43 protein-coding genes and 1 pseudogene are annotated in these 45,375 nt (G+C 70.2%); 33 read left to right on the forward strand and 11 right to left on the reverse strand.

Translation table 11 applies throughout. From position 1 onward, the window contains the following. Positions 1 to 151: 151 nt before the first annotated feature. On the reverse strand, positions 152 to 829 hold the full coding sequence (locus ACWFR4_RS22555) for a bifunctional DNA primase/polymerase (protein ID WP_453461849.1): 678 nt from the start codon (positions 827 to 829) through the stop codon (positions 152 to 154). A 461-nt stretch (positions 830 to 1,290) separates the two neighbouring features. On the opposite strand from ACWFR4_RS22555, the gene nsdA reads away from it, so the two are divergent. The 5 genes from nsdA to ffh all read left to right on the forward strand — a co-directional run bounded on the left by nsdA (position 1,291) and on the right by ffh (position 8,980). Beyond that, positions 1,291 to 2,763, forward strand: a complete 1,473-nt coding sequence (nsdA, locus tag ACWFR4_RS22560; protein WP_453461851.1) for a transcriptional repressor NsdA — start codon at positions 1,291 to 1,293, stop codon at positions 2,761 to 2,763. Between the two features lie 303 nt (positions 2,764 to 3,066). Continuing rightward, on the forward strand, positions 3,067 to 4,410 hold the full coding sequence (locus ACWFR4_RS22565; protein ID WP_453461854.1) for an ammonium transporter: 1,344 nt from the start codon (positions 3,067 to 3,069) through the stop codon (positions 4,408 to 4,410). After that, on the forward strand, positions 4,407 to 4,745 hold the full coding sequence (locus ACWFR4_RS22570; protein WP_116509391.1) for a P-II family nitrogen regulator: 339 nt from the start codon (positions 4,407 to 4,409) through the stop codon (positions 4,743 to 4,745). The genes ACWFR4_RS22565 and ACWFR4_RS22570 overlap by 4 nt, the downstream gene beginning before the upstream one ends. 21 nt (positions 4,746 to 4,766) lie before the next feature. Further along, complete coding sequence (locus tag ACWFR4_RS22575) at positions 4,767 to 7,256, forward strand: [protein-PII] uridylyltransferase (protein WP_453654167.1); 2,490 nt, start codon at positions 4,767 to 4,769, stop codon at positions 7,254 to 7,256. Positions 7,257 to 7,426: 170 nt separating this feature from the next. Then, on the forward strand, positions 7,427 to 8,980 hold the full coding sequence (ffh, locus tag ACWFR4_RS22580) for a signal recognition particle protein (protein ID WP_453461859.1): 1,554 nt from the start codon (positions 7,427 to 7,429) through the stop codon (positions 8,978 to 8,980). A gap of 67 nt (positions 8,981 to 9,047) precedes the next feature. Here the strand turns inward: ffh and ACWFR4_RS22585 are convergent, their stop codons facing one another. From ACWFR4_RS22585 to yhfZ, 8 genes are all read right to left on the reverse strand, one after another. Next, complete coding sequence (locus tag ACWFR4_RS22585) at positions 9,048 to 10,283, reverse strand: phosphopentomutase (protein WP_453654169.1); 1,236 nt, start codon at positions 10,281 to 10,283, stop codon at positions 9,048 to 9,050. Further along, positions 10,283 to 11,446 carry a YhfX family PLP-dependent enzyme gene (locus ACWFR4_RS22590; RefSeq protein WP_453654171.1) on the reverse strand — a complete coding sequence of 388 codons (1,164 nt, stop codon included), beginning with the start codon at positions 11,444 to 11,446 and terminating at the stop codon, positions 10,283 to 10,285. Before ACWFR4_RS22590 ends, ACWFR4_RS22585 begins: the two co-directional genes overlap by 1 nt. Before the next feature lie 2 nt (positions 11,447 to 11,448). Further along, a complete protein-coding gene (locus tag ACWFR4_RS22595) occupies positions 11,449 to 12,585 on the reverse strand; it encodes an aminotransferase class V-fold PLP-dependent enzyme (RefSeq protein ID WP_453461867.1) in 1,137 nt (378 codons plus the stop codon). Between the two features lie 2 nt (positions 12,586 to 12,587). After that, positions 12,588 to 13,538: a phosphotriesterase family protein gene (locus ACWFR4_RS22600; protein WP_453654173.1), complete on the reverse strand. Its 951-nt coding sequence runs from the start codon at positions 13,536 to 13,538 to the stop codon at positions 12,588 to 12,590. A 37-nt stretch (positions 13,539 to 13,575) separates the two neighbouring features. Next, a complete protein-coding gene (locus tag ACWFR4_RS22605) occupies positions 13,576 to 14,916 on the reverse strand; it encodes a YhfT family protein (RefSeq protein WP_453654208.1) in 1,341 nt (446 codons plus the stop codon). A 49-nt stretch (positions 14,917 to 14,965) separates the two neighbouring features. Beyond that, entirely contained in the window at positions 14,966 to 15,322 is a 357-nt protein-coding gene (locus tag ACWFR4_RS22610) for a DUF2620 domain-containing protein (protein WP_453654175.1), read from the reverse strand. Beyond that, a complete protein-coding gene (locus ACWFR4_RS22615) occupies positions 15,319 to 15,720 on the reverse strand; it encodes a PRD domain-containing protein (RefSeq protein WP_453654177.1) in 402 nt (133 codons plus the stop codon). Before ACWFR4_RS22615 ends, ACWFR4_RS22610 begins: the two co-directional genes overlap by 4 nt. Before the next feature lie 104 nt (positions 15,721 to 15,824). After that, a complete protein-coding gene (gene yhfZ / locus ACWFR4_RS22620) occupies positions 15,825 to 16,763 on the reverse strand; it encodes a GntR family transcriptional regulator YhfZ (protein WP_453461879.1) in 939 nt (312 codons plus the stop codon). Positions 16,764 to 16,856: 93 nt separating this feature from the next. Between yhfZ and ftsH the strand changes: the two genes are divergently transcribed. Beyond that, on the forward strand, positions 16,857 to 18,863 hold the full coding sequence (ftsH, locus tag ACWFR4_RS22625) for an ATP-dependent zinc metalloprotease FtsH (protein WP_453461882.1): 2,007 nt from the start codon (positions 16,857 to 16,859) through the stop codon (positions 18,861 to 18,863). Positions 18,864 to 18,869: 6 nt separating this feature from the next. Here the strand turns inward: ftsH and ACWFR4_RS22630 are convergent, their stop codons facing one another. After that, positions 18,870 to 19,733 (reverse strand): SAM-dependent methyltransferase, encoded by an 864-nt coding sequence (locus tag ACWFR4_RS22630; protein WP_453461885.1) that lies wholly within the window; start codon positions 19,731 to 19,733, stop codon positions 18,870 to 18,872. Between the two features lie 233 nt (positions 19,734 to 19,966). Between ACWFR4_RS22630 and proS the strand changes: the two genes are divergently transcribed. From proS to ACWFR4_RS22720, 18 genes are all read left to right on the forward strand, one after another. Further along, positions 19,967 to 21,382, forward strand: coding sequence for a proline--tRNA ligase (gene proS / locus ACWFR4_RS22635; RefSeq protein WP_453654179.1), 1,416 nt, complete (start codon positions 19,967 to 19,969; stop codon positions 21,380 to 21,382). A 270-nt stretch (positions 21,383 to 21,652) separates the two neighbouring features. After that, positions 21,653 to 22,249 carry a hypothetical protein gene (locus ACWFR4_RS22640; protein WP_266559563.1) on the forward strand — a complete coding sequence of 199 codons (597 nt, stop codon included), beginning with the start codon at positions 21,653 to 21,655 and terminating at the stop codon, positions 22,247 to 22,249. 254 nt (positions 22,250 to 22,503) lie between these two features. Further along, complete coding sequence (gene rpsP, locus ACWFR4_RS22645) at positions 22,504 to 22,941, forward strand: 30S ribosomal protein S16 (RefSeq protein ID WP_116509370.1); 438 nt, start codon at positions 22,504 to 22,506, stop codon at positions 22,939 to 22,941. A 2-nt stretch (positions 22,942 to 22,943) separates the two neighbouring features. Continuing rightward, positions 22,944 to 23,183: an RNA-binding protein gene (locus tag ACWFR4_RS22650; protein WP_014176063.1), complete on the forward strand. Its 240-nt coding sequence runs from the start codon at positions 22,944 to 22,946 to the stop codon at positions 23,181 to 23,183. Between the two features lie 101 nt (positions 23,184 to 23,284). Next, entirely contained in the window at positions 23,285 to 23,875 is a 591-nt protein-coding gene (gene rimM / locus ACWFR4_RS22655; protein ID WP_453654181.1) for a ribosome maturation factor RimM, read from the forward strand. Then, positions 23,875 to 24,696, forward strand: a complete 822-nt coding sequence (gene trmD / locus ACWFR4_RS22660; RefSeq protein WP_266674627.1) for a tRNA (guanosine(37)-N1)-methyltransferase TrmD — start codon at positions 23,875 to 23,877, stop codon at positions 24,694 to 24,696. Before rimM ends, trmD begins: the two co-directional genes overlap by 1 nt. Before the next feature lie 133 nt (positions 24,697 to 24,829). Continuing rightward, positions 24,830 to 25,180, forward strand: coding sequence for a 50S ribosomal protein L19 (gene rplS / locus ACWFR4_RS22665; protein WP_054235359.1), 351 nt, complete (start codon positions 24,830 to 24,832; stop codon positions 25,178 to 25,180). Between the two features lie 45 nt (positions 25,181 to 25,225). Continuing rightward, positions 25,226 to 25,924 (forward strand): signal peptidase I, encoded by a 699-nt coding sequence (lepB, locus tag ACWFR4_RS22670; protein WP_453461896.1) that lies wholly within the window; start codon positions 25,226 to 25,228, stop codon positions 25,922 to 25,924. Beyond that, positions 25,917 to 27,002: a signal peptidase I gene (gene lepB, locus ACWFR4_RS22675; RefSeq protein WP_453461899.1), complete on the forward strand. Its 1,086-nt coding sequence runs from the start codon at positions 25,917 to 25,919 to the stop codon at positions 27,000 to 27,002. Before lepB (ACWFR4_RS22670) ends, lepB (ACWFR4_RS22675) begins: the two co-directional genes overlap by 8 nt. Further along, positions 26,890 to 27,879: a signal peptidase I gene (gene lepB, locus ACWFR4_RS22680; protein ID WP_453654183.1), complete on the forward strand. Its 990-nt coding sequence runs from the start codon at positions 26,890 to 26,892 to the stop codon at positions 27,877 to 27,879. Before lepB (ACWFR4_RS22675) ends, lepB (ACWFR4_RS22680) begins: the two co-directional genes overlap by 113 nt. A 59-nt stretch (positions 27,880 to 27,938) precedes the next feature. Beyond that, a complete protein-coding gene (gene lepB, locus ACWFR4_RS22685) occupies positions 27,939 to 28,694 on the forward strand; it encodes a signal peptidase I (RefSeq protein WP_453461905.1) in 756 nt (251 codons plus the stop codon). Then, entirely contained in the window at positions 28,684 to 29,205 is a 522-nt protein-coding gene (locus tag ACWFR4_RS22690; protein WP_453461907.1) for an NUDIX hydrolase, read from the forward strand. The genes lepB (ACWFR4_RS22685) and ACWFR4_RS22690 overlap by 11 nt, the downstream gene beginning before the upstream one ends. Before the next feature lie 55 nt (positions 29,206 to 29,260). Then, positions 29,261 to 29,569, forward strand: coding sequence for a DUF2469 domain-containing protein (locus ACWFR4_RS22695; protein ID WP_008745401.1), 309 nt, complete (start codon positions 29,261 to 29,263; stop codon positions 29,567 to 29,569). Between the two features lie 173 nt (positions 29,570 to 29,742). Next, positions 29,743 to 30,126 (forward strand): YraN family protein, encoded by a 384-nt coding sequence (locus ACWFR4_RS22700; RefSeq protein ID WP_453654185.1) that lies wholly within the window; start codon positions 29,743 to 29,745, stop codon positions 30,124 to 30,126. Further along, on the forward strand, positions 30,126 to 31,745 hold the full coding sequence (locus tag ACWFR4_RS22705; RefSeq protein WP_453654187.1) for a YifB family Mg chelatase-like AAA ATPase: 1,620 nt from the start codon (positions 30,126 to 30,128) through the stop codon (positions 31,743 to 31,745). The genes ACWFR4_RS22700 and ACWFR4_RS22705 overlap by 1 nt, the downstream gene beginning before the upstream one ends. Further along, positions 31,742 to 32,902 (forward strand): DNA-processing protein DprA, encoded by a 1,161-nt coding sequence (dprA, locus tag ACWFR4_RS22710; RefSeq protein WP_453461916.1) that lies wholly within the window; start codon positions 31,742 to 31,744, stop codon positions 32,900 to 32,902. Before ACWFR4_RS22705 ends, dprA begins: the two co-directional genes overlap by 4 nt. A 347-nt stretch (positions 32,903 to 33,249) precedes the next feature. Beyond that, entirely contained in the window at positions 33,250 to 34,086 is an 837-nt protein-coding gene (gene whiG / locus ACWFR4_RS22715; protein ID WP_453461919.1) for an RNA polymerase sigma factor WhiG, read from the forward strand. A 104-nt stretch (positions 34,087 to 34,190) separates the two neighbouring features. After that, the gene (locus tag ACWFR4_RS22720) at positions 34,191 to 34,748 is read left to right on the forward strand and encodes a TetR/AcrR family transcriptional regulator (RefSeq protein WP_453461928.1); all 558 of its coding nucleotides are present in this window, start codon (positions 34,191 to 34,193) and stop codon (positions 34,746 to 34,748) included. 172 nt (positions 34,749 to 34,920) lie between these two features. On the opposite strand, the pseudogene ACWFR4_RS22725 reads toward ACWFR4_RS22720, so the two are convergent. Further along, positions 34,921 to 35,415, reverse strand: a pseudogene (locus tag ACWFR4_RS22725) (M23 family metallopeptidase); the annotation flags it as partial. A gap of 284 nt (positions 35,416 to 35,699) precedes the next feature. On the opposite strand from ACWFR4_RS22725, the gene rpsB reads away from it, so the two are divergent. The 9 genes from rpsB (at position 35,700) to ACWFR4_RS22770 (ending at position 45,137) form a co-directional block, all read left to right on the forward strand. Then, positions 35,700 to 36,644, forward strand: a complete 945-nt coding sequence (rpsB, locus tag ACWFR4_RS22730) for a 30S ribosomal protein S2 (protein WP_453654189.1) — start codon at positions 35,700 to 35,702, stop codon at positions 36,642 to 36,644. A gap of 92 nt (positions 36,645 to 36,736) precedes the next feature. Further along, positions 36,737 to 37,573: a translation elongation factor Ts gene (gene tsf, locus ACWFR4_RS22735; RefSeq protein ID WP_453654191.1), complete on the forward strand. Its 837-nt coding sequence runs from the start codon at positions 36,737 to 36,739 to the stop codon at positions 37,571 to 37,573. A gap of 210 nt (positions 37,574 to 37,783) precedes the next feature. Beyond that, the gene (pyrH, locus tag ACWFR4_RS22740; protein ID WP_100595086.1) at positions 37,784 to 38,554 is read left to right on the forward strand and encodes a UMP kinase; all 771 of its coding nucleotides are present in this window, start codon (positions 37,784 to 37,786) and stop codon (positions 38,552 to 38,554) included. A 124-nt stretch (positions 38,555 to 38,678) separates the two neighbouring features. After that, positions 38,679 to 39,236 (forward strand): ribosome recycling factor, encoded by a 558-nt coding sequence (frr, locus tag ACWFR4_RS22745; RefSeq protein ID WP_093780078.1) that lies wholly within the window; start codon positions 38,679 to 38,681, stop codon positions 39,234 to 39,236. Between the two features lie 7 nt (positions 39,237 to 39,243). After that, positions 39,244 to 40,515, forward strand: a complete 1,272-nt coding sequence (locus ACWFR4_RS22750) for a phosphatidate cytidylyltransferase (RefSeq protein ID WP_453654193.1) — start codon at positions 39,244 to 39,246, stop codon at positions 40,513 to 40,515. Between the two features lie 705 nt (positions 40,516 to 41,220). Continuing rightward, positions 41,221 to 41,643: a hypothetical protein gene (locus tag ACWFR4_RS22755; protein ID WP_453654195.1), complete on the forward strand. Its 423-nt coding sequence runs from the start codon at positions 41,221 to 41,223 to the stop codon at positions 41,641 to 41,643. Positions 41,644 to 42,306: 663 nt separating this feature from the next. Next, positions 42,307 to 42,792 (forward strand): cupin domain-containing protein, encoded by a 486-nt coding sequence (locus ACWFR4_RS22760; protein WP_453468139.1) that lies wholly within the window; start codon positions 42,307 to 42,309, stop codon positions 42,790 to 42,792. Between the two features lie 657 nt (positions 42,793 to 43,449). Then, the gene (locus ACWFR4_RS22765) at positions 43,450 to 43,821 is read left to right on the forward strand and encodes a VOC family protein (protein ID WP_453654197.1); all 372 of its coding nucleotides are present in this window, start codon (positions 43,450 to 43,452) and stop codon (positions 43,819 to 43,821) included. Positions 43,822 to 44,327: 506 nt separating this feature from the next. Beyond that, the gene (locus ACWFR4_RS22770; RefSeq protein ID WP_328753750.1) at positions 44,328 to 45,137 is read left to right on the forward strand and encodes a DUF427 domain-containing protein; all 810 of its coding nucleotides are present in this window, start codon (positions 44,328 to 44,330) and stop codon (positions 45,135 to 45,137) included. The last annotated feature ends 238 nt before the right edge of the window (positions 45,138 to 45,375 follow it).

Genomic DNA, 45,375 nt, shown 5'->3' on the forward strand with positions numbered 1-45,375 from the left:
CGGGGGGTGCCGTGGGGGCCCGCGTGCCCCGCCCCCCCCCCCCCCCCCCCCACCCCCCCCGGCCCCCCCCCCCCCCCCGGGCGCGGGCCGCGCTTCCCTGTGTGCGGGCCGCCGCCAGGGCCTCTCGTTTGGATCAGGCGGACGAAAGGCCCTAGACCGCCGGCGAGCGATGGGCCACGTACGCCAGGGTGCCGAGGACGAGGCGGGCCTGCGGGGGCTGGGTCGCCGAGTCGAGTCCGGGGGAACGCAGCCACCGGACCGGGCCGAGGCCGCCGCGGTCGGAGGGCGGGGCGGTGATGTGGGTGCCGGGTCCGAGTGCGTGCAGGTCGAGGGCCGCGTCGTCCCAGCCCATCCGGTAGAGCAGTGATCCGAGTTCGGCGGCGGAGCCCGGCGCCACGAAGAAGTGGGCGCGCCCCTCGGGGGTCGCCGTCACAGGGCCGAGCGGCAGCCCCATCCGCTCCAGGCGGACGAGTGCGCGACGGCCGGCCGCCTCGGGTACGTCGATGATGTCGAACGCGCTGCCGACGGGCAGCATCACCGCGGCGCCGGGGAACTGCTCCCAGGTCTCGGTGACCTCGCCGAGCGTGGCCCCGGCGGGGACGGTCGGCGCGTGGTCGATGGGGTGGGCGCCGGGCGAGGGGCAGTCCGCCTTGCCGCAGGAGCAGGCGCCCGCCGAGGCGCGTGTCCCCGGCACCGCCTCCCAGCCCCAGAGCCCGGTGAACTCGGCCACCGAGGTGCAGTCCGACGTGCGGCCCGCAGTGCGGCCGCGGCGACGCGTGCCGGTCCGGATGTCGAGAATCCCGCGGCTGCCGCCGATCGTGAAGCCCATGCCCCCTCCAACGGGTCCTGCGCACCGGTGGTTACGAGACGGAATCGGATCGTGACCCTCTGCTTCCGAAGGGCCGTGAACCACCGACTCGGGGCGGCGCTCGAGGGGGTGGTGCGCCCGGTGCCGCACGCCCCGGCGTACACCGCTCCGCCCACTTTCGGCCGTCCTATGTCAAGTGAATCGTGTGTGGCGCTCCCCTAGTTCATTCGAAGGGGTGGCGAATGGTGGCGTTTCCGGGTTCGCCATGGCCGGAGGGGTGATCGTAGGATTACTTTCAGTACACGAGCCCCTGGGGCGTATGCACTCTTGGGTATGCCGCAGGCAAGTCGGTTTCCTGTTCGAGGAGTGACAACCACCGGACGGGCGGCCGTCGTTGACGGCATGCTGGTAGGGCTTGACGCACATCGCACCCCGCAGCAGCGGGGTGGCGAAGAGGTGGCTTCAGGGATGGGGGCGTTCCAGTGGGCGGCAGCGACGGAAGCGTGACGAACGCTGAGAAGCGCCCCAATGAGCTGCTGAGCTCGTGGTTCCTGCGCAGCGGCTGGTCCAAGGGCGAGCTGGCGCGCCAAGTGAACCGCCGAGCACGGCAGTTGGGCGCCAACCACATCTCCACGGACACCTCGCGCGTGCGCCGCTGGCTCGACGGCGAGAATCCGCGCGAGCCGATCCCGCGGATCCTGTCCGAGCTGTTCTCCGAGCGCTTCGGCTGTGTCGTGGCGGTCGAGGACCTCGGCCTGCGCGCCGCGCACCAGTCGCCCTCCGTGTCCGGCGTCGACCTGCCGTGGACGGGCCCGCAGACGGTGGCGCTGATCGGTGAGTTCTCCCGCAGTGACCTGATGCTGGCGCGCCGCGGATTCCTCGGCAGCGCCCTCGCGCTCTCCGCGGGTCCCGCGCTCATCGAGCCCATGCAGCGCTGGCTCGTGCCCACGCCCGGGACCCCCACGGCGGAGCCCGACCCGGCGGCCCTGCGCCGGGGGAACCGGCTCTCGAAGCCCGAGCTCGACCTCCTGGAGTCCACGACGGTCATGTTCCGCCAGTGGGACGCCCAGTGCGGCGGCGGGCTGCGCCGCAAGGCCGTGGTCGGCCAGCTGCACGAGGTGACCGACCTGCTCCAGGAGCCCCAGCCGGAGGCCACGACGAAGCGGCTCTTCAAGGTCGCGGCCGAACTGGCCGAGCTGGCGGGCTGGATGAGCTACGACGTGGGCCTCCAGCCCACCGCCCAGAAGTACTTCGTCCTCGCCCTGCACGCGGCCAAGGAAGCCGGCGACAAGCCGCTCGGCTCGTACGTCCTGTCCAGCATGAGCCGGCAGATGATCCACCTCGGCCGGCCCGACGACGCGCTGGAACTCATCCATCTCGCGCAGTACGGCAGTCGCGACTGCGCCAGTCCGCGCACGCAGGCCATGCTGTATGCGATGGAGGCCCGCGCGTACGCGAACATCGGGCAGCCCGGCAAGTGCAAGCGGGCTGTCCGGATGGCCGAGGAGACCTTCCACGACGCCGACGACTGGGACGACCCGGACCCCGACTGGATCCGTTTCTTCTCCGAGGCCGAGCTGCACGGGGAGAACTCCCACTCGTACCGCGACCTCGCCTATGTGGCGGGCCGCAGCCCCACGTACGCCTCGATGTCCGAGCCCCTGATGCGGCGCGCCGTCGAGCTCTTCGAGAAGGACGCCGAGCACCAGCGGTCGTACGCGCTGAACCTGATCGGGATGGCCACGGTGCATCTGCTCCAGCGTGAGCCCGAGCAGTCCACGGTGCTCGCCGAGCAGGCCATGATCGTCGCCAAGAAGGTGCGCTCCGAGCGGGTCAACACCCGTATCCGTAAGACCGTGGACACCGCGGTCCGTGAGTTCGGGGACGTCGCCGAGGTCACGTACCTCACCGACCAGCTCGCGATCCACCTGCCGGAGACCGCCGAAGCGGTCTGAACCCTTGTCCCCGGCCGCGGCCGGCTGTCCCGGACTGCCCGACTCGGCTCCCCCGTGCCAGGTCAACCGGATGGCCCGCCGCGGCCGGCCTTTGTTGGTTGCGTCACGATAACGATCGCCTCACCCGGTATCAGGCAGTTCATTGACGCGTAACACGCACGACCTCTTCGTCACTGCGGCGAAACATCGAGGGGCGTCCACGGAAACCGCGCTGCACCATTCTCTTGGCGCATAACCGGCCCACCCCTCATGACCGCACAGGCTTCGCCCGCACGGGGCCGTACCAACGACGAGGAGACGCCGATGCCCCCAGGCATCACGCTTGCCGCAGACACGCCCACGCTGTCTGCCGCCAATACAGGGTTCATGCTGATCTGTTCCGCCCTGGTGATGATCATGACGCCGGGACTCGCCTTCTTCTACGGAGGCATGGTCCGCGTCAAGTCCACCCTGAACATGCTGATGATGAGCTTCATCAGCCTCGGGATCGTCACGATCCTTTGGGTCCTCTACGGCTTCTCCGCCGCCTTCGGCACCGACCACGGCAGCCTGATCGGCTGGTCCTCGGACTACGTCGGGCTCAGCGGCATCGGCCTGACGCAGCTGTGGGACGGCTACACCATCCCGATCTACGTCTTCGCCGTGTTCCAGCTGATGTTCGCGATCATCACGCCCGCCCTGATCAGCGGCGCGCTCGCCGACCGTGTGAAGTTCAGCGCCTGGGCGCTGTTCATCACCCTGTGGGCCACGCTCGTGTACTTCCCCGTCGCGCACTGGGTCTGGGGGACCGGCGGCTGGGCGTTCGACCTCGGCGTCATCGACTTCGCCGGCGGTACCGCGGTCCACATCAACGCGGGTGCGGCCGCTCTCGGTGTGATCCTCGTGATCGGCAAGCGCGTCGGCTTCAAGAAGGACCCGATGCGGCCCCACTCGCTGCCGCTGGTGATGCTCGGCGCCGGTCTGCTGTGGTTCGGCTGGTTCGGGTTCAACGCGGGCTCCTGGCTCGGCAACGACGACGGCGTCGGCGCGCTGATGTTCGTCAACACGCAGGTCGCCACCGCCGCCGCGATGCTCGCCTGGCTGATCTACGAGAAGATCAGGCACGGCGCGTGCACCACCCTCGGCGCCGCCTCCGGCGCGGTCGCCGGCCTCGTCGCGATCACCCCGTCCGGCGGCTCCTGCTCGCCGCTCGGCGCGATCGCCATCGGTGCCATCGCGGGTGTCCTGTGCGCCATGGCCGTCGGCCTCAAGTACAGGTTCGGCTACGACGACTCGCTCGACGTCGTCGGCGTCCACCTCGTCGGCGGGGTCATCGGCTCGCTCCTCATCGGCTTCTTCGCCACCGGCGGCGGCCAGTCCGACGCGCAGGGACTCTTCTACGGCGGCGGCCTGACCCAGCTGTGGAAGCAGCTCGCCGGCGTCGGCGCGATCCTCGCGTACTCGCTCGTCGCCTCCGCGATCCTGGCCTTCCTGATCGACAAGACGATCGGCATGCGGGTCAGCGAGGACGACGAGGTCTCCGGCATCGACCAGGTCGAGCACGCCGAGACCGCGTACGACTTCAGCGGCGCGGGCGGCGGCACGGCCCCCCGCTCGGCCGGCCCGGTCCAGGAGGCAGCAGCGCAGATCAAGAAGGTGGACGCATGAAGCTCATCACGGCGGTCGTCAAGCCGCACCGGCTCGACGAGATCAAGGAAGCCCTCCAGGCCTTCGGCGTCCAGGGTCTGACCGTCACCGAGGCCAGCGGCTACGGCCGCCAGCGCGGCCACACCGAGGTCTACCGCGGCGCCGAGTACACCGTCGACCTCGTACCGAAGATCCGCATAGAGGTCCTTGTCGAGGACGACGACGCCGAACAGCTCATCGATGTCGTGGTCAAGGCCGCCAGGACCGGCAAGATCGGGGACGGCAAGGTCTGGGCCGTCCCGGTGGAGACCGCCGTCAGGGTCCGCACCGGTGAGCGCGGGCCGGACGCGCTGTAAACGGAACAGAGGAGTCGCTGGGTGACGAGTGTGGATGTGCAGACCGGAAAATCGGACGACGACGATTCAGCACCCAGCGGCTATGCGGCGGCCCGGCTGCGCCTCCTCCAGGGGGAGGCGCGGTCCGGGCCGCCGCGCCGTTCGGCGCTCGCGGAGCTGACCGACGGCTGGCTCGGCGAGCTGTTCACCGCCGGGGCGCGTGAGCTGACCGGGGTGTCCCTCGTCGCCGTCGGCGGCTACGGACGCGGCGAGCTGTCCCCGCGCAGCGACCTCGACCTGCTGCTCCTGCACGACGGCAGCGCCGGCCCCGGTGCCATCGCCTCCCTCGCGGACCGCGTCTGGTACCCCGTCTGGGACCTGGGGCTCGCCCTCGACCACTCCGTCCGTACGCCCGCGGAGGCCCGTAAGACGGCGGGCGAGGACCTCAAGGTGCAGCTCGGCCTCCTCGACGCCCGGCACATCGCCGGCGACGTCGGCCTGACGGCGGGCCTGCGCACCGCCGTCCTCGCCGACTGGCGCAACCAGGCGCCCAAACGCCTGCCCGAACTGCGCGACCTGTGCGACGAACGGGCCGAGCGCCAGGGCGAGTTGCAGTACCTGCTCGAACCCGACCTCAAGGAGGCCAGGGGCGGGCTCAGGGACGCCACCGCGCTGCGCGCCGTCGCCGCGTCATGGCTCGCGGACGCCCCCAGGGAAGGCCTCGCCGACGCGCGGCGCAGGCTCCTCGACGTACGGGACGCCCTGCACCTGGCCACCGGCCGAGCCACCGACCGCCTCGCCCTCCAGGAGCAGGACCAGGTCGCAGCGGAACTCGGCCTCCTCGACGCCGACACCCTGCTCCGCCAGGTCTACGAGGCCGCGCGCACCGTGTCGTACGCCAGCGACGTCACCTGGCGCGAGGTCGGGCGTGTGCTCAAGTCGCGGGCCGTGCGGCCCCGGCTGCGCGCCATGCTGGGCGGCGGGAGCAAGCCTGTCACCGAGCGGTCACCGCTCGCCGAAGGCGTCGTCGAGCAGGACGGCGAGGCCGTCCTCGCCCGCGCGGCCAGGCCCGAGCGCGACCCCGTGCTGCCGCTTCGCGCAGCCGCGGCCGCCGCCCAGGCCGGACTGCCGCTGTCCCTGCACGCCGTCCGTAGGATGGCCGCCGCCGCGCGCCCCCTGCCCACGCCGTGGCCCGGCGAGGCCCGCGAACAGCTCGTGACGCTGCTCGGCGCGGGCCGGCCGACCGTCGAGGTCTGGGAGGCGCTGGAGGCCGAGGGCCTGATCACGCGGCTGCTGCCCGACTGGGAGCGGGTGCGGTGCAGGCCGCAGCGCAACGCCGTGCACACCTGGACCGTCGACCGGCACCTCGTCGAGACCGCCGTGCGCGCCGCCGAACTCACACGCCGCGTCGGCCGCCCCGACCTGCTGCTCGTCGCCGCGCTCCTGCACGACATCGGCAAGGGCTGGCCCGGCGACCACTCCGTGGCCGGCGAGATCATCGCGAAGGACGTGGCCGCGCGCATCGGCTTCGACCGCGCGGACGTCGCCGTCGTCGCATCCCTCGTACGCCACCATCTGCTGCTCATCGAGACGGCGACGCGGCGCGACCTGGAGGACCCGGCGACGGTGCGGGCCGTCGCGGACGCCGTCGGCTCCGTGGGGACGCTCGAACTGCTGCACGCCCTGACGGAGGCGGACGCGCTCGCCACCGGGCCCGCGGCCTGGTCCTCGTGGCGCGGGTCGCTCGTCACCGACCTCGTCAAACGGGTCGCCGCCGTCCTCGCGGGAGAGGACCCCGACGGCGGCGACGGCCCCGCCGCGGCCGAGCCCACGGCCGAACAGGAGCGGCTGGCCCTGGAGGCGTTCCGCACGGGCGGCCCGGTGCTGTCCCTGCGCGCGCAGACCGAGGCCCCCGTCGACCGGGACGCGGAAGGCGCCGAGTCCGCGCCCGCCGACCCGGAGCCCCTCGGCGTCGAACTGCTCATCGCCGTCCCCGACCAGCCGGGCGTGCTGCCCGCCGTCGCCGGGGTGCTCGCCATGCACCGGCTCACCGTCCGCACGGCGGAGCTGCGCGCCCTCGACCTGCCCGCCCAGGTGCCGGGCTCGGTCCTGCTCCTCGACTGGCGCGTCGCCGCCGAGTACGGCTCCCTGCCCCAGGCTGCCCGGCTGCGCGCGGATCTCGTACGGGCCCTGGACGGCTCCCTGGACATCGCCGCCCGGCTCGCCGAGCGGGACGCCGCGTATCCGCGGCGGCGCGGCACCGTGGCGCCGCCGCCGCGGGTGACGGTCGCCCCCGCCGCCTCGCGGCACGCGACGGTGATCGAGGTCCGGGCACAGGACGCACCGGGCCTGCTGCACCGCATCGGCCGGGCGCTCGAGACGGCGCACGTACGGGTGCGGTCCGCGCATGTGTCGACCCTCGGGGCGAACGCGGTGGACGCGTTCTATGTCACGCGGGCCGAGGGGGAGCCGCTCCCCGCCGCGGACGCGGCCGCGGTGGCGGGCGCGCTGGAAGGGGCGCTGCGGGGGTAGCGGGGCCGAGGGGGAGGCCGGCGGACGGGGGGTACCGGTCTCCCCGGGAGTGCTTCGTACGGCCTCGGGAACGCTTCGTACGAATGGGGTGGAGACCCCACTGGACACCTCCGGATACCCTGGAGGACGACCTGTCCGCCCGCCCTTCAACCCGAGGATTCGCGACCGCCGTGTTCGACACTCTTTCCGACCGCCTCGCAGCGACATTCAAGAACCTCCGCGGCAAGGGGCGCCTCAGCGAGGCGGACATCGACGCCACGGCGCGCGAGATCCGCATCGCCCTGCTCGAAGCGGACGTGGCCCTGCCCGTTGTCCGCGCCTTCATCAAGCAGGTCAAGGAGCGTGCGGCCGGCGCGGAGGTCTCCCAGGCGCTGAACCCCGCCCAGCAGGTCATCAAGATCGTCAACGAGGAGCTCATCGGCATCCTCGGCGGCGAGACCCGGCGCCTGCGGTTCGCCAAGAACCCGCCCACCGTGATCATGCTCGCGGGTCTCCAGGGTGCCGGTAAGACGACCCTCGCCGGAAAGCTCGGCCACTGGCTGAAGGGGCAGGGCCACGCGCCGCTGCTCGTCGCCTGTGACCTCCAGCGTCCCAACGCCGTGAACCAGCTGAGCGTCGTCGCCGAGCGCGCCGGCGTCGGCATCTACGCTCCCGAGCCCGGCAACGGCGTGGGCGACCCGGTCCAGGTGGCCAAGAACTCCGTCGAGTTCGCCCGGCAGAAGCAGTACGACGTCGTCATCGTCGACACCGCCGGCCGCCTGGGTATCGACCAGGAGCTCATGCAGCAGGCCGCGGACATCCGCGACGCGGTCTCTCCCGACGAGGTCCTCTTCGTCGTCGACGCCATGATCGGTCAGGACGCGGTCAACACCGCCGAGGCCTTCCGTGACGGCGTCGGCTTCGACGGTGTGGTGCTCTCCAAGCTCGACGGTGACGCCCGTGGTGGTGCCGCCCTGTCGATCGCGCACGTCACCGGCCGCCAGGTCATGTTCGCCTCGAACGGCGAGAAGCTGGACGACTTCGACGCGTTCCACCCGGACCGCATGGCGTCCCGCATCCTCGGCATGGGCGACATGCTCACGCTGATCGAGAAGGCCGAGCAGACCTTCTCGCAGCAGGAGGCCGAGAAGATGGCCTCCAAGCTGGCCTCCAAGAAGGGCCAGGACTTCACGCTCGACGACTTCCTGGCCCAGATGGAGCAGGTCAGGAAGATGGGCTCCATCTCCAAGCTGCTCGGGATGCTGCCCGGCATGGCGCAGATGAAGGACCAGATCAACAACCTCGACGAGCGTGACGTCGACCGTACGGCCGCCATCATCAAGTCGATGACCCCGGCCGAGCGCGCGGACGCCATGATCATCAACGGCTCGCGCCGTGCCCGTATCGCCCGTGGTTCGGGCGTCGAGGTCAGCGCGGTGAAGAACCTCGTCGAGCGGTTCTTCGAGGCCCGCAAGATGATGTCCCGCATGGCGCAGGGCGGCGGCATGCCGGGGATGCCCGGGATGCCGGGCATGGGCGGCGGCCCCGGCCGGCAGAAGAAGAAGCAGAAGCAGGCCAAGGGCAAGCAGCGCTCCGGCAACCCGATGAAGCGCAAGCAGCAGGAAGAGGAAGAGGCGGCGCGCCGCGAGGCCGCGGGCCAGAGCGGCAACGCGTTCGGCCTGCCCGCAGCCGACCAGGACAAGAACTTCGAACTGCCCGACGAGTTCAAGAAGTTCATGGGCTGACCGGCCACTTCGTAGACATGTGTAAGGGGCGCCCGCCATCGGCGGGCGTCCCTTACACATGTGCGGGTCAGGCTGCCCGCGCCGCCGCCTGGCTGATCTCCGTGCCGTTCGCGAGCCCCGCCGGATCGAGGCCGAGCGCCGCCGCGGCCGTCGCGCCCACGTCCGCCAGGCTGCCCGCGTCCGGCAGCAGTTCGACACCGGCCGCACCCGGGCGGTGGACGAGGACCGGCACGAACTCCCGGGTGTGGAAGGCGTGGCCGATCGTCGGGTCGTTGCCGTGGTCGCCGGTCACGATCAGCCGGTCGCCGTCCGCGTCGAGCAGCGAGACGAGCGCCGCGAGCCCCGCGTCGACCTGCTCCAGGACGTGCCCGTAGCGCTCCACGTCCTGCTGGTGCCCGGCCAGATCGCTCTCCTGCACATTGGCCACGACCAGCGCCTCGCCCTTGGCGCGAACGGCTTCGAGCGTGTACGCGAGCACGTCCGCGGTCGGCACGGCCGGGCGCCGCACCGCGTCGTCGCAGGCCAGGATGTCGGCGGCCTTCCCGACGAGCGTGACGGGGATCCCGGCCCGCGCCGCCAGGTCCGGGAGCTGCCGCGTGTGGTCGAGGCCCGCGCCGAGATGCCGCACCTCAAGGCCACCGTTGCGGTAGAAGCCGCTCGCCGGGGTGTCGAGGCCGACCGTGCCGCCGTCCCCTTCGCGTACGAAGTCGGAGAGCGGACCGCTCGCGTGGCCGCCCACCGCGATCACCCGCGCGACGGGCGCCACCGCACGCACCGTGCGCGCGACGGAGAGGATCCCGTCGAAGCCCAGGTCGTCGAGGCGGCCCGAGGCGTTCCAGTTGATACCGGGGTCGGCCTCCAGGTTGTCGTGCACGAGCACGACCCCGTCGACCACCAACAGGGTTCTGCCGCCGAGGAGTTCGACCCGGTGGCCGGCGTCCTCCAGGGCCGCGGTGACCTCGTCGAGGTGGTCGCCGAGCCGCGCCACCGTCACCCGGCTGAAGTCGGCGCCCATCATCGTCTGGTGGCCCGCGTACGTGTCCGCGCCGGGGTAGCCGAGCCCGGCCCGGCCCGCCGCGACCGGCAGGTGGGTGCGCCGTGCGAGGTCCGGGTGCGGGTGCACCAGGCCGAGTCCGAGCGCGCCGAGCGCGGGTAGCCGCAGCGGCCGCCCGAACGCCTCGCGGCACCGGTCGAGCACATGTCCGCAGGTGTCCGCCGCCAGGTCGCCGGGGCGCAGGGCGCCCGCGTCCGGCATGGCGCCGACACCGAATCCGTCGACGACGACGATGACGGTCTTGCTCATCACAGAGCCCTTCCTTGCGCGTCGTACAGGCCGGTCAGGCGCGGGGACCCGGACGACAGGCCCGTCACCACCGCGACCGTCGAGCGGGTCACGAAGATCTGCGTGCGGAACGCGAGCAGCGCCGTGTCGCCCGCCGCGACGGCGCGGCCGGGGGCGGGCGCGTCGAGCAGCCGGTAGTAGTCGATGTTCTCCGCGGGCGCGTCCTGCACCGCGAGGCGCCGGCCCGAGCGGGGCAGCAGCGCCGAACCGATGTGCGCGCGGGGGTAGAAGCCGCCGCCGAACACGGCGGGCCTGCCGTCGGCGAGGGTGTGGGCGACCTCGGTGACGTAGACGTAGGCGGGCTTCTCGGGCTGGCCGGCGTCGCGGGCGTGCAGGGGGGTGGTGCCGGTGAGCGAGTGGCCCGGCTCGCCGTGGGTCGCGCCGTGTTCTGCGAGGAGGGAGAGGCTGGCCATGGAGGTGGCGCTCGGGGCGCTCAGCTTCAGGCCTTCGTAGCCGCGCGAGGTGAGCAACTCCCTTGCCTTGATGGCGAGTTCGAAGTTGGCGGTGGGGCGTGGCGTGCCCGTCGCCGGGTCGCACAGGACGCACGGGAACGCGGTGACGCCCGCGATCCGCACTCCCGGCAACTGTTCGACGGTGGCCGCGAAGCCGTCGAGCGCGCCGAGCGGAACGCCGCCTTCCTGCCCGGGATAGACCGCACCCTCCGCCCCTTCGAGGCGCACGAGGACGTCCTGGACGACGCCCTGCGCGCGGGCCTCGTCCGAGACCGCGCGGGCGTTGTCGACGTCGAAGACGGTCACGGTCTCCGGGCGCCAGGCCAGCATCTCGGGCAGCGAGCGGCGCGGGATCTGCACGAGGTGGCCGAGGTTCCCCGCCCGCGCTCCCGCCGCGTGCAGGGTGCGTGCCTCCGGAGCGTCGATGGCCGCGTACTTCGGGATGTGCCGGGCGATCGCCCTGATCAGCTCGGGGTTGCGGCCGAGCTGCTTCACGACGAACCAGAGGGTGAGCCCGAGCCGGTCGGCCTCCGCGGCGAGCAGCGCGGCGTTCGACTCGATCGCGTCGAGATCCATGACGTACGTGTCGGGCGGGATCGCGCCCCGCCGGTGGAGGTCGGCCGCGGCGTCGACGAGCTCAGGGTTGCGGGTGAGCAGACTGTCGAGGAACACGGTCAGTCGTCCTTTGCGTGGTGCTTCAGTACGTCGAGGGAGCGGCGCAGGATGTCGATCACGAGGTCGGCGCCCGCCCGCATCGGATTGATCCGCACCGTCCAGTCCGCGAGCCCGGGGGAGTCGTCGAGGGACGAGCTGGACATGCGGTAGAACAGCGGCGCGATCTCGTAACGGGAGTTGGAGCCGACGGGATAGGGCGCGGCGCCGAACCGAGCGGCGACAGCGGGGAGTTCCCGCGCGACGGGCCGGTCGAGGCGCACGAGCAGACACCGGTCCTGCGCGTTCGCGAGCCGCACCTCGGCGACGCCGTCCACCTCGCCGGCGGTGAGCCGCTCCGCGACCTGGGCACCCACCCGCGACTGCACCGCCCACATCACCGGCACGTGCGTCAGGGCGCGCAGCACGTCCAGCGCCTGATGACCCTGGACCTGACCGCCGCCCGAGTAGTTGTCGGCCCGGACCCGTGCGACGAGGTCGCGCGCCCCGACGACGATTCCCACGCCTTCGGGCCCGTGCAGCTTGAACAGCGAGAAGCAGGAGGCGTCCGCCCCGAGTTCGGCCCCCGACGCGGGCACGCGCAGCACGGCGTAGTTGTCGTCGACGACCGTGCGCACCCCGGCCGCCCGGCACGCGGCGAGCACCTCGCCCGGGTCGTACGAGTCGCCGAGCCGCTGCCGGGTGTGCTGGACGTACGCCCACCGGAAGCGCCCCGATGCGAGGGCCTCGCGCAGCGCGCCCAGGTCGTTGAAGTCGGCCTCTTCGGTGCGTACGCCGATGCCGCGCAGCGTGACCTCGGTCGTCCGGTACACCGGCGCCCTGTGGATCAGCAGCGGATCGTCCGCGCTCACGGCGGCGTTCAGCGCGGCACGGATCGCTCCGGTGCCCGCCCCCTGGACGAACGCGGCGTCCTCGGCGCCGAAGAAGTCGGCGAGCACCGCCTCGGCCTTGGCGGTCGTGCGGGGCCGGCCGAGACCGGGCACGACGCCCGCGTCGGCGCTGAACAGCTCCTCGCCGGAGAAGTGCGCGGCAGTGCACTCGATCAGCCGGAACTGCCGGGCCATCGCCTCGTCGACCGGGATCGTGGCGAGCGGGAACGTCTCGGGGAGCGCGGGTGCGGCTGAGCAGGTGGGCGTCATCGTCAGATCTCCTCCACGCTCGCGCCGGTCAGGAAGCGCAGCGGATTGCGGCGCGTCATCAGGTCCACCAGGGCGTCGTCCACGCCCGCGGCACGCGCCCGGGGCAGGAACGACCGGAACAGATGCCCGTAACCCTGACCGCCCTCGAGCTCCAGATAGCCGTGGCGCGAGATGTCGCAGCTGAGCAGGACACGGTCGGCGTAGCCGGCTTCGAGGAGGGCGAGCAGCAGCCGGAGCCTGACGTCGTCGCTCTGGTAGCTCTCCTTGCCGACCGTGTCGAACGCGACGTACGCGCCGCTCGCGGCCAGCTCCTTGTGTACGGCCGGATCGTCGAGGAGGTCCTGGTGGCCGACCGAGATCCGGTGCGGGGCGAGGCCCTCGCCCGTGAGCAGCTCCAGCTGGGCGAGCCCGCCGCGGCCGAGCTGCGCGTGTGTGGCGACCGACAGGCCCGTGGCGACCGCGGCCCGCGCCGCAGCGCGCAGCGCACGCGACTCCGGCTCGCTGGGCACGTCACCGTGGCTGCCGACCTCGCCGAGCACGCCCGGCCGAACGCCCGTGGAGCCGAGACCGCCGTCGATCTCTCGGACCAGCGTGTCGGCCAGCTGCCCGACCTCCGCGCCGGCCAGCTCGGGCGTGTGGAACGGCTCGTAGTACCAGCCGGTAGCCGCGACGACGGCGACCTGCGCGTCCCGGGAGATCCGGGCCAGGGCACGCGGGTCGCGCCCCATGCCGCGGCACGTCAGCTCGATCACCAGGGTGAGGCCGAACTCCGCGCGCAGGGAGGCCAGTTCGGCCGTGACGGCCGGTCCGTGCACCTCGGGGTCGAGGATCGCGCCTCCGTCGCCGCGCCGGTCGAGGTCGAGCACCAGATGCTCATGGGCGAGGGCCGGGCCCTGTACGGCAGCCGCGGGGAGTGGGCCGGTGACGGTGTGGATGACGGGCGGGCTGTGCATGGTGTGGGGGTTTCCTTCCTCGCGTACGTACCCGGCCTCAGCCCTTGATCGGGGTGAACAGGTGGAGCCAGTACAGGAGGTTGAGCAGGATGCCGCCGACGATCACCGCGGCGGGAGCGGCCGCCATCCGCACGACCGGCCGGCCCATCGCCTCGTTCAGCAGATAGAGCCCGCCGACGACGAGGATGCCGAGACCGGCGCCCATGGCGTTGGCCGCCATCAACGAACCGAAGAGGATCGCCAGCTGGAGCGTGTCGGTGATGGCGCTGCGCAGATGTTCCGAGGAGTCGCGCACGCTCGGCAGCTTGCCGAGGAACTTGCCGATGTAGGAGAGGGCGAGCACCTCGACGGCGAACACGGCCGCGCCGACGATCGCCGCGAGGAACGGGTTCGGCAGCAGATAGCCGATGGGGTAGACGAGCGTGAAGCCCGCGATGCCGTACGCCCCCGAAGCGAGCGCCGTCGTCGCGATCAGCGGGATGAAGCCGAACACCCGGTAGAAGTCCACCTGGGCGGCCTCGCTGTAGTGCCCCTTCGCGATCAGGAAGCTGGTGGCCTCACCACCGCCGAATATGTGCATCTGCGCGAGCACGCACACACCCGCGCCGAGCACCATGAACAGCGGCAGGAACTTGCGCAGTCTCGCCGCGCTGGAGCTGAACAGCGACGCCATCGGGTCGTCAGCGAGGACCACTTCCTCGACGCCGCCGCCCTCGGCCCGCGCGGCCTTGCGCTCCCGGACGTCCTTGGCGATCGCGAGGCCGATGAGCATCAGGACACCGACCGCCATGGCGAGCGCGCCCGCGAACATGTTCGGCCAGATCTTCATGGTCATCACGACCAGGGCCAGTTCGAGGACGCCCGCGACGCCGCCCCACACGCGCCCGAACTGCTTGGTGATCGCCAGCACCGGGAACAGCGTGAACAGGAACAGGATCGGCGTCGACATCTGCTGCATCGCGGTGAGGAAGTCGACCGGCAGGTCGTGGGCCACGTTGTTCGCGCCGTTCAGGCCGAATACGACGACGGCGCCCCAGGCGCCGCCCAGGATCGGGGCGATCCACTTCTTCGGGGCGAGGAGCCCGAGGATGTCCGTGGGCAGGAACAGCAGCCACGGGTTGAGTACGCCGGTGGAAAGGGCCATCGGTGCGCCGAGGCCGAAGATGAACCCGGCGGAGAGCCCGAAGGAGACCGCGGTGGTGGCGCTGCGGGTGGACCGGCCCTGGATGAAGTCCAGCATGAACGGGCGTACACCGTCGTTGAAGACGGCCAGTGCCATGTGCGAGATGAACGCGGTCAGCGCGCACAGGGCGATCACGGTCAACTGCTGCGCCAGAGAGAAGTCGAGGTTCGCACCTGCGGCGAGAGTGGTGTTCACGGGGCTCACGGGATCTCCTTCGTGCCCGGGGCGGAGGTGCCTGGTGTGATCAGGCGCGCGCGGCGATGGCGCGGGCGATCAGTGGAGCGATGACGTCGATCTGGTCCATGGAGAAGCCGAAGGCCTTCTTGCCCTGGTCGAGCAGGGAGTTGACCTCGTCCTCGGTCGGTACGGAACGCCCGAAGGTGTGGCAGGCGGGCTGTCCCATGAGCCCGACGAGGACGCCGAGCGAGGCGCCGGCGCCGGTGTGACAGGTGCCGAGGTAGAAGTCGGCCTGGCCCACGCGGAGCTTCATCGCAGCGTCCATGTCGCTGGAGACGACGACGTCGACGCCGTCGAGGGCGAGCGCCTTGAGGGTCCTGGTGACCTCGACCTTGCCTACGCCGCCGGTGAGGATCTTCTTCATGGGGTGGTCCTTGGGGGTTGGGAGTCGGTTGATGGCTGTCCCGCCAGCACCGCAAGATGCATGGCCAAGAAGTTGATCTCGGAGTCGGGCAGGGTGGCGCCGAGCTGTTCGCGGGCGCGGGCGGCGACCTCGCGGGCGCCGGCCACGGCGTGGGAGTGGCCGGCCAGTTCCGCGGCCACCTGCTCGTCGGTGAGGAACTGCTCGATCGGCTCCCCGTCGACGAGCCGGGTCAGCGCCATCATCAGATGACTGGTGAGCATGCCGGCGGTCTGCTCGGTGACCTCGTTCCCGCGTTCCGCGAGGGCGGTGAGTTCGGCGGTCACGAAGTCGGCGACCTCGGGCCTGACCTGGCCGCCTTCGCGGAACAGCCGGATGCGGAGGGCGAGTTGGTCGTCCATGGGATCTCCTTCCGGGTTCCACGGGCAATTCGACAATAATCAGGATTCTGGATATTCAGGTCGGGCAGAGGCGGGCGAATCCTTCCGGCCCCACCCCTGCCGGTTCAGTACGACGGCACGCGCTCGCCCCGCAACACCTCGGCCTGCAGTGACGTCACGGTCGACAGGTCGACCGCGTCCCGCACCGCGGAGAGCGCCTTCGCGCCCTCGGTCCTGCCGATGATCGCCGCGCTGGAGTTGCGCAGGGACAGATCGCGGGTGACCTCGTCGCCCAGCGGCAGCACCTCCCCGCCCATCCCTGTCCGGCCCTGCACCTCGTCGAGATTCCAGACGGTGGCGTCGGCCAGCTTCTGCGCGAACAGGTCCCGCAGCTGCATGTACGAGGACTCGACCCACTCGATGTCGGTGCGCCCGGCGAAGGCGCGTTCTGCGAGCATCCGCTGGTCCTCGGAGGTGGGGTCCACGGCGACGCGCAGACCGGGTGCGTCGAGCGAGGCGCCCTCGCGCAGCAGCAGCCCGTGGGCGCCGACGTACGTGGCCGGGCCCAGGTCGGCGACAAGCTCCACCGGATGCTCCTCGATCAGCCGGTCGGCGGCGAAGCGCGAAAGCACCACCAGGTCGACCTTGCCGTCGAGCAGGGCCGTGGTCCGGGCGCCCGCGCCACGCATGAACGTGATCGCGAACGGGGTGCCCGCCTCCTCGAAGGCGGTACGCAGGCCGGTGGCCAGGCCCTCGTAGCGGCGGGAGTAGGGGAGGGGCATCGCGGCGAGCAGGGTGCCGAGGCCGGAGAGGCGCCACAGTACGGAGCGCTCGGAGCGCACCAGGAAGGTGCCGAGGTGGCCGCGCGCGGCGGTCTCGATGGCGCCGGACTCCTCCAGGAGCCGCAGGGCGGCCTGGACCGTGCCGTTTCCGCACCCCAGTTCCTCGGCGAAGTCGCGGACCCGGGGCAGTCGTGTGTCGGGCTCGTGGTTGAGCAGCAGGACCGCGAGCTGGCGAGCCGCGAGGCCGTTGCGCGTAAGGAAGCGCTCGTCGAAACCGTTCACGGCTCGGACAGTAACCAGGATTCTGGATACTGGCAAGGGTCCCGGATGTGTGCGGTCATGGGCGGGAGGCGTGACGGCAGGAGGAGAGCAGGCGTGGCCAACCCCGTACCCCCGCGCGACCGGACAGACCAGCCGTGGCGCTCCGAGGGGGCGCCTCCACCGCCCGCCAAGCCGCCGCGGAAGAAGATGCCCGGCGGCTGGGGCGGCCTCATCCTCACCGCCCTGATCGTCTACCTCATCGCCAACCTCGTGCTGTCGTTCTTCAACCAGGGCAACGAGCCGACGATCTCGTACACCGAGTTCAGCAAGCAGGTCGCCGACAACAACGTCACCAAGATCTACTCCAAGGGCGACGCCATCCAGGGCCAGCTCAAGAAGGAGCAGCCCACGCCCAGCGGCAGTGACAGCTCGAGCAAGAACTACACCAAGTTCAAGACCCAGCGCCCGTCCTTCGCGGACGACGACCTCTGGGCGAACCTGGAGAAGCACAACGTCACCGTGACGGCCTCACCGGTCGTCCAGGAGCGCAGCTTCCTCGCCAACCTCCTCATCTCCCTCGCCCCGATGTTCCTGCTCGTCGTGCTGTGGATCTTCATCGCGCGGCGGATGCGGCAGGGCTTGGGCGGCGGCATGGGGGGAGGAATGCTCGGGCGCAAGCAGCCGCCCAAGCCGGTCGAGCTGGAGCCCGGCATGCAGCGCACGACGTTCGCGGACGTCGCCGGCATCGACGAGGTGCAGGGCGAGCTCAGTGACGTCGTCGACTTCCTCAAAAACCCCGACGCCTATCGCGAGATGGGCGCGAAGATGCCCCGCGGTGTCCTCCTGTCGGGCCCGCCGGGAACCGGCAAGACGCTCCTGGCCAGGGCCGTCGCGGGCGAGGCCGGGGTCCCGTTCTTCTCCGCGTCCGCCTCCGAGTTCATCGAGATGATCGTCGGAGTCGGCGCCTCGCGCGTACGCGAACTCTTCGCCGAGGCCCGCAAGGTGGCGCCCTCGATCATCTTCATCGACGAGATCGACACGATCGGCCGGGCCCGCGGCGGCGGCTCCGCCATGGGCGGCCACGACGAGCGCGAGCAGACCCTCAACCAGATCCTCACCGAGATGGACGGCTTCTCGGGATCCGAGGGCGTCATCGTCATCGCGGCCACCAACCGCGCGGACGTCCTCGACCCGGCCCTCACCCGCCCCGGCCGCTTCGACCGCGTCGTGAGCGTCAGCCCGCCCGACCGCGGCGGCCGCGAGGCCATCCTCAAGATCCACACCCGGCAGATCCCGCTCGCCCCGGACGTTGACCTGCTGCAGGTCGCCCGCACGACCCCGGGCATGACCGGCGCCGACCTCGCCAACCTCACCAACGAGGCAGCCCTCCTCGCCGTCAAACGCCAGCAGAAGGCCGTCACCCAGACCGACCTCTCCCAGGCCCTGGAAAAGGTCCAGCTGGGCGCCGTACGGCCCCTCGTCATGCCGGAGGAGGAGCGCCGCCGCACCGCCTACCACGAGAGCGGCCACGCCCTGCTCGGCATGCTCCAGCCCGGCGCCGACCCCGTCCGCAAGATCACTATCGTGCCGCGCGGCCGTGCACTCGGCGTCACCCTCTCCACGCCCGACGCCGACAGATACGCCTACACGGAGGAGTACCTGCGCGGCCGCATCATCGGCGCGCTCGGCGGCATGGCGGCCGAACATGTCGTATACGGGGTCGTCACCACCGGCGCCGAGAACGACCTGGAACAGGTCACGAACATCGCGCGCGGCATGGTCGCCCGCTGGGGCATGAGCGACCGCATCGGCCGCCTCTCCGCCCTGCCGAGCGACGCCCAGCAGGCGTACGGGCTCTCCGCCGCGCCGCACACCCTCGACACCATCGACCACGAGATGCGCCGCATCGTCGACGAGTGCTACGAGGAGGCCTGCGCCAAACTCCGCGACCACCGCGGCCAGTTGGACGCCCTGGCCGCGGCACTCCTCGCGAACGAGACCCTGGACGAGGCGGAGGCCTACCGCGTCGCCGGCGTCATCCGCCTCACCAAGGACGAGGAGGCGCAGGGGACTCAGGGGACTCAGGACACCGACGGCCAGGGGACGGCGACGGACCACTAGCGACCGTCACGGGGTGCGCGCGATCACGTAGCGGAACACGTTCGGCATCCACACCGTCCCGTCCTGCCGCTGATGCGGATGCAGCGCCTCCGTCATCTCCTTCTCGACCTGGGACCGGTCCGTCGCGCCGATCGCCGCGTCGAACAGCCCCGTCGACAGCAGCCCGCGCACGGCGCTGTCCACGTCCGCGTAGCCGAACGGACAGGCGACCCGGCCCGAGCCGTCCGGCCTGAGCCCGGCCCGATGGGTGACCTCCTCCAGGTCGTCGCGGAGCGCGGGCCGCCAACTTCCCGTGCTGCGCAGCGGATCGGCGAGCTTCGTCGCGACCCGCAGGACCGACGACGTCGCGCACCGCTCCGGTGGACCCCAGCCGGCCAGCACGACGGGAGTACCCCGCTCGGCGAACGGCGACGCCGACTCCAGGAGCGCGCCGAGCCCCTCGGAATCACCCGCCATGCAGCCGATCGGCTGGAACGCGGTGATCAGGTTGTACGGCGGATCGTCCGGTTCCGCCGCGTCCCCGGGGCCCCCTTCGGTCAGTCGCGTGTCGCCACGCGCGCGCGTGCCCCACGTCTCGCCCTGGAGACGCTCTCTGGCCAGCGCGAGCCGTTCGGGCGCGGCCGCCTCGACGCCCGTGACCGCCGCGCCCCGCGACGCCGCCATCAAAAGGGCGAGCCCCGAGCCGCAGCCGAGGCCGAGAAGCCGGGTGCCGGCCGCTTCGCCGACCTCCAGCCGTTCGTAGACCGCTTCGTAGAGCGGGACCAGCATCCGTTCCTGTATCTCCGCCCAGTCACGCGCGCGTGCGCACAGGTCCACGCGGGGCACGCGCCCCGCGTGGGGGAGGTGCCGCTGCACGAGCGTAGGTGTCATCGAAAGCGCCCCAATCCGCCGAGAGTTACTGCTGTGGCGTGTTCCTGCGGTTCGTCCGCCCCCGTACATGTGCGCTCGCAGTTCCCCCGTATGCCAGAGAACTCCGCATCCGTCGTCTCGTCTAGGGGGTGTTCCCAAGGGCCTTCGGGCGCTGCGCGCGGGCCTGCGCCGCGTGGCCGGACGGGGGTAAAAAGATTGCCGACCGGGCGTAATCGCGCCGTAGCATGCGCGCCATGGCCAAGACACCCGTTCTCACGCCTCAGGCAGAGGACTTCCCGCGCTGGTACCAGGACATCGTCAACAAGGCCGAACTGGCCGACAACGGTCCAGTGCGCGGCACGATGGTCATCCGACCGTACGGCTACGGCCTGTGGGAGCGGATGCAGCAGGACATGGACGCCCGTATCAAGGAGACGGGCACCCAGAACGCGTACTTCCCGCTCCTGATCCCTCAGTCGTACCTCCACAAGGAGGCCGAGCACATCGAGGGGTTCGCGCCCGAACTCGCCGTGGTCACGCACGGCGGCGGCAAGGAGCTGGAGGAGCCCGCCGTCGTCCGCCCCACCTCCGAGATGATCATCAACGAGTACTTCGCGAAGTGGGTGCAGAGCTACCGCGACCTGCCCCTCCTCATCAACCAGTGGGCGAACGTCGTCCGCTGGGAGCTGCGCCCCCGCCTCTTCCTGCGCACCACGGAGTTCCTCTGGCAGGAGGGCCACACCGCGCACGCCACGTACGAGGAGGCCCGCGACTTCGCGGCCCGCATCCACCGACACGTGTACGCGGACTTCATGCAGGACGTCCTCGCGATGGACGTCGTCCTCGGCCGCAAGACCGCCAAGGAGCGCTTCGCCGGCGCCGTCAACACCCTCACGCTCGAAGGCATGATGGGCGACGGCAAGGCCCTCCAGCTGGGCACCAGCCACGAACTCGGCCAGAACTTCGCCAGGGCCTTCCACACCCAGTACCTGTCCAAGGAGGGCAAGCAGGAACTGGTCTGGCAGACCTCCTGGGGATCGACCACCCGCATGATCGGCGCGCTCGTGATGATGCACGGCGACGACAACGGCCTGAGGATCCCGCCCCGGCTCGCCCCCACCCAGGTCGTTGTGCTGGCCATCAAGGGGGACGACGCCGTTCTGGCCAAGGTCCACGAGATCGGCGGCGCCCTCAAGGAGGCCGGCATCCGCGTCCATGTCGACGACCGCACGGACACCCCGTTCGGCCGCCGCGCCGTCGACTGGGAACTCAAGGGAGTGCCCGTACGCGTCGAGATCGGCCCGCGCGACCTGGAGAACGGCACGGCGATGCTGGCCAGGCGCATCCCTGGCGGCAAGGAGCCGGTGGCCATCGAGGCGCTCGCCGCGCTGCTGCCCACCGTCCTGGAGGAGGATCAGGCACTGCTCCTGAAGCAGGCCCGCGAGCGCCGCGAGTCCCGTACGAGCGATGTGACGACGGTCGACGCGGCCGTCGAGGCCGCCACTTCGGGCGGCTGGGCCCGCATCCCGTGGGCCACGCTCGGCGAGGCGGGCGAGGCCGCGCTGGCCGAGCACTCCGTCTCCGTACGGTGTCTGGTCACCGAGGACGGGGCGGTGCCGGACGCGGATGACGCGGCGGGTAACGTCGCCGTCGTGGCACGCGCGTACTGAGCCACCGCACCTGCGAAGCGAGCGGCGCGAGAGAGGCCGAAAGGCCCCTTGCGCATCAGGGGGACACAGTCGCCCCGGCGTGCGGACATCGTCTACGCGCCGGGGCGTACGTATGCCTACGCACCACCTTGGTGTGAGCTGTGAGGCTTCTCCGCAGATCAGCGCACCCGCCCTCGTCCGGACGCATGAGCGGCAACTGACTGGTACGTGCAAATTATTTGGGATGCCCCGGAATAGGAACACAGAGGCATCCCGGCTCGTTGTCACGACGTGAGCACGACACCACCTGTTCTCGCCGCAGAGCTGGCACAGGCGTGGGCCGACATTCAGCGGCACCACCCCGAGCTGCCAGATCTAGCCGCGCCCGAATCCCTGATCGGGGAGTCGTCGTCCGCCTGCGGACACGAGCTCTCCTTCGAGCGACTCCTCCATGAGGCAGTCCATGGCATCGCCGCCGCCCGAGGAGTCCGCGACACCTCCCGCGCCGGCCGGTACCACAACCGCAGATTCCTCGCCATCGCCGAAGAGCTGGGCCTGGACCACCCCGAGGAGCCGCACCCCAGCAGCGGCTTCTCGCTGGTGACGCTCAACCCCGAGGCGAAGCAGCGTTACCGGCCGACGATCGAGCGGCTCAAGAGCGCCCTCAAGGCGCACACCGTGGCCACCGCCGCGGACACCAAGCGCAGCTTCCGCGGCCCGGCCGCGCGGCACGGCTCCTCCGGGGGCGGCGTCCGCGTCAAGGCGGTCTGCGACTGCGGGCGCAATGTGCGCGTGGTGCCCTCGGTCCTCGCCCAGGCCCCGATCGTCTGCGGCGGCTGCGGCAAGCCGTTCCGCATCCCGGAGGCCGTCGGCGCGGGCGTCGGGTGATCTCCGGCTGATCCTCGGTGAGGGTGTGCGACCTGCTGCGGGGCGTCCGATGGGGGCACCTCCCTGCTCGTTCAGAGCTCGGCGGAAGGTTCGGCCGCCCCGCCGACGTATGGCACAATGGCTAGCTGTACTCGACAGCCGCATAGGAACCCTCTCGCCTCCGGCTGACGCGTCCATCGGGCACTCCGAGTACCGCAACCCCACGTGGCATCCCGTTGTGCCCAACCACGTCAAGACCAGGAGACACCACTCCAGTGGCAGTCAAGATCAAGCTGAAGCGTCTGGGCAAGATCCGTTCGCCTCACTACCGCATCGTCGTCGCCGACTCCCGTACCCGCCGTGACGGCCGGGCCATCGAGGAGATCGGCCTGTACCACCCGGTGCAGAACCCCTCGCGCATCGAGGTCAACTCGGAGCGTGCCCAGTACTGGCTGTCCGTCGGCGCCCAGCCGACCGAGCCGGTCATGGCCATCCTGAAGCTCACCGGTGACTGGCAGAAGCACAAGGGCCTGCCGGCCCCCGCGCCGCTGCTCGTCGCGGAGCCCAAGGACAAGCGCGCCGCGTTCGAGGCCTTCACCAAGGGTCTCGAGGGCGACGACGCCAAGGGCGAGGCCATCACCCCGAAGGCCAAGAAGGCTGACAAGAAGGCGGACGAGGCCCCGGCCGAGTCCACCGAGTCCACCGAGGCCTGAGCATGCTCGAGGAGGCTCTTGAGCACCTCGTGAAGGGCATCGTCGACAACCCCGACGATGTGCAGGTCGCCTCGCGCAACCTGCGCCGTGGGCGCGTTCTCGAGGTCCGGGTTCACCCCGACGACCTCGGTAAGGTGATCGGCCGCAACGGCCGCACCGCGCGTGCCCTGCGTACCGTCGTGGGCGCCATCGGCGGCCGCGGTGTCCGCGTCGACCTCGTCGACGTGGACCAGGTTCGCTGAGCCGGACCAACGGTTCGGCGACAAATGAAGCACCGGCTCGGGCCGGGGAGGGCCTCAGGGCCGTCCCCGGCCCGTGGCCGTATGACAGGAGAGTTGTTCACGTGCAGCTGGTAGTCGCGCGCATCGGCCGCGCCCATGGCATCAAGGGCGAGGTCACCGTCGAGGTACGCACCGACGAGCCCGAGCTGCGGCTCGGCCCCGGTGCCGTGCTCGCCACCGACCCCGCCTCCACGGGGCCGCTGACGATCGAGACCGGCCGCGTGCACAGCGGCCGCCTCCTGCTCCGCTTCGAGGGCGTACGCGACCGTACGGCCGCCGAGGCGCTGCGCAACACGCTCCTCATCGCCGAGGTCGACCCGGAGGAACTGCCGGAGGACGAGGACGAGTTCTACGACCACCAGCTGATGGACCTGGACGTGGTCACCACGGACGGTGTCGAGGTCGGCCGGATCACCGAGATCTCGCACCTGCCCTCGCAGGACCTGTTCATCGTGGAGCGCCCCGACGGCAGCGAGGTGATGATCCCCTTCGTCGAGGAGATCGTCACCGAGATCGACCTCGAGGAGCAGCGGGCGATCATCGACCCGCCGCCCGGGCTCATCGACGACCGCGCCGAGATCGTCTCCAGCCGCGACGCGGACGAGGGCTCCGGCGAGGACTCCGGCAAGCGCTCAGAGGCGGGCGGCGTCTGATGCGGCTCGACGTCGTCACGATCTTCCCCGAGTACCTCGACCCGCTGAACGTCTCCCTCGTCGGCAAGGCCCGCGCTCGCGGGCAGCTCGACGTACGGGTGCACGACCTCAGGGAGTGGACGTACGACCGGCACAACACGGTCGACGACACCCCGTACGGCGGCGGCCCCGGCATGGTCATGAAGACCGGCCCCTGGGGCGACGCCCTCGACGACGTGCTCGCCGACGGCTACGAGACCGGGTCCCACGGTCCCGCCCTCGTCGTCCCCACGCCCAGCGGCCGCCCCTTCACCCAGGAGCTCGCCGTCGAGCTCTCCGAGCGCCCCTGGCTGGTCTTCACGCCCGCGCGCTACGAGGGCATCGACCGCCGCGTCATCGACGAGTACGCGACCCGGATGCCGGTCTACGAGGTCTCCATCGGCGACTACGTGCTGGCCGGCGGAGAGGCCGCCGTACTCGTCGTCACCGAGGCCGTCGCGCGACTGCTGCCCGGGGTCCTCGGCAACGCCGAGTCCCACCGGGACGACTCCTTCGCGCCCGGCGCCATGGCCAACCTCCTCGAGGGGCCCGTCTACACCAAGCCTCCCGAGTGGCGCGGCCAGGGCATCCCCGACGTGCTGCTCAGCGGCCACCACGGCAAGATCGCGCGCTGGCGCAGGGACGAGGCGCTGCGGCGCACCACCCGCAACAGGCCCGATCTCGTGGAGCGTTGCGACCCCTCGGTCTTCGACAAGAAGGACCGCGAGATGCTCTCCATCCTGGGCTGGCGGCCGGGCCCCGACGGCCGATTTGGGCGAGACCCCGCAGCCGTGGAACAATAGGCCGCTGCTGTACGTCCAGCGTGCGCCCCTGCCACAGGGGGAACGACGCCCGCCCGACGCGATCAGCTACCGAATCCTCATTTCGAACATTCCCGCCGATGACCTGTGGCATCGGTGAAGAAAGCAGACGATCATGTCTCACCTGCTCGACTCCGTCGACAGCGCGTCGCTGCGCAGCGACATCCCGGCCTTCCGTCCGGGTGACACCGTCAACGTCCACGTCCGCGTCATCGAGGGCAACCGCTCCCGTGTGCAGCAGTTCAAGGGCGTAGTCATCCGCCGCCAGGGCGCCGGTGTCCGCGAGACCTTCACGGTCCGCAAGGTCTCCTTCTCCGTCGGCGTCGAGCGCACCTTCCCGGTGCACACCCCGATCGTCGAGAAGATCGAGCTCGTCACCCGCGGTGACGTGCGTCGCGCGAAGCTCTACTACCTGCGCGACCTGCGCGGCAAGGCCGCGAAGATCAAGGAGAAGCGCGACAACTGAGCTCGCGCACGGGGTCACAGCCGGGCCGGATAGCATCTGGCCTCGATGGACACCGAAGCACAGACAACGGAACGCGATCGCGCCTCCCACCCCTCCGTACACGAGGGCGAGGAGGAGCGGTCGCGTTTCGCGTTTGTGTCGCGGGCCGCGTCCTGGCTTCCCGGCGGCCGCCTGACCCTGTCGGCGCTGCTCGGCCTCCTTCTGCTGCTCCTGCTGAGCATCTTCGTGATGCAGCCCTTCCAGATCCCCAGCGGTTCCATGGAGCCCGCATTGAGGGTCGGGGACCGCGTTCTCGTAAACAAGTTGGCGTACCGTTTCGGTGCCGAGCCGCAGCGGGGCGACGTCGTGGTCTTCGACGGGACCGGGTACTTCGGTGACGCCGACTACATCAAACGGGTCGTGGGCGTGGGGGGAGACCATGTGGTCTGCTGCGACAGCAAGGGGAGGATCGGGGTGAACGGCGAACCGGTGGACGAGAGCACGTTCCTGTATCCCGGCAATACCCCTTCCGAGGCCCCCTTCGACCTCGTCGTGCCCGACGGCACCCTCTTCCTGCTCGGTGACCACCGGGGCGACTCCCGGGACTCACGCGACTACCTGGGCGCGCCCGGCGGCGGCATGGTCCCTGTGGGCGAAGTGATCGGCAAGGCCCAGTGGATCGCCTGGCCGACGGGCCACTGGGGCTCCCTGTCCCGTAACGACGTCTACGCGCGCGTGCCCGCACCCGGCGGTGCCCATGGGTAACCGCGGACGCTCCCACTCGCGCAGGGGCGGCGGCGACACCCGCCTGCCCACCGGGACGCGCCGTGCCGGCAGCCCGCAGCTGCCGGGCCGTGCCGAGCGGCGCAGGCTGGCGCGCAAGGTCAAGCGACGCCGACAGCGCTCCGCGCTCAAGGAGATCCCGCTCCTCATAGGGGTGGCGCTGCTGATAGCGCTCGTCCTGAAGACGTTCCTCGTCCAGGCCTTCGTGATCCCGTCCGGCTCCATGGAGCAGACGATCAGGATCGGCGACCGGGTCCTGGTCGACAAGCTCACCCCGTGGTTCGGCGCGAAGCCGCACCGCGGCGACGTCGTCGTCTTCAAGGACCCCGGTAAGTGGCTGGAACAGGAACAGGGCGCGAAGAAGGACGCCCCCGTCGGCGTCAAGCAGGTGAAGGAAGGTCTCACCTGGATCGGCCTGTTGCCCTCAGACGACGAGCGCGACCTCATCAAGAGGGTCGTCGCGGTCGGCGGTGACACCGTCAAGTGCTGCGACAAACAGGGCCGCGTCACGGTCAACGGGACGCCCCTGAACGAGCCGTACATCCACCCGGGTGACGTGCCGTCGAAGTTCGAGTTCGAGGTCAAGGTGCCCAAGGGGCGCCTGTTCGTGATGGGCGACCACCGCTCCAACTCGGCCGACTCCCGCTTCCACCGCACCGAGGCCTTCAGCGGCACCGTCTCGGAGAAGTCGGTCGTCGGCCGGGCCCGCGTCATCGCCTGGCCGGTCGGTCATTGGAGCACGCTCCCGGAGCCGGGCACCTATGCAACCGTGGCCGCCGCGCAGAACGGGTCGGCCGCAGCCACGCAACCGTCGCATAGGGTGGCCTCCGCGGATCTGAACGGATTGATCCCTCTCCCGAGCCCTGCGGAACTCCCGCTCGTTATGGGAGTGGTGGGCCTGCATCGCGTATGGGACGACAGGCAGCGGCACGGAGTGAGGAGTGGATGTGGGGGACTTGGCGGTCGGCGCACGGTCAGGGCACGGGCCCGACGAGCAGCCCGGGCGATCCGACGACGGAGCGGCAGCGGCCGCGACGGGCGCCGTGAACCTCGAGAGTGATGGCGCGGACGGCAACGGACACGGTGGTGGCCACGGTGACGGTCCAGGAGACGGCTCCGGTGGCGGCAGCAGGTCGGGCGGTCAGGCGAAGAAGCCCCGCTCCTTCTGGAAGGAGCTGCCGCTCCTCATCGTCATTGCGCTGATCCTGGCGCTGGTCATCAAGACGTTCCTGGTGCAGGCGTTCTCGATTCCGTCGGCGTCGATGGAGAACACCCTGCAGATCGGCGACCGCGTGCTCGTCGACAAACTGACGCCGTGGTTCGGCTCCGAGCCCGGGCGCGGCGAGGTCATCGTCTTCCACGACCCGGACGGCTGGCTGAAGGACGAGCCGACGGCCGAGCCGAATCCGGTGCAGCGCCTCCTCGGCTGGATCGGCCTCATGCCGTCCACGAACGAGAAGGACCTCATCAAGCGCGTCATCGGCGTCGGCGGCGACACCATCGAGTGCAACGGGACGGGACCGCTCAAGGTCAACGGCAAGGCGCTCGACGAGCCGTACGTCTACCCGGGGAACACCCCGTGCAGCGACGACAATGTGGGCGGCAAGTTCAAGGTCACCGTACCCATTGGCAAAGTTTGGGTCATGGGTGACCACCGCCAGGACTCCATGGATTCCCGGTACCACCAGCAGGACAGCAACCAGGGCTTCGTCCCCGTGGACAACGTCGTGGGCCGCGCGATCGTGGTCGCTTGGCCGCCCACCCGCTGGACGACCCTGCCCGTGCCGGACACCTTCGACCAGCCGGGCCTGAGCGCGGCGATGGGAGCGGCCCCGGGCGCGCTCGGGCTCGCGGGCGCCGCGCCGCTCGTGCTGTGGCGCAGGCGTCGGCTTACCCAGGGGAACACCAGGGTTTCTGAGGCGAAGACCGCCGGGTAGGGTGCCGTCCCAGATCGCCGATCTTCCGCGGCGAATCTCCGAGGCGGGGAGCAACTGGGATGAGCAGGACACGTCGTACGGACGAGGGCCATGGCCGGCTCGGCAGCACGCTGTCGGGGTTGGCCGTGGCCCTCGGCTGTGTGCTGTTCCTGGGCGGGTTCGTGTGGGGCGCCATCGTGTACCAGCCGTACACCGTGCCCACCGAGTCGATGACGCCGACGATCGGCGCCGGCGACCGGGTCCTCGCGCAGCGCATCGACGGCAGTGAGGTCAAGCGCGGCGACGTCGTCGTCTTCACGGAGTCGGCGTGGGGCGACATGCCCATGGTCAAGCGCGTCGTCGGCATCGGCGGCGACAAGATCGCCTGCTGCGAGGCCGGCAAGCTGACCGTCAACGGCAAGGAGATCGCCGAACCGTATCTCCCCAAGGGGCAGGGCCCCTCGGCCACGGGCATCCCGACCACGACGGTCCCCGAGGGCCGCCTCTTCCTGCTCGGTGACGAGCGCAGCGGCTCCCTCGACTCCAGCGTCCACATCGGCGACTCCAGCCACGGAACGGTGCCGCGCAGCGCCGTGGCCGCCCGGGTCGACGCCGTGGCCTGGCCGATGGACGGCATGCTCGCGCGGCCCACCGGCTTCGAGGCCCTGCCGGGCGGGCTCTCGCAGCCGGGCCCCCTGAAGCTGGTCCTGGCCGCCGTGGTCGCGGGCGCCGTCCTGGTGCTCGGCGGGGCCGCGTACGGGCCGATCGCCAAGCGCGGGAGCAAGGGCCGCGGCCGGTCGCGCGCGTCGGCGCGGGAGCGGGCCCTTGCGGGCTGAGCCGCCCGGCGCCGGACGGGAGCTGCGGAAGGTGGCACGGGTCGTACTGCTCGACCCCGACGACCGCATTCTGCTCCTGCACGGGCACGAGCCGGGGGACACCGCCGACGACTGGTGGTTCACCCCGGGCGGCGGCCTGGAAGGCGACGAGACCCGTGAGCAGGCCGCACTGCGCGAGCTCGCGGAGGAGACAGGCATCACCGACGTCGAGCTCGGCCCGGTCCTGTGGCGGCGCACCTGCTCCTTCCCGTTCGACGGGCGGCGCTGGGACCAGGACGAGTGGTACTTCCTGGCCCGTACGACGGCTGCGGTGGCCGGGGCGGAGATCGCCGGGGCGGGCCTGACCGAGCTGGAACGGCGCAGCGTCGCCGGAGCACGTTGGTGGACGTGCCGGGAACTGACCGAGGCACATGAGACGGTGTATCCGACCAGGCTCGCCGGGCTGCTGGAACGGCTGCTCGACGAGGGTCCCCCGAGTCGTCCCCAAATCCTCGACACGGAAATCGTCTAGAGGCGTACGGGGCTGACGCACAATAGGGGGACGCACGGCTGAAGGGGAACATGCCATGAGCGCCGAGGACCTCGAGAAGTACGAGACCGAGATGGAGCTGAAGCTCTACCGGGAGTACCGCGACGTCGTCGGTCTGTTCAAATACGTGATCGAGACCGAACGGCGCTTCTACCTCACCAACGACTACGAGATGCAGGTGCACTCGGTCCAGGGTGAGGTTTTCTTCGAGGTATCCATGGCGGATGCCTGGGTGTGGGACATGTACAGGCCCGCACGGTTCGTGAAGCAGGTCCGGGTGCTCACGTTCAAGGACGTGAACATCGAGGAGCTGAACAAGACCGATCTGGAGCTGCCGGGCGGGTGATCCGGAGCTGTTCGGTGGGTGATCCGGAGCCCTCGGGCGGGTGATCCGGAGCCCTTGAGCGGGTGGAGCTCGCTGGATCGGGCGGCGGAGTTGTCCACAACCAGCGAGTAGTTCACCAAGATCCACTTCTTCGGCGCCCATGCCTCAGCGTGGGCGTCGGAGGTGGTGCCGACATGAACGCGTCCAAGGCACGCAACGCACTCGGAAAGTACGGCGAGGAGCTGGCCGCACGACGGCTGGCCGAGTCCGGAATGACGGTCATCGAGCGCAACTGGCGCGCGGGCAGGACGGGTGAGATCGACATCGTCGCCCGGGAGGGCGACGCCCTCGTCGTCTGCGAGGTGAAGACCCGCAGGGCGGGCGGCCGCACCGGGTCCTTCGAGCACCCGATGGCCGCGGTCACACCCGTCAAGGCCCGGCGGCTGCGCGACCTCGCGGAGCGCTGGGTGCAGGAACACGGGGGAGCGCCACCCGGCGGCGTACGCATCGATGTGGTCGGGGTCCTTCTGCCGGAGCGCGGAGCCCCCGTCGTCGAGCATGCGCGGGGGGTGGCCTGATGGGGTTCGCGCGCACATGCTCCGTGGCCCTCGTCGGTGTCGAGGGCGTGGTCGTCGAGGTCCAGGCCGACCTGGAGCCCGGGGTCGCCGCTTTCACGCTGGTCGGACTGCCCGACAAGAGCCTGTCGGAGAGCCGCGACCGGGTCAGGGCGGCGGTCGTCAACTCCGGCGGGGAGTGGCCGCAGAAGAAACTCACGGTGGGGCTCAGCCCGGCATCCGTGCCCAAGAGCGGCAGCGGGTTCGACCTGGCCATCGCCAGCGCGGTGCTGGGCGCGGCCGAGCGGATCGACCCGCGGGTCCTCTCCGAGGTCGTGATGATCGGCGAGCTGGGGCTCGACGGCCGGGTCCGGCCCGTTCGCGGGGTGCTCCCGGCCGTCCTGGCGGCGGCCGACGCGGGCTACGAGCAGGTGGTGGTCCCCGAGTGCTCGGCCGGCGAGGCCGCGCTCGTCCCGGGTGTCTCGGTCCTCGGCGTACGGAGCCTGCGCCAGCTCATCGCGGTCCTCACGGACGAGCCGGTCCCGGACGAGCCGCCCGACGAGACCGGGCGCCCCGACCCGATGCTCGCCGGCCTGAGCATCCCGGGCCAGGGCCTCGGTGTGGGCCTCGCCGGTATGCTGCACGACGCCCACATCCTCGATCTGGCCGATGTCGTCGGCCAGCGCGCCGCACGCACGGCGATCGAGGTCGCGGCCGCTGGTGCCCATCACGTCCTCCTCCAGGGACCGCCAGGTGCAGGCAAGACAATGCTCGCCGAGCGGCTGCCGCTGGTCATGCCGCCGCTCACCCGTGAGGAAGCCCTCGAAGTGACGGCCATTCACTCGGTGGCGGGCATGCTTCCGCCGGGCAAACCGATGGTCGACGCCGCCCCCTACTGCGCGCCCCACCACTCGGCGACGATGCAGTCGCTCGTCGGCGGCGGACAAGGGATGCCGCGGCCGGGCGCGGTGTCGTTGTCCCACAGAGGAGTGCTCTTTTTGGACGAGGCGCCGGAGTTCAGCGGTCAGGCACTCGACGCACTGCGCCAGCCGCTGGAGTCGGGCCACGTGGTCATCGCCCGCAGTGCTGGGGTGGTGCGGCTGCCCGCCCGCTTTCTGATGGCGCTGGCCGCCAACCCGTGCCCGTGCGGCAACCACGCGCTCGTGGGCGGCGGCTGCGAGTGCCCTCCGGCGGCGGTCCGCCGCTATCAGGCGCGCCTCTCCGGGCCCCTGCTCGACCGCGTCGACCTCAGGGTGGACGTGGAGCCCGTCACGCGTGCCGAGCTGACCGGGAGCGGCGCACAGGGCGAGACCACCGCCGTCGTCCGCGAGCGAGTGCGGGCCGCCAGGGAGCGGGCCGCGGCGCGGCTCGCGGACACGCCCTGGCGGACGAACAGCGAGGTTCCCGGACACGCCCTGCGCACCCGGTGGCCCGCGGCGCCGGGGGCCATGGACGAGGTCGAGAACGACCTGGAGCGCGGCTTCCTCACCGCCCGGGGCGTCGACCGTGTGCTGCGGGTGGCCTGGACCGTCGCCGACCTGTGCGGCCACGACCGGCCACGCGCGCAGGACGTGGCGCTCGCCCTTCAGCTGCGCACCGGGATCTCGCGCGGTGTGGCCATGGCCATCGGGGGCTCGGCATGAGCGGGGCGGAGGTCTCCGACGGAATCCGGCTCGCCAGGGCCGCCCTCACCCGGATCGTCGAGCCCGGCGACGAGAGGACGGGGCGGTGGCTCGGGGAGTTCGGGGCGGTGGAGGTCGTGCGGCGCATCGTCGAGGACGGGGAGCCGCTGCCCGGGGTGAGCGAGGACCGCTGGGCGGGGCTGCGGGCCAGAGCGGCCGGCGTGCTGCCCGAGCGTGACCTGGAGCGGGCGGCGGGCGTGGGGGCGCGAATGGTCTGTCCGGGGGACGCCGAGTGGCCGGCCCAGCTGGACGATCTCGGCGACGCGCGACCCGTCGCCCTGTGGGTGCGGGGGCGGCCCTCCCTGCGGATATGGGCGCTGCGGTCCGTCGGGGTCGTGGGGGCGCGGGCCTGCACGGACTACGGGGCGAGGGTGGCGGCGAGCCTCGGCGCGGGGCTCGCGGAGCGCGGCAGCGTCGTCGTGTCGGGCGGGGCGTACGGGGTCGACGCGGCCGCCCATCGCGGGACCCTGGGCGCGAGTGGTGCCACCGTGGCGGTCCTTGCCTGCGGGGTCGACCGGCCCTATCCGCGCGGCCACGTCCAGTTGATCGAGCGGATCGCGGAACAGGGTCTCGTCATCGCGGAGTTGCCACCCGGTGATCATCCGACGCGGAGCAGATTCATCCTCCGTAACCGCCTGATCGCCGCGCTCACCCGGGGGACCGTCGTCGTGGAGGCCGCGTACCGCAGCGGTGCTCTCGGTACGGCGCGCTGGGCGCAGCGTCTCGGCCGTCACACGATGGGGGTTCCTGGGCCGGTCACGAGCACCCGTTCCGCAGGGGTGCACGAACTGCTGCGCGGGGAGGCCGCTCTCGTCACCGACGCGGCGGAAGTCATGGAGCTGGTCGGGGACATGGGGGAGCTCGCGCCGACGCGGCGCGGTCCCGTACTGCCGCACGATCTGCTCGCGCCGGGCGCCGCGGCGGTCCTGGCGGCGCTGCCCGTCGGCGGAGCTGTCGGGGCGGGGGACATCGCCCGGGCCGCGGGCACCGGGGTCGACGACGCAATCGGGAGGTTGTACGAACTGCGCTCGCTGGGGTTCGTCGAACGACACAGCGATGGCTGGCAGTTGACACGCCAGGCGATCCAGCCTGTCTTGCCGGAAGGAGATGATCGGTGACGGAGGGTGTTGCGCCGTCCGGATGACGGCCGAACCCCTTGGCATTAAGGGGCGTTGGCGTTTCGCCCCGGTCACTTACAGCGACGGATGTGATCCCGCAAGTCGCCCAACGGAACGTATCTGCGCACGTGCGATCCCATAGTCTTCGCACACTGCGACACTCCAGTCACGCTACGCTCACCAGGATTCCGGCTCGTTCGGTTCAATCCGGAATCAGCCCGGCAACGAAGAGCAACCACGATCAGATGGGCATCCGAGCATCAGACAGTTAACTTGGGATCTTTACCATCAGTCCGGCGCCAGGCGCACAAATCCCCAGTTCACGGCAGAACGGCACAAGGCGACGAATGCCCCAGCACACCTCCGGGTCTGACCGGGCTGCGGTTCCCCCCGCTGCCCGTGGCAGCGTGCGGCCTCCTGCTCCCTCTTCGCTCGAGGAGCTGTGGAGGTCGTACAAGTCGACGGGCGACGGGCGATTGCGCGAGCAGCTCATCCTGCACTACTCGCCGCTGGTCAAGTACGTCGCGGGCCGCGTCAGCGTCGGGCTGCCGCCCAATGTCGAACAGGCCGACTTCGTGTCCTCGGGCGTCTTCGGACTGATCGACGCGATCGAGAAGTTCGACATCGAGCGCGAGATCAAGTTCGAGACGTACGCGATCACCCGGATCCGCGGCGCCATGATCGACGAGCTCCGGGCGCTCGACTGGATTCCGCGCTCCGTACGGCAGAAGGCGCGCAACGTCGAGCGGGCGTACGCCACGCTAGAGGCGCAGCTGCGGCGGACTCCGTCGGAGAGTGAGGTCGCCGCGGAGCTCGGCATCAAGGTCGAGGAACTGCACGCGGTCTTCAGCCAGTTGTCCCTCGCGAACGTGGTGGCCCTCGAGGAGCTGCTGCACGCCGGCGGCGAGAGCGGCGACCGGCTCAGCCTGATGGACACGCTCGAGGACCATGCTGCCGACGACCCGGTCGAGGTCGCCGAGGACCGCGAGCTGCGGCGTTATCTGGCGCGCGCGATCAACACGCTGCCGGAGCGCGAGAAGACCGTGGTGACGCTCTACTACTACGAGGGCCTGACCCTCGCGGAGATCGGCAATGTGCTCGGGGTGACCGAGAGCCGCGTCAGCCAGATCCACACCAAGTCCGTCCTCCAGCTCCGCGCGAAGCTGGCCGCCTTCCGGCGCTGACGATGCGGAATCGTCCCTGCCGGGCTGCGCGTGGGGCGGGACGACTCCCGCGGCGCGCGTCCCGTCCGTAAAGTGGTGGCGTGCCAAGGATTCGAGCGGCCTCAGTGGCCGAGCACCGGTCGATGCAGCGCGGCGCCCTTCTGGACGCGGCGCGCTCCCTGCTGTCCGAGGGCGGGACGGAGGCGCTGACCTTCCCCGCGCTCGCCGAGCGCACCGGGCTCGCCCGGTCCTCCGTGTACGAGTACTTCCGGTCGCGCGCCGCGGTCGTCGAAGAGCTCTGCGAGGTCGACTTCCCCGTCTGGGCGGCGGAGGTCTCCACGGCGATGGAGCACGCGGGTACGCCCGAGGGCAAGGTCGAGGCGTATGTGCGGGAGCAGCTCTCGCTGGTGGGCGACCGCCGGCACCGCGCCGTCGTGGCCATCTCGGCGAGCGAACTCGACTCAGGGGCGCGCGAGAAGATCCGCGCCGCGCACGGCGGGCTGGTCGCGATGATCGTCGAGGCCCTCGCCGAAATGGGCCACACGGAACCGCGCCTCGCGGCGATGCTCCTTCAGGGGGTCGTGGACGCGGCGGTCCGCCGGATCGAACTGGGCGCGGCGGAAGACCCCTCGGCCATTACCGAAGCGGCCGTGAGCATGGCCCTGCGGGGCGTCAGCGGCTGATCCGGGGCGCGAGCCCTGGAGGAGGCGGCGGGACCAGTGGCGTCGGAACCGGCCCCGGTGCGGTGCCCAGCGCCGTACCGGCGCCGACGCCCGACCGGACCGGCAGCAACGGGACCAGCAGCGGCGGGTCAGCCACGGGCGGGCCCAGCCCCGGTGCCGCGGCAGTCGGCGGCACCGGCAACAGTCGCGACGGACCTTGTCGCAGCAGCCGCGGGGGCAGTAGTGACAGCGGGTCCAGATAGGTGTCGCCCCGCAGTAAGCCCCAGTGCAGGCATGACGTAGGGCCGCAGTGATTTGTCGGGGGTTCAAGTGCACCCAGCACCTCGCCCGGCGCTACCCGGGCGCCCCTCTTCACCGACGGCGTCACCGGTTCATACGTAGTTCGCAGAGGCGGGTCGCCCGTTCCGGACAGTTCCACCGCCACCACCCCTCTGCCCGCCACGCGCCCCACGAAGGACACCCGGCCGCGCCCCACCGCTCTGACCGGGGCGCCGACGGGCGCGGCCAGGTCCACTCCGCGGTGGCCCGCCCCGTACTCCGTCGCCGGCGGGGCCCAGCCCCGTACGATCGGGGGCCTCGTCCCCACCGGCCAGGCGGCGCCCACGGCGGGTACCGGCGGGGGCGGCACGAGGCCCGCCAGCGCCGCGGTCATCGTCAGCATCAGCATCAGTCGCATGCACTGAACGGTCCCGCCCCGACGCGATCTGCGGGGATCATGGACCGGAACGGTGGACTACCGACCGGTTGTGGACAGCGGCGTCACCCGGCACCCCGCGGGTCCCGTACACTTCTGGTGGCGATCCGGGTCACCGGATCGACTTCGCACGCCCCAACACCGGGTCATTCGTGACGGTGTTCGCGCTCCTCGGTCCCTCGTGGCACAGCGCGCGGGGCGTCAGGCGCGACAGCAATCCTGCGGTCGCGGCAACCGAGAAACCAAGGAGTACGGCCATGGCCGTCGTCACGATGCGGGAGCTGCTGGAAAGCGGCGTCCACTTCGGTCACCAGACCCGTCGCTGGAACCCGAAGATGAAGCGCTTCATCTTCACCGAGCGCAACGGCATCTACATCATCGACCTGCTCCAGTCGCTGTCGTACATCGACCGCGCCTACGAGTTCGTCAAGGAGACCGTCGCCCACGGCGGCACGGTCATGTTCGTCGGCACGAAGAAGCAGGCGCAGGAGGCGATCGCCGAGCAGGCGACCCGCGTCGGCATGCCCTACGTCAACCAGCGCTGGCTGGGCGGCATGCTCACCAACTTCTCGACCGTCTACAAGCGTCTGCAGCGCCTCAAGGAGCTTGAGCAGATCGACTTCGAGGATGTGGCCGCGTCCGGCCTCACCAAGAAGGAGCTGCTCGTCCTCTCCCGCGAGAAGGCCAAGCTGGAGAAGACCCTCGGCGGTATCCGCGAGATGTCCAAGGTGCCCAGCGCCGTCTGGATCGTGGACACCAAGAAGGAGCACATCGCGGTCGGTGAGGCCCGGAAGCTCAACATCCCGGTCGTCGCGATCCTCGACACCAACTGCGACCCCGACGAGGTCGACTACAAGATCCCGGGCAACGACGACGCGATCCGCTCCGTCACCCTGCTCACCCGCGTGATCGCCGACGCCGTCGCCGAGGGCCTCATCGCCCGCTCCGGTGCCGCCACCGGCGACCAGAAGCCGGGCGAGAAGGCCGCGGGCGAGCCGCTCGCCGAGTGGGAGCGCGACCTGCTCGAGGGTGAGAAGAAGGCCGACGAGAAGCCGGCCGCCGAGGCTGAGGTCCAGACCTCCGCCGAGACGGAGAAGGTCGCCGACGCCGAGGCCGAGGTCGTCACCGAGGTTGCCACCGAGGCTCCGGCCGCCGAGGCTCCGGCCACCGAGGCTCCGGCCGCGGACGCCGAGCAGGCCTGAACCTCACCGGTTCGGTAGTTGACGGCGGGGGCCGAGTCGGCCCCCGCCGTTCACCCGTAGATCTTTCAGACTTCGAGAGAGAATTTCAGATCATGGCGAACTACACCGCCGCTGACGTCAAGAAGCTCCGCGAGCTCACGGGCGCCGGCATGATGGACTGCAAGAAGGCGCTCGACGAGGCCGACGGCAGCGTCGACAAGGCCGTCGAGGCCCTGCGCATCAAGGGCCAGAAGGGCGTCGCCAAGCGCGAGGGCCGCTCCGCCGAGAACGGCGCCGTCGTCTCCCTCATCGCCGACGACAACACCTCCGGTGTCATCCTCGAGCTGAAGTGCGAGACGGACTTCGTCGCCAAGGGTGAGAAGTTCCAGGCCGTCGCGAACTCGCTTGTCGCTCACGCCGCCAAGACGAACCCGGCCGACATCGCGGCGCTCCTCGCGTCCGAGATCGAGCCCGGCAAGACCGTCCAGGCGTACGTCGACGAGGCCAACGCCAACCTCGGCGAGAAGATCGTCCTGGACCGCTTCACGCAGTTCACCGGCGCCTACGTCACCGCGTACATGCACCGCACCATGCCCGACCTGCCCCCGCAGATCGGTGTTCTGGTCGAGCTGGACAAGGCCGACGCCGACCTCGCCAAGGGCATCGCGCAGCACATCGCCGCCTTCGCGCCGAAGTACCTCTCCCGTGAGGACGTCCCGGCCGAGGTCGTCGAGTCCGAGCGTCGCGTCGCCGAGGAGACCACGCGCGCCGAGGGCAAGCCCGAGGCCGCGCTCCCGAAGATCGTCGAGGGTCGCGTCAACGGCTTCTTCAAGGAGGCCACCCTCCTCGGCCAGCCGTACGCGCTGGACAACAAGAAGTCCGTGCAGAAGGTCCTGGACGAGGCCGGTGTCACCCTGAAGCGCTTCTCGCGCATCAAGGTCGGCATCTGAGTCCGTACCGCGACAGCCGGAAGACACCGCTAGGGTCGACGAGATCCCAGTAGGGTCGACAGCAGTCTCCCGCGTACGCCGCCACGAGCGCGTGCGCGTCGGGCGACCGCAGATGTGACGAGGAGGCCATTGCCGAGTATGGGATGCGAACAACACCCCACCGGCAATGGCCTTCTTTGTATGTGTGCCAAGTAAAGAGGCGAGATCACCATGACCACCACCAAGGCCGACAAGGGCGACAAGAGCGACGACGGCAAAGGCGCGGGGCGCTTTTTGCTGAAGCTGTCCGGCGAGGCGTTCGCCGGTGGCGGGGGTCTGGGTGTCGACCCCGACGTGGTGCACAAGATCGCCCGTGAGATCGCGGCCGTCGTGCGCGACGGCGCGCAGATCGCCGTCGTCATCGGCGGCGGCAACTTCTTCCGCGGCGCCGAGCTCCAGCAGCGCGGCATGGACCGGGCCCGCTCCGACTACATGGGCATGCTCGGCACCGTCATGAACTGCCTCGCACTCCAGGACTTCCTGGAGAAGGAGGGCATCGACAGCCGCGTCCAGACCGCCATCACCATGGGGCAGGTCGCCGAGCCGTACATCCCGCTGCGCGCCGTGCGCCACCTGGAGAAGGGCCGCGTCGTCATCTTCGGCGCCGGTATGGGCATGCCGTACTTCTCCACCGACACGACCGCCGCCCAGCGCGCCCTGGAGATCGACGCCGAGGCGCTGCTCATGGGCAAGAACGGGGTGGACGGGGTCTACGACTCCGACCCGAAGACCAACCCCGAGGCCGTGAAGTTCGACGCGCTCAGCTACGGCGAGGTCATCACCCGCGACCTCAAGGTCGCCGACATGACCGCGATCACCCTGTGCCGCGACAACAAGCTGCCCATCCTCGTCTTCGAACTGCTCGCCGAGGGCAATATCGCGCGAGCGGTCAAGGGTGAGAAGATCGGCACGCTCGTGGGCGACCACGGAACGCGGGCCTGACACGACCCCCCGACAGGGGATGGACAATGTCCTGCCGGTCGGACACCGTGCAGGAAAGACACACGACGCAGCCGGCCGCCCTGGGCGCATGCCGGGCCTCACTCAAGACACGCAGGAGCAAGTGGTGATCGAAGAGACCCTCCTCGAGGCCGAGGAGAAGATGGAGAAGGCCGTCGTGGTCGCCAAGGAGGACTTCGCCGCGATCCGCACCGGCCGTGCGCACCCGGCGATGTTCAACAAGATCGTGGCGGACTACTACGGCGCGCTGACCCCGATCAACCAGCTGGCCTCGTTCTCCGTGCCCGAGCCGCGGATGGCCGTGGTGACTCCGTTCGACAAGAGCGCGCTGCGCAACATCGAGCAGGCGATCCGCGACTCCGACCTCGGCGTCAACCCGAGCAACGACGGCAACATCATCCGTGTGACGTTCCCGGAGCTGACCCAGGACCGCCGCAAGGAGTACATCAAGGTCGCCAAGACCAAGGCCGAGGACTCCAAGATCTCGATCCGCTCCATCCGCCGCAAGGCCAAGGAGACGATCGACAAGCTGGTCAAGGACGGCGAGGTCGGCGAGGACGAGGGCCGCCGTGCCGAGAAGGAGCTCGACGACACCACCGCGAAGTACGTCGCCCAGGTGGACGAGCTGCTCAAGCACAAGGAAGCCGAGCTGCTCGAGGTCTGAGGAATCCGTGAACGACTCTTCCTGGGGAGCGCCGACCGGAGCCGGGTACTGGGGGCCGCCCGACCAGGGGCCTTCCCAGGGGGCTTCCCCGGCGGGTCCCGCGTACGAACAGCATGCGGTTGAGGAGACTCGGCCCATGCCCATCGTGCCCGAAATGCCCGATGTACCCGCCGGTGGTCGTGACCAGGACGACGATCGGGGGGCTGCTCGGCCGAGCGGTCCCCTGTTCCGCGACGAGTCGCCGGGCGGGACACAGCACGAGCACCCTCACGGGCCCCGGCACGAGCAGCCGCGCGGGAACTCTCAGTACGAGCAGCCGCGCGGGGCACAGCACGAACCGCAGCATCCGACACAGCATCAGACGCAGCACCAGACGCCGTATGTGACGCCGCACGAGGCGCAGCACGAGAGCCCGCAGGAGCCCATGCCAAGCGCCGCACAGCCCGCCCCCGCACCGCCGAAGAAGAGCGCGGGCCGTGACCTCGGGGCAGCCATAGGAGTCGGGGTGGGGCTCGGCGCGGTGATCGTCGCGTCGCTCTTCATCGTCAAGGCCGTGTTCATCGGCGTGATAGCGGTGGCCGTCGTCGTCGGCCTCTGGGAGCTCACCTCGCGGCTCGAGGAGCGCAAGGGCATCAAGGCGCCCCTCGTGCCGCTCGCGATCGGCGGCGCGGCGATGGTCGTCGCCGGATACGTCCGCGGCACCGAGGGCGCCTGGGTGGCGATGGCGCTCACCGCGCTCGCGGTCCTGGTCTGGCGCATGACGGAGCCCCCCGAGGGCTACCTCAGGGACGTCACGGCCGGTGTCTTCGCCGCGTTCTACGTGCCGTTCCTCGCGACCTTCGTGGCGCTGATGCTCACCGCGGACGACGGGCCGCAGCGCGTCCTGACGTTCCTGCTGCTCACGGTCGTCAGCGACACCGGCGCGTACGCGATCGGCTGGCGCTTCGGCAAGCACAAGCTCGCCCCGCGCATCAGCCCCGGCAAGACCCGCGAGGGCCTGGTCGGCGCGGTGACGTTCGCGATGGCCGCCGGCGCGCTGTGCATGCAGTTCCTGATCGACGACGGTGCCTGGTGGCAGGGCCTGCTGCTCGGGCTCGCGGTCGCGGCCAGCGCCACGCTCGGGGACCTCGGCGAGTCGATGATCAAGCGCGACCTGGGGATCAAGGACATGGGCACGCTCCTCCCCGGGCACGGCGGGATCATGGACCGCCTCGACTCGCTGCTCCCGACGGCGCCGGTGGTCTGGCTGCTCCTGGTGATCTTTGTCGGGGTCGGCTGACCGACCTGAAAATCCCGGCTGACCTGCGCGGATTCAGGTGACGGGCTCGTTGTCCACAGGGCGGCGGGCCCGTTGCCGTATGTCTGCGACACTGGAAGGTTATGCCTAAGCCCGGAGAACTGGCAGTGATCCGGTGAGAAAGGGCCCCCGACCTGCCGTAGTGCACATTTCGGTAGCTGGGCCGGGCTGGTTTCCGTCTTATGTCGCACTTGCGAGAGGCCATACCTTGCCCGGATGGGTGGTGAAATAGCTGCGGACGAGTTGGCGGGCATCCGTGAGCTTGTACTGGAGTGGGCCCGCTCGTGGGGAGTGGCTCGTCCGGTTAACGTCCGTGTTGTGTCAACGACGCAAGCGACGGCTGCTGGTTACCTGAATCCTGGAGTGTCCTCACTGTCGGTGTCGTGCTACCTAGTGACGCTCGAAGGCGATTTCGAGCTAGTACTCCCCAGCGGGTCCCGTAAGCGAGGTTCATGGGCAGCTCTCCGCATCGATCAGGCTCGGCCGTGCGTGAGGGGCTTTACAGTGCGGCCAAGCGACTGGATTCCCAAGGCGCCACTGGAGACCCTGGGAACCGTTCACGCCATCGACTGCGAGTGAATCGCGTGCTCGATAGGACGGGGAACGACAGCCACCTCCGGGGCACGAGCAGCAGAACAACCCTGACCGCAGATCGAACGAAACGCATGTCTGCAGCGTCGAAGGTGCGTGAATCTATCGCGCCAAGCCGCCGTCCTGCTCTTGAGCGCCGGGCTGTTGCTCTCCGGCTGCTCGCCCTCGTCCGACAACCCGGGCGACGAGGGGTACACCGGCCCCACCCTGCCCGCCCGCACCGCCACGATGGACAAGTGGCAGGAAGGGCCAACAGAGCCCACGCAGCACAAGCCGTATCCATACGACATTTATACGCACTGCGGGATCAAGTGGGTTAAATTCGGCGGCCGTTGGTGGGTCCTCGACTCCGTGTTCGTCGGTGTCGAGCAAGTCAAGGGGGAGCCGCCCTCACAGAACAGCCAGATGCTCGCCGGCTACATGACCTTGATCGGCCCGGACGCTGCCAACTTCGACGCCGCCGGGATGCCCACGATGCAATTCGTACCGACCAAGGACGAACCGCCGAGCTGCGCATAGAAGGGCGTTCGCCCGCAGCGCGCGGATCAGAAAGTCGCGTGCCACAGCCGTGCCACATCGTGCGGTCAACCACGGTCAATGACGGCTCGGCGCAGTCGAGACGCGCCGTTCACCTGGGCTGCCGCTATAGCCAGAGTGACCTGGGCGCATTCGCTTCGGATCACGTCCGCCCTTACAAGGCGGATATCACCCCACTCGGCCCGGCTCGAACGGGCTGGTCCCCTCCACAACGGGCCGACGCTGGGGGAAGCAGTCGCCGACCGACGCGGGCCGCCATGAGGGTATCCGTAGGTCTACGACACCCATGACTGACATCAATGGCTGACATCAACGTCGGCGCACCCATGCACATGCCGGCGTGCAGGTGAACCCTGGCCAACAGGACCTGATGGCTAAAGGAGTTCAGGGGTTCCGTGTGCGCACCCGCCTACGGAACACGGGGCTGCACGCCTACTACGAGCACTTGGGGTTCAAGCATGTCCGGACAGAGGCGCCGTCGCACCGTCGATCTGGATGATCCGCACAACCGACGATCACTTGCGACCACGCCCCAGCGACCGATGACCGTCCCCCGAATGGCATGCCCCGGATGCTGTGCACAGGATGGAGAGGTACGCGCGACCTCTAGCTCTGGCCTCCGGAGCACCCAAGGGGATGGTTTGCATGTCGTACCCGAAGCAGGTGTACTTCGGCGATAGAGGCGAGATCAACGCGCATTTCCTGCCAGCCGGCACTGCGACGAATGTCGGCGGCCCCGGAGACGACATGCGCATCCGCTACCTCGCGACAAGCGACATCACGCACGGTGAGTTCGGCCTGTACCGGGTCATGCTGGGGGCGAAGGCGGGTGGCCCCCAGACGCACTTCCACCGGACCATCTCGGAGTCCTTCTTCATCCTCGGTGGAACCGTCCGCCTGTTCAATGGCGAGAACTGGGTCGACGCGCGGGAGGGTGACTTCCTGCTCGTCCCGCAGGGCGGGCTGCACGCCTTCCGTAACGACTCCGACAGCCCGGCCGAGATGCTGCTGCTCTTCACGCCGGGCGCACCGCGCGAGGAGTTCTTCGAGCAGATGTCGGAGATGCGCGACGCCACGGAGGCGGAGCGCGCCGAGTTCTTCGACCGGCACGACCAGTACTTCGTCGACTGACACGTCCCGCAGCGGTGGCGCGGCAGTACAACAGCGGAGTACAGCAACCTCCGTACCTACGGCTGACCCCCGCTGGCCGCGGGCGACCGGCTGACGTTCTCAGGAGACCTCGACGACCGCCCCGCCCATAGTTCGCATCGAGGGGCCGCTGGGCGTGCCACTTCCGTGCCAGAACAGACGGTGACTCACGGGGAATCGAGGTTCGCCAGGGTGCCTACCACCCCACGCTGCCCGAGGCAAGGATTCCCAGGTCACGCCGGTGATTACCCACCCTCGCTCCTAAAGCGGTGGTCCGAGTCAAGGGATGCCCCAGTGCACCTGTTGAGGGTGAGGCGTAGCCCAGCCCCAAGTGCCCGACCCTTCGGAAGCGCCGCTGTTTGACATCAGCGTCTGACATCAACGTCGGCGCACACAGGCACACGCCGACGTACGGGTGAATCCTGGCCAACAGGCTCTGGTGGCTAGGAGAGTTCAGGGGATCCGTGTGCGCACCCGCCTACGGATCAGAAGGTTGCAGGTTCGAATCCTGCCGAGTGCACACCAGACCAGAGGCCCCGTGGAGGAATCCACGGGGCCTCTGGCTTTTGCCTTGACGGCAGTGTTTGACGACCGCCGCCTCCGGTCTGTCCACGCCCTCAAAGGGGAACACTGTCCGACATGCCTATCTCGCTGCATCACATCGTCATCGACGCCCACGACCTGCCCGCCCTGGCCCGGTTCTGGGCTGAGGTGCTGCGCTGGCAGATCCTGTCCGAGCGGGAGCGGGCGGTCGTGATCGGGCCGGACGAGACGGCCCCGGTGGGAATCTGCTTCATGCCGGTGACCGACCGCAAGGTCGTCAAGAACCGCCTGCACCTCGATCTGACATCCGCGGCGGAAGACCGGGAGGCGGAGATCGAGCGAATCCTCGCACTCGGCGCTCGCGCAGCGGACGTCGGACAGACCGGCAACGAGTCGTGGACCGTGCTGGCCGATCCGGAGGGGAACGAGTTCTGCGTAGTCCGCCCGAAGGAGACCCTCATCGGTTAGTCCAAGTCAGGCGATGACGCAACCGTCGCGTTCTGCCAGTGGTGACCTCGCGAGCGAGAGTCGTCGCTTGCGCTGACATCCAGCCGGACTTGGGTCAGTCTCAGTTCTAGTCTCGATTGCTGCTCAACCCGGTGCGGTACGCGCTCGTCCGTGGACGTTCGGTAGGGCGCCTGACCTGCAGCGCGAACCGACTACCGGATGCCCCTGGACCCCTGTGGAACAAGCCCGGACAGCTTGTAATGCGTCCCGGTACTTGCGCGATAGAACTTTCCTTGGCAGGTCAGCCACGATCCGTATACGGGGTCTTCCAAACTAGTGCGCCGCCGATCAGGAGTAGAAGCCCGAACCGTTGAGCGTCAACGGTTCGCGGGCGGGCATCGGCACGACCGACGTCTGATCAGCGGGATCGCCTGGATCACGGCAGGGGTGGCCGTTCGCGCGTCCTCCGGAAAAACTGGGAAGAGTCGGATGTACGGAAGCGGCCGAGCGGACTGAGGTGATCGCCGATGGCGGACGAGAGTGTGGACTACCCAGGTCTTGTCGTTCCTGTCGGGCATATCGAGCCGGTGCCGCGGCGGATCCGTGCGCAGGTCAGCGGCCGGTGCGTGTTCGACACCCGGCGTGCGTTGTACGTGTGGGAGTGGCCCGGCTATCCGCAGTACAGCATTCCGCTGCGGGATCTGGCCGAGGGCGTCCTGTCCGACGACGGCCGCGTCGGCCGGCTGAGCCCCGGCCCCGCGCGGCGGCACTCGCTGCGGGTCGGCTCCGAGGTCCGTGAGGGTGCGGCGTGGGTCTGGGACGAGGGAGCCCCGGAGGCACTCATCGGCACCGCCCGTTTCCGGTGGGACGCGATCGACGCGTGGTACGAGGAGGAGGAGCAGGTCTTCGTGCACCCGAGGAACCCGTACACCCGGGTGGACGCGCTGCGCTCGTCCAGCAGCGTGCGCGTCGAGGTGGACGGCACCGTCCTGGCGGACGCGCCGTCCTCGGTGAAGCTCTTCGAAACCGGCCTGCCGACCCGGCACTACGTGGAGCGCGCCTATGTCGACTGGACCCTGCTGCGTTCCTCGGACACGGTGACGGCGTGCCCGTACAAGGGCAGAACCAGCGCGTACTGGTCGTTCGTGGGCGGAGCCGTCGCGCACGACGATCTCGCCTGGGCGTACGACTTCCCGACGGTGTCGTGCGCCGCCGTCGCGGGGATGGTCGCCTTCTACAACGAGCACGTCGACCTGTACGTGGACGGCGTCCGGCTCCCACGGCCCACCGCCCTGTCGCGAGCTCAGTGGGACAAGCAGCAGCGGGAACGTTCCTGAGTCGCTGCCGGCGCCCACGGACGAGGTGGACGTCATGTCTGTGGTGGAAGTCGCCCAGTTGCCGCCGGGCCGGATGACAGGCGGCGTACGATGCACGCCGCTGAATCACGGTGCAAGCAGCCCAGTTGTCACTTGTGGCGAGAGACGGTCACCAATCCAGCTCTCTTGTGAATAGAGCGGCTCAAAGCCGTCACGACTCGTCCGCTAACCATGTGCGCTTCCTCATCCCCGGCAGGGC

The sequence above is a fragment of the Streptomyces sp. NPDC055140 genome, assembly GCF_053607285.1.

Coding starts and splice junctions, on each gene's coding strand:
- ACWFR4_RS22555 (WP_453461849.1), bottom strand. CDS start 829: ATGGGCTTCACGATCGGCGGCAGCCGCGGGATTCTCGACATCCGGACC.
- ACWFR4_RS22565 (WP_453461854.1), top strand. CDS start 3,067: ATGCCCCCAGGCATCACGCTTGCCGCAGACACGCCCACGCTGTCTGCC.
- ACWFR4_RS22570 (WP_116509391.1), top strand. CDS start 4,407: ATGAAGCTCATCACGGCGGTCGTCAAGCCGCACCGGCTCGACGAGATC.
- ACWFR4_RS22585 (WP_453654169.1), bottom strand. CDS start 10,283: ATGAGCAAGACCGTCATCGTCGTCGTCGACGGATTCGGTGTCGGCGCC.
- ACWFR4_RS22595 (WP_453461867.1), bottom strand. CDS start 12,585: ATGACGCCCACCTGCTCAGCCGCACCCGCGCTCCCCGAGACGTTCCCG.
- ACWFR4_RS22600 (WP_453654173.1), bottom strand. CDS start 13,538: ATGCACAGCCCGCCCGTCATCCACACCGTCACCGGCCCACTCCCCGCG.
- ACWFR4_RS22610 (WP_453654175.1), bottom strand. CDS start 15,322: ATGAAGAAGATCCTCACCGGCGGCGTAGGCAAGGTCGAGGTCACCAGG.
- ACWFR4_RS22615 (WP_453654177.1), bottom strand. CDS start 15,720: ATGGACGACCAACTCGCCCTCCGCATCCGGCTGTTCCGCGAAGGCGGC.
- ACWFR4_RS22630 (WP_453461885.1), bottom strand. CDS start 19,733: ATGACACCTACGCTCGTGCAGCGGCACCTCCCCCACGCGGGGCGCGTG.
- proS (WP_453654179.1), top strand. CDS start 19,967: ATGGCCAAGACACCCGTTCTCACGCCTCAGGCAGAGGACTTCCCGCGC.
- ACWFR4_RS22650 (WP_014176063.1), top strand. CDS start 22,944: ATGCTCGAGGAGGCTCTTGAGCACCTCGTGAAGGGCATCGTCGACAAC.
- trmD (WP_266674627.1), top strand. CDS start 23,875: ATGCGGCTCGACGTCGTCACGATCTTCCCCGAGTACCTCGACCCGCTG.
- rplS (WP_054235359.1), top strand. CDS start 24,830: ATGTCTCACCTGCTCGACTCCGTCGACAGCGCGTCGCTGCGCAGCGAC.
- lepB (WP_453461896.1), top strand. CDS start 25,226: ATGGACACCGAAGCACAGACAACGGAACGCGATCGCGCCTCCCACCCC.
- lepB (WP_453461899.1), top strand. CDS start 25,917: ATGGGTAACCGCGGACGCTCCCACTCGCGCAGGGGCGGCGGCGACACC.
- lepB (WP_453461905.1), top strand. CDS start 27,939: ATGAGCAGGACACGTCGTACGGACGAGGGCCATGGCCGGCTCGGCAGC.
- ACWFR4_RS22695 (WP_008745401.1), top strand. CDS start 29,261: ATGAGCGCCGAGGACCTCGAGAAGTACGAGACCGAGATGGAGCTGAAG.
- ACWFR4_RS22700 (WP_453654185.1), top strand. CDS start 29,743: ATGAACGCGTCCAAGGCACGCAACGCACTCGGAAAGTACGGCGAGGAG.
- ACWFR4_RS22705 (WP_453654187.1), top strand. CDS start 30,126: ATGGGGTTCGCGCGCACATGCTCCGTGGCCCTCGTCGGTGTCGAGGGC.
- dprA (WP_453461916.1), top strand. CDS start 31,742: ATGAGCGGGGCGGAGGTCTCCGACGGAATCCGGCTCGCCAGGGCCGCC.
- whiG (WP_453461919.1), top strand. CDS start 33,250: ATGCCCCAGCACACCTCCGGGTCTGACCGGGCTGCGGTTCCCCCCGCT.
- rpsB (WP_453654189.1), top strand. CDS start 35,700: ATGGCCGTCGTCACGATGCGGGAGCTGCTGGAAAGCGGCGTCCACTTC.
- tsf (WP_453654191.1), top strand. CDS start 36,737: ATGGCGAACTACACCGCCGCTGACGTCAAGAAGCTCCGCGAGCTCACG.
- pyrH (WP_100595086.1), top strand. CDS start 37,784: ATGACCACCACCAAGGCCGACAAGGGCGACAAGAGCGACGACGGCAAA.
- ACWFR4_RS22760 (WP_453468139.1), top strand. CDS start 42,307: ATGTCGTACCCGAAGCAGGTGTACTTCGGCGATAGAGGCGAGATCAAC.
- ACWFR4_RS22765 (WP_453654197.1), top strand. CDS start 43,450: ATGCCTATCTCGCTGCATCACATCGTCATCGACGCCCACGACCTGCCC.
- ACWFR4_RS22770 (WP_328753750.1), top strand. CDS start 44,328: ATGGCGGACGAGAGTGTGGACTACCCAGGTCTTGTCGTTCCTGTCGGG.